Raw genomic sequence first — 57,671 nt, 5'->3', positions numbered from 1 at the left:
TCGAGGACGCGGCGCCGTCGCTGGAGAAGGGCGCGCAGGACACCGTCCCGGCCCAGGCGGGCGCCCGCCCGGAGATCCGCGCCAAGGGCCTCGACGCCCCACAGCGCCGGAACATGCACTTCTCCGCGCCGACCGTGGACGGTGAGGGCGGGGTCGTCGAGGGCGACTTCACCACCGACGAGGAGCCCGCGCGGACCTCGTCCGACGGCCTCACGCGCGCGGAGCGCCGCAAGCAGGCCAAGGGCGGACGCCGCCGCAAGAAGTGACCGTGCGGCGCCCGCGGGCGCCGTGGCGGTGGGACGGGCCGGATACCACCGGGTGGTGTCCGGCCCTTCGGCCTGGACGGGGCCGTCACGGGTCTGTTTCGGGCCTGGAGAGGCCGTACCGGGCCTGTTTCGGCCGGGAAGGGGCTCTATCCGGGCACCTTGTCCGGGACCCTGGCTCCGGGCTTCCGGTGGCTGGTCTCAGTCGTCCGTGTGCGGCCTGCGGGGACCGCCCAGTTCCACCGCGGTGCAGCGCCAGCGCAGGTCCCGGCCCTGTTCCAGGCGGAAGGCCATCGCGCGCAGCTGGTCTCCGGCGCCGATGCGGGCGAAGACCTCCAGAGCACCCGGCCGGGGCTCGAAGTAGCCGATGTCACGGACGACGGGGAGGGTGCCGCGCGTGCGCAGGGGCCCGCGTTCGGCGAGGTGGGCCAGCTCGTCGTAGGCGCGCCCGGCGGTGTGGCGGAGCATCGAGTGGACGGGGCGGCGGCCGCTGAGCACGTTGAGGAGGAGCTCGGCGAAGCAGTCGGTGGGGCGGAGCTGCGGTACGGGTCGGCGCGGAGTCTGAGCGGGCACGAGGGGCCCCGGCGCGGTCGCGGCTACCCGTCGTACGGGAGGGGCGGCGGGGCCCGGTACGGCGGCGCCGGCGGTCGTGCGCGGTCCCGTCCTGGGGGTGCGGCCCGGCCCGGTCGCGGGCGGGCGGTTGTCCGCCGGCCTCGTGCGGGCCCGCGGGGACCGGCCCGGGGAGCCCGGCGGCCGCCCGCCGGGTGCGGTGGACCGTACGGTGCCGCCGCCGGGCCTGCGGGGCGGTGCGGCGCCGGGGACCCGCGACGCGGAGTCCGTGGAGGCGGGTGTCGTCGGAGTCGGCGCGACGGCGGTCGCCGGCGTGAGGCGGGGCGGGCGGGACTGGGTCCTGGTCATGACCTTGCGCATGGGGGCTCCCCGTTTCGACGGCCCGGGGTGGATACCGGGCAGTAACTTGCGGTTGAGGATCTTGTACGGGTTGGCGGGGTGGCGCGGCAAGGAGGAACGCGGCCGGGGCGAGGGGCCGGGCAGGTTCACCTATCCGGGTGATCGGGGCCCCGGGAAGCCCGGAGCGGCGCGGGCGCACCGGGTGAGTTCCGGGCGGGGAGTGGACGCTTCCGGCGTCATGGGTGGGGACTCGAAAGGGGACACCCGCACGTATCCTGAAGGCTCTCCTGGGCTCTCCCGGGCACCCGGCGGAGTTCCCCCGACCACGAAAGCGGCAGCCCCATGCGCGTCTACGTTCCCCTGACCCTCTCCGGTCTCGCCGAGGCCCGCAGGACGGGACAGCTGGGGACCGGGCCGCTCGTCGCCCACGCCGTCACTCCGGCGCTGCGCGAGTGGTACCTCTCGGACGACATCGAGGAGCTGGAGTACGCGGCTCTGAACCGGGCCGCGCTCGCCTCGCTGCGGCTGGTGGCGGCGGACTCCGGGGCGCCCCGGCGCCGGGTCGTGGTCGCTGCCGACGTGCCCGACGGGGCGGCCACCGTCGACCCGGACCGCGGGCTCGATCCGTCCGCGCTGGGCGAGGTGCGGTTGGCGGGGCCCCTGCCGCTGGCCAAGGCGGCCTCGGTGCACGTCGACTCCGCCGACGCCGAGGCGGACGTGGCCGCGGCGGCGGGGGCCCTCGCGGCGGCGGACGGCGGGGACGACGACGCCCAGTTCGTCGTGGACGGGGCGGAGGACCACGAGCTGCTGTGGTACGCGACGCAGGAGATCGCGAGCCTGGTCGAGGCCGGCGACTGACACTGCGGCGACTGATACTGCGGCGGCGGGCACCCGGGCGGCCGGCACTCCGGCGGCCGGCACTGGGCTGCCGACACCCGGCAGCCCCACACCCCTCCCGCAGGCCGAGCACCGGGTGGCGTCGCCCTCGGCGAGCGGCCCCGCCTTGATTGTCAGTGGCGGCGGGTACGTTTTCGAGCATGGGGATGCAGACAGGGGCGCACATCGTCTGGGACTGGAACGGGACGCTTTTCCACGACAACGACGCGATCATCGGGGCGACGAACGCGGCGTTCGCCGAGCTGGGGCTGGCGCCGATCACGCTGGAGCAGTACCGGGCGCTGTACTGCGTGCCGGTGCCGAAGTTCTACGAGCGGCTGATGGGGCGGCTGCCCAGCGACGCCGAGTGGGAGGTCATGGACGCGACCTTCCATCGCCACTACGTCGAGCACCGGGTGCGGTGCGGGCTCGCCGAGGGCGCGGCGGAGCTGCTCGCGGGCTGGCGGTCGGCGGGGCGCAGCCAGTCGATCCTGAGCATGTACGGGCATGACGAGCTGGTGCCGCTGGTCAAGGGCTTCGGGATCGAGTCCCACTTCATACGCGTCGACGGGCGGACCGGGCCCTCCGGGGGCAGCAAGGCCGAGCACATGGTGCGGCACATCGCGGCGCTGGCCGGGTCGGCCGGGATCGATCCGGCGCGCACGGTGGTGATCGGGGACGCCGCGGACGACGCGGTGGCCGCGGGGCACGTGGGGGCGCGGGCGGTGCTCTACACCGGGGGGTCGCACAGTCGGGCGAGTCTGGAGGGGGTCGGGGTGCCGGTGGTGGACACGTTGGGGGAGGCCGTGGCTGAGGCGGAGCGGTTGGCGGCGTGAGGCTGCCGCCGGCTCATCGGGGCCGGGGACGCCGTCGGTCGTGCGCTGACCGGCGTGGGTGTGGGGCCCACAGCTGGGCGGGTGTGGCACGGGTGCGGTGTCTCTGTGCAGAACGTCAAAGTTTCGGTCCCGGTTTTGTACACATACGGGTCGTGACGAGAGCCCCGCGGGGAGCGATAGCCTTGTGGCGTGATCAGCGCGATAGCTCGCGGGGGCACCGGTGCCTCCGCCCTGCGCCCGGTACGCACGGACGACATCCGTGTCCGGGCGGCGGTCGCTGATCCTCGCGGGCGGGACGGGGCACGCACAGCCCCCGGTACGACGCCGCGCACTCCCCGGACGGTGACGACGAGAGCGACGTCACACCTGGTGAACGTGGCGACATTGGCTGATATGCCCCCGCTCCTCTCACCTTGCGGCATAGCGTCTGAACGGACCGGACACCCCGTGTCCCGAGGACGTGCCGGAAGGCAGGAGACCGTACTTCCTTCTACGTCACGCAACGGCGCGCGACAGGAGCCAGAGGACAATGCAGACCAAGCTGGACGAAGCCAAGGCCGAGCTGCTCGAAAGGGCTGCGCGGGTAGCTGAGAACAGCCCGGTCGGGGGGCACCTACCGACTGGGACGACGGACGAGGGCACGCCGGGCACCCCGGACCAGGCATCCGTGTTCGCGTTCCTTGGGCGCTACTACCGGCACACCGCCCCGGAGGACCTGACCGACCGCGACCCGGTCGACGTCTTCGGAGCCGCCGTCTCGCACTACCGGCTGGCCGAGAACCGCCCGCAGGGCACGGCGAACGTGCGGGTGCACACCCCGACCGTCGAGGAGAACGGCTGGACGTGCAGCCACTCCGTGGTCGAGGTGGTCACCGACGACATGCCCTTCCTCGTCGACTCCGTGACCAACGAGCTGACCCGGCAGGGCCGCGGCATCCACGTCGTGGTCCACCCGCAGATCGTGGTGCGCCGCGACGTCACCGGCAAGCTCGTCGAGGTGCTCACCGGCGGCCCCTCCGCCGACCTGCCGCACGACGCGCACGTCGAGTCCTGGATCCACGTCGAGATCGACCGCGAGACCGACCGCGGCGACCTGAAGCAGATCACCGCCGACCTGCTGCGCGTCCTCAACGACGTCCGCGAGACCGTCGAGGACTGGGGCAAGATGCGCGACGCGGCCGTCCGCATCGCCGAGGGGCTGCCGGACGAGCCGACTCCCGGCGACCTGCCCCCGCGGGAGCTGGAGGAGGCCCGCGAGCTGCTGCGCTGGCTGGCCGACGACCACTTCACCTTCCTCGGCTACCGCGAGTACGAGCTGCGCGGCGACGACTCCCTGGCCGCGGTGGCCGGCACCGGCCTCGGCATCCTGCGCTCCGACCCGCACCACGCGAGCGACGAGAGCCACCCGGTCAGCCCCTCCTTCGAGCGCCTGCCGGCCGACGCCCGGGCCAAGGCCCGCGAGCACCGGCTGCTGGTGCTGACCAAGGCCAACAGCCGGGCGACCGTGCACCGGCCGTCGTACCTGGACTACATCGGCGTCAAGAAGTTCGACGCGGACGGCAACGTCGTCGGCGAGCGCCGCTTCCTCGGGCTCTTCTCCTCCGCCGCGTACACCGAGTCCGTCCGCCGCGTGCCGGTGATCCGGCGCAAGGTGGAGGAGGTGCTGGAGCGGGCCGGGTTCTCGCCCCACAGCCACGACGGCCGGGACCTGCTCCAGATCCTGGAGACCTACCCGCGCGACGAGCTGTTCCAGACGCCACCCGACGAGCTGCAGTCCATCGTCACCTCCGTGCTCTACCTCCAGGAGCGGCGCCGCCTGCGCCTCTACCTGCGCCAGGACGAGTACGGGCGCTACTACTCGGCCCTCGTCTACCTCCCCCGCGACCGCTACACCACCGGTGTCCGGCTGCGGATCATCGACATCCTCAAGGAGGAGCTCGGCGGCACCAGCGTCGACTTCACGGCCTGGAACACCGAGTCGATCCTGTCCCGGCTGCACTTCGTTGTCCGCGTCCCGCAGGGCACCGAGCTGCCGCACCTGTCCGACGCCGACAAGGAGCGCGTCGAGGCCCGCCTGGTCGAGGCCGCCCGCTCCTGGGCCGACGGGTTCGCCGAGGCGCTGACCGCCGAGTTCGGCGAGGAGCACGCGGCGGAGCTGCTGCGCCGCTACGGCAGCGCCTTCCCGGAGGGCTACAAGGCCGACCACGGCCCGCGCTCCGCGGTCGCCGACCTCGGTCACCTGGAGCGGCTCGACGAGGAGCGCACGTTCGCGCTGAGCCTGTACGAGCCGGTCGGCGCCGCGCCCGAGGAGCGCCGGTTCAAGATCTACCAGAAGGGCGGCACCGTCTCCCTGTCCGCCGTGCTGCCGGTGCTCAGCCGGCTCGGCGTCGAGGTCACCGACGAGCGGCCGTACGACCTGCGCTGCGCGGACCGCACCACGGCCTGGATCTACGACTTCGGCCTGCGCATGCCGAAGTCGGTGGCCGGCGGCGCCGACTACCTCGGTGACGACGCCCGCGAGCGCTTCCAGGAGGCCTTCGCCGCCACCTGGAACGGGCAGGCGGAGAACGACGGCTTCAACGCCCTGGTCCTCAGCGCCGGGCTGACCTGGCGGCAGGCCATGGTGCTGCGCGCGTACGCCAAGTACCTGCGGCAGGCCGGCTCGACGTTCAGCCAGGACTACATGGAGGACACCCTCCGCAACAACGTCCACACCACGCGCCTGCTGGTCTCCCTGTTCGAGGCGCGGATGGCCCCGGAGCGCCAGCGCGCCGGACGCGAGATCGTCGACGCCCTGCTCGAAGAGGTCGACGCGGCCCTCGACCAGGTCGCCAGTCTCGACGAGGACCGCATCCTGCGTTCCTTCCTCACCGTCATCAAGGCGACGCTGCGGACGAACTTCTTCCAGAAGGCGGCGGGCGGCAAGCCGCACGACTACGTCTCCATGAAGTTCGACCCGCAGGCCATCCCCGACCTGCCCGCGCCGCGTCCGGCGTTCGAGATCTGGGTGTACTCGCCGCGCGTCGAGGGCGTCCACCTGCGCTTCGGCAAGGTCGCACGCGGTGGTCTGCGCTGGTCGGACCGCCGGGAGGACTTCCGCACCGAGATCCTCGGCCTGGTCAAGGCACAGATGGTGAAGAACACCGTCATCGTGCCGGTCGGCGCCAAGGGCGGCTTCGTCGCCAAGCAGCTGCCCGACCCGAGCGTGGACCGCGACGCCTGGATGGCCGAGGGCATCGCCAGCTACCGGACCTTCATCTCGGCGCTGCTCGACATCACCGACAACATGGTGGCCGGCGAGGTCGTGCCCCCGGCCGACGTCGTCCGGCACGACGAGGACGACACGTACCTCGTCGTCGCCGCCGACAAGGGCACGGCGAAGTTCTCGGACATCGCCAACGAGGTCGCCGAGTCCTACAACTTCTGGCTCGGCGACGCCTTCGCCTCCGGCGGCTCGGCGGGTTACGACCACAAGGGCATGGGCATCACCGCCCGCGGTGCCTGGGAGTCCGTCAAGCGGCACTTCCGGGAGCTGGGCGTGGACACCCAGACCCAGGACTTCACCGTCGTCGGCATCGGCGACATGTCCGGCGACGTGTTCGGCAACGGCATGCTGCTGTCCGAGCACATCCGCCTGGTCGCCGCCTTCGACCACCGGCACATCTTCGTCGACCCGAACCCCGACTCGGCCACCTCGTACGCCGAGCGGCGCCGCCTGTTCGAGCTGCCGCGCTCCTCGTGGGAGGACTACGACGCGGGCCTGATCTCAGCGGGCGGCGGCGTCTTCCCGCGCACGGCCAAGTCGATCCCGGTCAACGCCCACATGCGCGAGGCCCTCGGCATCGAGCCCGGCATCACCAAGATGACCCCGGCCGAGCTGATGAAGGCGATCCTCACCTCCCCGGTGGACCTGCTGTGGAACGGCGGCATCGGTACGTACGTCAAGGCGTCCACCGAGTCCAACGGCGACGTCGGCGACAAGGCCAACGACGCCATCCGCGTCGACGGCAAGGACCTGCGCGTCCAGGTCGTGGGCGAGGGCGGCAACCTGGGCCTGACCCAGCTGGGCCGCATCGAGTTCGCCCGCACCGGCGGCAAGATCAACACGGACGCCATCGACAACAGCGCGGGCGTGGACACCTCCGACCACGAGGTGAACATCAAGATCCTGCTCAACGGTCTGGTCAAGGACGGCGACATGACCGTCAAGCAGCGCAACAAGCTGCTGGCCCAGATGACCGACGAGGTCGGCGCCCTGGTCCTGCGCAACAACTACGCGCAGAACACGGCGATCGCCAACGCGCTCGCCCAGTCCAACGACATGCTCCACGCCCAGCAGCGCTTCATGCGCCACCTGGTGCGGGAGGGCAGCCTCGACCGGGCCCTGGAGTTCCTGCCCACCGACCGCCAGATCCGTGAACGCCTCGGCGCGGGCCAGGGCCTGACCGGCCCGGAGACGGCCGTGCTGCTGGCGTACACGAAGATCACGGTCGCCGAGGAGCTGCTGCACACCTCGCTGCCCGACGACCCGTACCTCAAGGGCCTGCTGCACGCCTACTTCCCGACGGCGCTGCGCGAGCAGTTCCTCGACCGGATCGACGGCCACCCGCTGCGCCGCGAGATCACGACGACCGTCCTGGTCAACGACACGGTCAACACCGGCGGTACGACGTACCTGCACCGGATGCGCGAGGAGACCGGCGCGTCGCTGGAGGAGATCGTGCGGGCGCAGACCGCGGCCCGGGCGATCTTCCGCTCCTCCCCGGTGTGGGACGCGGTGGAGGCCCTGGACACCAAGGTCGAGGCCGCCGTGCAGACCCGTATCCGCCTGCACTCGCGGCGCCTGGTCGAGCGCGGCACGCGCTGGCTGCTCAACAACCGGCCGCAGCCGCTGGAGCTCGCCGAGACGGTGGACTTCTTCGCCGAGCGCGTCGAGCAGGTCTGGTCGCAGCTGCCCAAGCTGCTGCGCGGCGCGGACGCGGAGTGGTACCAGCACATCTACGACGAGCTGACCGCGGCCGGTGTCCCCGACGAGCCGGCCACGCGGGTGGCCGGGTTCTCCTCGGCCTTCCCGACGCTGGACATCGTGTCGGTGGCCGACCGCACGGGCAAGGAGCCGCTGGACGTCGCCGAGGTGTACTACGACCTCGCCGACCGGCTCGGCGTCACCCAGCTGATGGACCGCATCAGCGCCCTGCCGCGCACCGACCGCTGGCAGTCCATGGCCCGCGCGGCGATCCGCGAGGACCTGTACGCGGCGCACGCGGCGCTCACCGCCGACGTGCTGGCGGCCGGCAACGGCACGTCGACGCCGGAGCAGCGGTTCAAGGCGTGGGAGCAGAAGAACGCGGCGATCCTCGGCCGGGCCCGCACCACGCTGGAGGAGATTCACAACTCGGAGACGTTCGACCTCTCCAACCTGTCGGTGGCCATGCGGACGATGCGGACGCTGCTGCGTACGCATTCGTGACGGAGTGACGGCGTGACGCCGTAGTCGCACGGTTGTGCGAGGCGCCCCGGGTCCTGCGACCCGGGGCGCCTTTATGCCCGATCTAGGCGGAATGCCCCGTATAGGGTGACCGCGTGACTGGGCGTCTCTGGACGACACGCGTCGCCGCGCTCGTCCTCCTCCTGCTGCTGCTCCTGGCCGTCGTCCGGCTGCCCTGGGCCGGTGACCTCGGCATCCACGCCGCCACCGTCGAACGGCTGCGGCACAGCCTGACCGACCCCGGCAACCCGCTGGTCGACGCGGACACGCCGAGTCCGTACTACTCGCCGTGGACGGTGCTGCTCGGCTGCGTGGCCGCGGCGACGGGGTGGTCCGTCTTCGTCGTGCTGCGGATCGGGGCGCTGGTGGCCGTCGGGGTGCTGGTGACGGGGGTGTGGCGGTACGTCCGCACACTGAGCGGGCACCGGGCGGCGCCGCCGCTGGCGCTGCTGTGCCTGGTGCTGTTGTGGGGCACGGACGAGTTCAGCTGGAGCGGCTTCCTCGGTTTCCACTCCCTCGCGCTGACGGTGGCCTATCCGAGCGTGCTCGCGCTCGGTCTCGCCTTCCACCTGTGGGCGTGGCCGGCCCGGTCGGCCGGCCGGTGGGTCTGGCTCGGGTGCGGGGCGCTGTGGGCGGTGATCCTGCTCGTCCACCAGTTCTCCGGGGTGGTCGCCTCGCTGGGCGCGCTGGCCGTCGTGTTCGGCTCCCGGGCGGAGCGGGTGGCGTGGCGGTGGCTGGGCGCGGGCCTGGTGCTGGGAGTGGCGGTGCTGTGGGCCTGGCCCTACTACGACTTCTTCGCGCTGCTCGGCGCGGGGGACGGGATGAACGCGGTGCACCGGTCGCTGTACCGGGACCTGGCCGGGCGGTACTGGCTGGTGCTGGTGGGCGTGGCGGCGCTGGGGGTGCGCTGGTGGCGTGACCGGCGGGACGTACTGGTGCTGTTCTTCGCGCTGGGCGCGGTGGTGTTCGTGGCGGGTGGCGTGAGCGGGCACTGGTCGTGGGGGAGGGCGCTGCCCGCCGCGCTGATCCCGGCGCAGCTCGCGGTGGCGCTGGAGGTGGTGGGGGCCGGGCGGCAGGCGGTGCGGACGGTGTGGGCGTGCGTGCTGGGCGCGGCGCTGGTGGTGGGGGCGTGGGGGCAGGCGGGGGCGCTCGGGTACGTGGTGGACCGGGGGCTGCTGCCGGGGGTGGTCGAGGCGAAGTACCGGGAGCCTTGGACGGGGTACCACTGGATCACGCCGTGGGTGGGGTACGGGGACGTGGTCATGGCGAGGGAGCTGCCCTCGCGGCAGATTCCGGCGTACGGGGCGTACACCGTGGCTCCCGGGTATCCCGACTTCTTCCTGCGGGACGAGGGGGAGCGGGTGGGTGCGGTGCGGGAGTACTTCTCGGAGGGGGTGGTGGGGAGTGTGCGGCGGGGGATCGTGCGGGAGTACGGGGTGCGGTGGGTGGTGGACCGGGGGGACGGGCTTCGGGGGGTCGAGGGGTTGGCGGTGGTGGCGCGGGGGCCCGGTGGGGAGGTGCTGTACGCGGTGGTGGGGTGAGCGGCGTGGGGGTGGGCCGAGGGGTGTCGCAGCCCGGCGTTGCGGGGTGCCGCTGCGCCCACCCGTGCCGCCCCAGCGGCACGACTGCCCGCAGCTGCGGTGGCTGCGGTGGCTGCGGTGGTCTGTGGTGGCTGTGGCAGTTGCGGGTGGCTGCGGCGTGCTGGGGTGGCTGTGGCACCTGTGGCGGGTTGGGCCCGGCGTCAGCGCAGGACGCTTGCCGCGAGGCGGGCCGCGCGCTTCACGCGGGGTGTGGCCAGGCGGCGGAGGGCAGGGCGGATGACGGACGCCGTGTGGTCCACCGGCTGCCAGCGGATCTTCAGCCGGCCCGGGTTGTGGCCCTCCGGTTCCACCGTGACCCGGTGGGGCAGGGCGCCCGAGCGGTAAGGGATCCGGGCGGTGAGAGGCGTGAAGGCGAGCGGGGCCAGGAGGAGACCCGTGTGGGTCTGGCCCTGGTGGCGGAGCCGGAGCACGGGGTGGCGGACGCCCTCGAAGCCCTGGAGGGGGAGGCGGGCCGATGCCAGGTCCAGGCGGACGCGTCCCTCGAAGACGCCGGGGCGGACGGGCGAGAGGCGGAACGGGACCGTGAGGCGTCGACGGCCCGGGGAGAGGTGGAGCACGGCGCGTCGGTGGCCGACCGGGAGGCGGAGGGCCGGGTCGTAGGTGCGGACGGCCAGGTCGACCGAGGCGCCGGGACCGCGTGTGATCTCCGTGATCTCGTGGCGCAGCTGGGCGCCGAAGAACGGGCGGGTGTCCAGGTCCAGCTCCGTCAGGTCCAGTTCGCGGCGGGCCTGTTCCGAGCGCGGGACCTCCTCGCCCCAGTAGGTGCGGCCGTCGGTCGCGTCCGGCGTGATCCGGCGCGGGGCCACGTCGTGGCCGAGGCCCCGGGCCGCGATCCGTACGTCGGACAGGCGGCCGTCGCGGACCAGCTGGAGCACCACCCGCTCGGCGCGGGGCAGGCGCGCGTAGGCGCCCGGGGCGAGCGTGTCGAGGTACGGGACCATGATGTCCGCGAAGGACGCGAGCCACGTCTCGTCCCGGTACGGGAGGTCACCGGCGTACATCCGGAAGTCGTGCTTGAGGAACTTGAAGTCCTTGTCCTCCCGCAGCGACTCGTGCCCGCTCTCGGCCAGGAACGCGTCGATGAGGCGCTGCACGTGGACGCGGTCGCGGACGTTGGTCAGCTTGTGCCGCTGGTTGGAGATGGAGGCCGTCTCGGAGGCGGCGTACGGGGCGACGTACCAGCGGTAGACCGGCTCGGGGACGACGGTGAACGTCTTGGCCAGGCAGTACGCCTGCGCCGAGAAGAGCTGGTCCTCGTAGTGGATGCCCTCGGGGAAGCGCAGGTCGTGGCGGTCGAGGAAGGCGCGGGCGTACATCTTGCTGGTCGACAGGTGCTCGAAGAACAGGCGCGGGTCGGCCTCGATCCCGTCGAGCGTGCGGCGTTCGGCGACCAGGTGCGGCATCCAGGTCGTACGGCGTCCGCCGTCCACGCGTATCCGGTGCACCGCGCCCATGGCGAAGTCCAGGTCGCGCTCGCGGTGGGCGGCGAGCAGCACCTCGACGGCGCGCTCGGGCAGTTCGTCGTCGCTGTCCAGGAACATCAGGTACGGGGCACGGGCGATCTCCAGGGCACGGTTGCGCGGGGCGCTGCACCCGCCGCTGTTCTCGGGCAGCCGCAGGTACACGACGCGGGGATCGCGGGCCGCCAGCTCGCGGGCCACCTCCTCGGTGGCGTCCGTCGAGTGGTCGTCGCTGATGACGACCTCGATGTCCGCGTGGGTCTGGCGCAGCACGGACGCCACCGCGCGGGGGAGGCGTTCGGCGTCGTTGTAGACGATGACCGTGACGGTGACGTCGGGGGTGTCCGTCGGCTGAGTGGTGCTCATGACGCCGTCGCCTCCTCGGGGCTCGGGGCCGGGGTGCGCTCCTCGATCGGCAGGACGGGAGGCAGCGTCCGCTCGTCCTCGCCGAGGAAGACCCGGCGCACGACGCGTTCGGCGGCGCGGCCGTCGTCGTACTCGCAGAACCGGCGGCGGAAGGCGGCCCGCGCCTTCGCCGCGCGGGCGTCGCGCCAGGCGTCGGTTGTGAGGATCTCCGTCAGTTCGGCCTGGTCGCGGGCGACCGGGCCCGGGGCCTCGGCCATCAGGTCGAAGTAGACGCCGCGGGTGGTGCGGTAGGTCTCCCAGTCGTCGGCGTGGATGACGATCGGGCGGTCCAGGTTGGCGTAGTCGAACATGATCGACGAGTAGTCGGTGACCAGCGCGTCGGCGGCCAGGCACAGGTCCTCGACGGGGTCGTAGGAGGAGACGTCGATGATCCGGCCGGTGCGGCGCAGGCCCGTCAGGGGCGAGGTGGCGTTCTCGTAGAAGTAGTGGGCGCGTACCAGCAGGACCGTGTCCTGCCCGAGCCGGTCGGCGAGCGCGGCCAGGTCCAGGCGGGGCGTCCAGCCGGCCTCGTAGTCGCGGTGGGTGGGCGCGTACAGGACCGCCCGCCGGCCGGGCGCGATGCCGAGGCGTTCGCGGACCGCGCGGACCTCGGGGGCGCCGGCCGTGTAGAAGACGTCGTTGCGCGGATAGCCGTGGTCGAGGGAGACGTGCCGGGACGGGTACGCCCGCTGCCACATGCGTGTGGAGTGGCTGTTGGCGCTGACGCTGAAGTCCCACCGGTCCACCCGCTCCAGCAGCGCCTGGAAGTCGAGGCCCCGGGCGGCGGCGGGGTACGGCATCTGATCCAGGCCCATGCGCTTGAGCGGGGTGCCGTGGTGGGTCTGGAGGTGGACGGTGCCGGGGCGTTTGACCACCGCGTCCGGGAAGTTGACGTTGTTGACGAGGTACTTGGCGCGGGCCAGCACCTCCCAGTAGCGGCGGGTGCCGGGGACGACGTGGTCGGTGCCGGGCGGCAGCAGGGCCGCGTTCGCCGCCGTGACCACCCACACCGGGTGCACGCTCGGGGCGAGTTCGGCGAGCTTGGCGGCTATCGCGGCCGGGCTGCAGGCCACCCCGCGCGCCCAGTACGCCGAGAAGACGGCGAGGTGCTGGTCGACCGGCTCGGCGAGCGCCCGGCGGTACTGGAGGGCGCGCAGCCGTGTCCCGGCCCGGTGCCGGGCGGTGCGCGCCGCCGACCGCGCCCGGCGGCGCGTGCGGTTGGCGACCTGGAGCGCCCGGTACCGGGTGCGGGCGTCCTCCTCCAGCAGCGACCGGCGTACGCCTTCCAGGCCGGTGCGGCGCCGGTGGCCCTCGGGGCGGTGGTGCCGGGCGGCCAGGGACGCCCGGTGGAAGAACTCCCGTGCGACGTCGTCCGGCATCCCGGCACGGGCGTGGGCGCGCAGACAGTCGCGGACCATCAGGTCGTACAGGACGGCGTGGACGGCGGGCCGGCCGGCGGCGACGTCGAGGAGCCGCTCGTAGCGCTCGATCAGGGCGTAGTGCCGGTCGGGCGTGACCGGTGGCAGGCTCTCGGCACGCAGTCGCCGGTCCTCGTACGCGGGGTGGGGCAGGCAGGCGACGCGGTCGGCGAGCAGCAGGGCGGTGTGCGCGGCGAACGGCTCGTCGTCGGTGGTGAGGAGCCGTTCGTTCGCCCGCCAGAATCCGGCGCGCACGGCGCGGTTGCCGAGCAGCCCGGTCACCGAGAGCAGCGCCGCGTGGTCGTCGAGGGCGAGGGCGTCCCGGCCCGCGCGGGCGAGGCGGGGGCCGTCGGGAGAGGGCAGGCCGGAGGTCCGCCAGGTGCTGCGGACGTGGTCGAAGAGCAGGACGTCCACCGTGTCGGGGAGGTCCGCGGTGTGCTCGGCGATCATGCGCGGGGCGCCGGCGGGCACGTGGTCCTTGGCGTGGACGAAGTGCAGCCACCGGCCCGCCGCGCGTGCCGCCCCCGCCGCGCGGGCCGCGGCGTCGCCCGCCCCGTCCGGGAGGGGGAGCACGGTGAACGCGGGGGTGTGCCGCTCGGCGGCCTCCCGCGCCCAGTCCCCGACGGCGGCGACGATCACCTCGACGCCGGTGAGGGGGTGGGCGTCGAGGGTGTCGAGGAGGGCGGGCAGGTGGTCCTGGACGTTGGCACCGTGGACGATGACGCTGAGGTCGGGGGTCTCGGACATCGCGGGGACTCCTTCGCCGTCGTCGCTCCCGGCACACTCCTGTTCGGTCGTTCGGCCATAGTGGCACTAATCGGGCAAAAGGGTTAACCGCAGGTGCGCCTCCCGGGGGAAGGACGCGGCGCCCCGCAGGTGGTCAGGCGGCCGTCTTCGCCTTCGGGGCGGGCTTGGCCGCCCGGTCCGGGCCGCCGGTGAACTTCTCGTACTCCTTCAGGACCGCGTCCGTCGGTCCGTCCATGCGCAGCTCGCCGCGCTCCAGCCACAGCACCCGGTCGCAGGTGTCGCGGATCGACTTGTTGCTGTGGCTGACCAGGAACACCGTGCCGGCGTGCTTGCGCAGCTCCCGGATGCGTTCCTCGGACCGCTTCTGGAAGGAGCGGTCGCCGGTGGCCAGGGCCTCGTCGACGAGGAGGACGTCGTGGTCCTTGGCAGCGGCGATGGAGAAGCGCAGCCGGGCCGCCATGCCGGAGGAGTACGTGCGCATCGGCAGGGTGATGAAGTCGCCCTTGTCGTTGATCCCGGAGAAGTCGACGATCTCCTGGTACCGCTCCTTGATCTGCGCCCGGGACATGCCCATCGCCAGGCCGCCGAGGTGCACGTTGCGCTCGCCGGTGAGGTCGTTCATCAGGGCCGCGTTGACGCCGAGGAGGGAGGGCTGGCCGTCGGTGTAGATGTGGCCGCTCTCGACGGGGAGCAGGCCGGCGACGGCCTTGAGCAGCGTCGACTTGCCTGAGCCGTTGGTGCCGATCAGGCCGATGGCCTCGCCCCGGTACGCCACGAAGGACACGTTCCGCACGGCGTGCACCCGGCGTACGCCCGCCGCCTTCTCGGCCTTCTTCCGGCGCACGATGCGGTTGAGGGCGGCGGTCGCGGAGCCCCGGCCGGCGCCGGTGCCGTTGACCCGGTAGACGATGTCGACGCCGTCGGCGATCACGGTGGGGACGCGCTCGGCGGGGGCGCCGGCGGGGGTGCCGGCGGGGGTGTTGTCAGCGGGGGTGTCAGCCACGACCGTACGTCTCCTCGGCCTTCCAGAAGTAGATGAAACCGCCGATGCCGGCGACCAGTGCCCAGCCCAGCGCGAGCGCCCACACGTGGGGCGGCAGGTGGCTCGCGTCGAAGGTGTCGATCAGGGCGAAGCGCATCAGGTCGATGTAGACGACGGCGGGGTTGAGCTGGAGCACGGTGCCGACCCAGGAGGGCAGGCCGCTGTCCGGGCCGGTCATGTGGTCGATGCTGAACATGACGCCGGAGGCGTACATCCAGGTGCGCAGCAGGAACGGCATCAGCTGGGCCGCGTCGGGGATCTTGGAGCCCACCCGGGCCATGAACAGCGACACGCCCGCGTTGAACAGGAACTGCAGCACCAGCGCCGGCACCGCCAGCACCCAGGACGGGGCGGGCGGCACGCCGAAGGCGAGCAGGATGACGACGAGGGCGGCCATCGAGAACAGCAGCTGCTGGAGCTGCTGGAGGCAGAAGCTGACCGGCAGCGCGGCCCGCGGGAAGTGCAGGGCGCGCACGAGGCCGAGGTTGCCGGAGATGGCCTTGGTGCCCGCCATGATCGAGCTCTGCGTGAAGGTCCACACGAACACGCCGGTGACCAGGAACGGGACGAAGTCCTCCACGCCCCGGCTGGTGTTCATCAGCACGCCGAAGATGAAGTAGTACACCGCCGCGTTGAGCAGGGGCGTCATCACCTGCCAGACCTGGCCCAGCTTGGCCTGGCTGTACTGGGCGGTGAGCTTGGCGGTGGCGAAGGCGGTGATGAAGTGCCGGCGCGCCCACAGCTGTCGAACGTACTCGGGCAGGGAGGGGCGCGCGCCGCTGACCGTCAGACCGTGGCGGGCGGCGAGGGCCGCGAGGTCGTGTTCGCCGGCGGGGGCGGCCGGGGAGGCCGGGGCCGGTTCCGGAGGCGGTGTGTGGAGGACCTGGCTCACATCCGCTGCTTTCGCTCGGGGGAGGGGGGTGGCGACGCCCGGCGTTCACCTGCGTGTCGGAGCACGTTCATTACGTCGGGACGGGACCGTATCGTCGTAACGTGAGCGTAGGGCGTCGCCGCGTCGGAACGCAACCGTTTCGTCGTGACGCCCCTATGCTTGGCTCGCATGACGACCAACGCCGACGAGCCGCAGCCGCGCCCGCGCCGCCGGGCACCCGCCGGGGCGGCGGTGCTCCGCGAGGACGTGACGGAGGCCATCCGGGCGGCGGTCTTCGAGGAACTGGCGGCGGTCGGCTACGCGCGGATGTCCATCGAGGGCATCGCGCGCCGCGCGGGGGTCGGCAAGACGGCCGTCTACCGGCGCTGGCGCTCCAAGCTGCACCTGGTCCTCGACATCGTCTCCGCGCTCGCCGTGCAGGGTCTGCCCGTGCCGGACACCGGGTCCCTGGAGGGCGACCTGCGGCTGCTGTACGAGGTGACGTCCCGGGCCCTGCGCCACCCGGTGGCCTCGCAGATCATCCCCGACCTCCAGGCCGAGGCGGCCCGCAATCCCGACATCGCCGAGGCCATGCGGAAGACCCTCAGGGAGGGGCAGGACGGTGTCGCGAGCAAGATCCTCGCGGCGGCGGCGGAACGCGGAGAGCTGGGCCCGGCCGTCGACACCGACCTCGCCCTCGATCTGATCTCGGGCCCGCTGTACTGGCGTTCGGTGGTCATCCGCAGCCCGAAGCTGCCGAAGGGGTACCTGGGAGCGCTGGCGCGGGCGACGGCGGAGGGGCTGAAGGCGCTCTGAGGGAGGCCGGGCCGCCAACGGCCCCCGCTCTCGGTGAAGCCGGTGCGGTCACCTTCGGGGGGCGCGGTACGTCATGGAGGCAATGCCGTCTGTGGAAAGGGCCGTGACCGTGAACCCACCTGAGACCCTGGCCGTGCGCTTCGAGGAGCACCGACCTCACCTCAAGGCGGTCGCGTACCGCATGCTCGGTTCCCTGACCGAGGCGGAGGACGCGATCCAGGAGACGTGGTTGCGGTTGTCCGGATCCGACGACCGCCGGATCGACAATCTCGGAGGCTGGCTGACCACCGTGGTCGGCCGCGTCTGTCTGGACATGCTCCGGACCCGCAAGCGACGGGGCGAGGAGCCGCTGGAGCACCGGTTGCCCGACCCGGTGATCGGCCGGGAGGACGGGGCCGACCCCGAGCAGCAGGCGCTGATCGCCGACTCGGTCGGGCTGGCGCTGCTGGTGGTGCTGGAGTCGCTCAGCCCGGCGGAGCGGCTGGCGTTCGTGCTGCACGACATGTTCGGGCTGTCGTTCGAGGAGATCGCGCCGATCGTCGACCGCACGCCCGGGACCGCGAAGAAGCTGGCCAGCCGGGCCCGGCTGAAGGTCCGCGGAGCGACGCCGCCCCCGGACCCGGACCGGTCCGGCCGGCGCCGGGTGGTGGACGCCTTCCTGACCGCCGCGCGCGGCGGCGACTTCGACGGGCTGCTGGCCCTCCTGGACCCGGACGTGGTGCTGCGCGCGGACGGCGGGGTGCTCACCGGGGGCCTGCGGACGATCACTGGTGCCGCCGCCGTGGCCGGGCAACTGGAGACCTTCCGGCGGATGGCCACCGCCGCCACCACGCGCCCCGTGCTGGTCAACGGCCTGGCCGGACTGGTCAACACCATCGACGGGCAGTTGTTCTCCATCATGAGCTTCACCGTCGCCGACGGCAGGATCGCCGCCATCGACATCCTGTCCGACCCCGAACGCCTGGCCGGGCTCGACCTCGCGTCCGTCGAGGACTGACCCTCCCGCTGCCGGCCCCCTTCCGACGACTCCGGGTCCTCGGGAGGGGGCCGACGTGTGCGCGGCGCCACGGCTTCCGACCAGGGCCGGAAAGGGATCCGGTCCAGCCGGTCACCTTCGGCCCGCCCGCGACGTCAGTGCTGTGAACGAGCCGATGACACCGGGTCCGAGGGCCCGCATTCCGGAAGGGACACTCCTGATGAACGCCACGAACGACGCGAACGCCACGAACGCCACCGACGCCACCACGGCCGGCCTCGACACCCTCACCTCCCGCTTCTCCGACCCCCAGCAGCTGGTTCCCGAACTCGGCGACGTCAGCACCGCCCTCTTCAAGATCGCCGGCAACGGGACGGTTCCGCGCCGCACCGTCGTCCTGGTCCACCTGCGCGCCGGGCAGCTGGTCGGAAACACGTACCTGACGGTGATGCACACCGGCAACGCCCGCCGTGCGGGAGTGCCGGAGGAGAAGATCGCCGCCGTAGCCTCCTGGCGGGACGCCCCCTACTTCACCGACGCCGAGCGGGTGGCGCTGGAGCTGGTGGAGGCCGTGCTCACGCCGGGCGGGCACACCGAACGCGTCCCCGACGCCCTGTACGCGCGGGCGGCCGAGCACTACGACGCCAAGGCGCTGGTCACCCTCGCCATGGCGATCGGGCAGGTCAACTTCTTCGTCCCCATCGCGCTGATCGGCAAGCCGCTGCCCGGCGTGTCGATGGCCGAGCAGTGGCGTACGGCCCCGGCCGGCTAGTTCCCGCAACGGCCTCGAAGAGGGGCACGGGACCGACGCCCCGCTGCCCCTCGCCAACCCCGACCACCCGGAAGCACACGGAAGGAAGAGCGCCCGACCATGAGTTCATCCGAGTACCGCCCTGCACTGCTCACGCCCGCCACGCACAGGCGCCCCGTCGAGGGCGGACGCCCGGTGACCGACACCCGTACCGTCTGGCACGGTGCGTGGACCACGCCGGTCATGCGGCCGTCCGGGGCGCCGTGGTTCGAGACCTGGGCCGAGCGGGGCTTCGCAGACCAGTCGCTCCGGCAGATCGTCCGGGTGAACACCGGCGGCACCGAGATCAGGATCCGGGTGTCCAACGCCTACGGCACCGCACCCCTGCACCTCGCCGGTGCCGGCATCGGCCGCACCGCCTCCGGTGCGGCCGTGCGGCCGGACACCATGCGCACCCTGCGGTTCGACGGCTCCCCCTCCACCACCGTCCCCGCGGGGGGCCGCGTCGTCAGCGACCCGGTCGCCCTGCCCACCGAACCGCGCGAACAACTCACGGTCACGCTGTACTTCGAGGCGGCCACCGGTCCGGCCACCTACCACCAGGTGTCGATGACCACCACCTACCGCGCCGCCGGTGACCACCACCGCGATGCGGACGCCACCGCCTACACGGACAAGGTCGAGCCCGGGTTCGGCTCCTGGTACTACCTGGAAGGCGTCGAGACCTTCGGAGGACGCCCGCTGCCGCACGCGGTCGTCGCGTTCGGCGACTCCATCACGGACGGGTTCGGCGCGACCGTCGACGGCGACGACCGCTACCCCGACGTCCTCGCCGAGCGACTGATCGCCGCCGGTCGGCCCCGCCCGGTCCTGAACGCCGGCATCGGCTCCAACAGGCTGCTCACCGACTCGCCGCTCGGCGGTGACGCGGGCGTCTCGCGGTTCGCGCGGGACGTGCTCGGGCAGCCGCGGGTCGGAACGGTGATCGTCCTGATGGGCATCAACGACATCCAGGGGACCGACGATCCGACGGGCGACGCCGGCCGCGACGATCCGCCGGTCACCGCGCGGCGGCTGATCGACGGTCACCGCGCACTGATCCGCGCCTCCCGGGCCCGTGGGGTCAGGGCCGTGGGCGCCACGCTCACCCCCTACCGCGGGGCAGCGGGCTGGTCCGCCGCCGGCGAGGCGATCCGTGCCGAGGTCAACGAGTGGATCCGCAGCGGCGGCGAGTACGACGCCGTCGTCGACTTCGCCCGCGCCCTGGACCCCGACGGCACCGGCCGCATCCGGGACGGCCTGCACATCGGTGACCACCTCCACCCCGGACCCGCCGGTTACCGGGCCATGGCGGAGGCCATCGACCTGGCCGCCCTGGAGCGCTGAACCGGTCGCTCCTCCCGCCGGGCGGGCGCGGACGCGGTGCCCGGCCCGGACGGGCCCTAGTCCCGCGCGGCCCCCGGATGCAGCCGCACCCAGCCCGCCCACGCCGACGTGATCATGTCCTCGACGTCGTACTTGGCCTTCCAGCCCAGTTCCACGGCGGCGCGGTCGGCCGAGGCGACCACGCGGGCCGGGTCGCCGGGGCGGCGCGGAGTGACCGTCGGGGGGTGGCCGTAGCCGGTGAGGGCGTTGATGCGGTCGATCATCTCGCGGACGGAGACGCCCTCGCCCCGGCCGACGTTGAGGGTGAGGGTGCGACCGGGGGAGGACCCCAGGGCGCGGGCCGCGGCGACGTGGGCCTCGGCCACGTCGACCACGTGGATGTAGTCGCGGACGCAGGTGCCGTCCGGCGTCGCGTAGTCGTCGCCGAAGATCCGGGGGGCCGCGGACTCGGTGAGCTTCTCGAAGACCATCGGGACGAGGTTGTGGACGCCGGTGTCGGCCAGCTCCGGGCTCGCCGCGCCCGCCACGTTGAAGTAGCGCAGGCATGCCGTGGACAGCCCCGTCGCCCGGCCGGTCGCACGCACCAGCCACTCGCCGGCCAGCTTGGTCTCGCCGTACGGCGACATGGGCAGGCACGGCGTCTCCTCCGTCACCAGGTCCACGTCGGGCATGCCGTACACGGCCGCGGAGGAGGAGAAGACGAAGGACGGGACCTCGGCGGCCGTGACCGCCTCCAGCAGGACGCGCAGGCCCTCGACGTTCTCCCGGTAGTAGTCCAGCGGCAGCTGCACCGACTCGCCGACCTGCTTCTTCGCGGCGAGGTGCACCACACCGGTGACGGAGTGGTCGGCGAGGGCGCGGGCTACCCGTTCGCCGTCCAGGACCGAGCCCACCACCAGGGGGACGCCGTCGGGCACGCGTTCGGCGATCCCGGTGGACAGGTCGTCGTACACGACCGTCCGCTCGCCCGCCTCGGTCATCGCGCGTACGACGTGCGCCCCGATGTATCCGGCGCCGCCGGTGATCAGCCAGGTCATGTGCGGCCGTCCCCTCGTCAGTGGTCCTCGGTAGTCATGATCCGTCATCCCGGCGCCCGACGGGCCCCGCACCGGTCAGGACGCGGTGGGGGCCGCTTCGGTGCCGTACGTGTCCAGGGCCGCCGTGAGCCGGTCGAGGCGGGCGCGCAGTTCCTGGACCTCCGCGAGGTCCAGACCGGTCGCCGTCGCGATCCGGCGCGGCACCTCGGTGGCCCGCTCGCGCAGCGCCACGCCCTCCCCGGTCGGCCGCACACGGACCGACCGCTCGTCGCGCACGCTGCGCTCCCGCCGGACCAGACCGGCCGCCTCCAGCCGCTTGAGCAGGGGCGACAGCGTGCCGGAGTCGAGCCGCAGGTGCTCGCCGAGCTTCTTCACCGGCAGCTCCCCGTGCTCCCAGAGCACCAGCATCACCAGGTACTGCGGGTAGGTGAGCCCGAGGTCCTTGAGGACCACGCGGTAGACGCCGTTGAAGGCGCGCGAGGCCGCGTTCAGGGAGAAGCAGATCTGCTGGTCCAGGCGGAGCCAGTCCGTTGCGGGCGTGGTCATGCCTCCAGGGTAGCCGACCGGTCTTGCGCGCCATTTAGTTGTGCACAACTTAATTGCGTGCTCTACTGGTGGGTGTCAGGCGTCACCGAGACGCTTCTCCGCAGATCTTCAGTGAGGGACGGTTCACCCATGGACGCGCTCTACACCGCCGCCGCCACCGCCACCCACGGCCGCGACGGCCGCACCGTCAGCTCCGACGGCACGCTCGACCTCGCGCTCGGCATCCCCGTCGAGATGGGCGGCAACGGCCAGGGCACCAACCCCGAGCAGCTGTTCGCCGCCGGGTACGCCGCCTGCTTCGGCAGCGCCCTCGGCCTCGTCGGCCGGCAGGCGAAGGTCGACGTCAGCGACGCCGCGGTGACCGCCGAGGTCGGCATCGGCAAGCAGGGCGAGGGCTTCGCGCTCGCCGTCACGCTGCGCGTCGAGCTGCCCGAGGGCGTGGACGAGGAGACCGGCCGCAAGCTGGTCGAGCAGGCCCACCAGGTCTGCCCCTACTCCAACGCCACCCGCGGCAACATCCCGGTCGACCTCGTCATCGAGTAGTCACTCCCCGGCCGGGACCCGCGCCAGCACCTCTCCCGTCCGTTCGCTCCACGCCACCACCACCGCCTCCTCGGGCACCGGCTGCCAGCGCGTCAGCAGCAGCCAGCGGACGTGGTAGCGGCGGACGACGGCGGCGCGCTCGGCGCGGGTCGAGCCGGGCTCGAGGTACGCCTCGACGTCGGCCACCCGCCGCAGGCGCTCCCGTTCGTCCAGTGACGGGTCCGGCCAGGCGGGAGCCGCCAGGTTCGGCCCGTACCCGGCGATGGCGTGCCCGGCGTAGTAGCCGTCGGTGATCACGACCTCGCCGGGGCCGATGTGCCGCGCCGCCCACTCGTACGTCGGCCAGTGCGGCGGCTGCTCGAAGCCGACCGGGTCCAGCGCCCGCGGCACCACCGCCCCCGCCTGGACGGTGAGGAAGCCCAGCAGCGCCCCCGCGGCCGCCGCCCACCCCAGCGCCCCGCGCCACCGCCCCCACGGCCGGGGCGCCGCCAGCTCCACCGCCAGGGCGAACTGCAACGGCACCAGCGTCAGCCCGAGGATGCGGCCGTAGGTGTAGTGGCCGCTGAACCAGCCGTACGCCACCACGGCGCAGTCCAGCGCGAACATCAGCACCAGCGGATCACGCGCCGACGCCCGCCCGCGCAGCCACAGCGCCGGCAGCCCGAGCAGCGCCAGCCAGAACTCCCCGGGCAGGTCCAGGTACAGGACGCGGTGCATCCCGTCCACGCTCTCGTCGCCGGCCAGCGCGAACACGTCGAAGTACGGCCACAGCGCCGCCGAGGCCGCCGCCACGCCGCCCGTCAGCGCCCACCGCCCGGCGACCGGGCCGCGCCATCCGCGCCACCGCCCGGCGAGCGGCCCCCGCCATCCCCGCTGCCACCCGGCCACCAGCGCCACCGCGCCCAGCGCCGCCGCCACCGCCGTGATCGGGTGGACGAGGAGGATCAGGCCGTACAGGAGGCCGAGCCCCGCGTACCCGGGCAGGCCGCGCAGCCCGCTCGGCCCCACGTACCGCACCCGGCGCGCGTCCCGGGCCCGCGCGCCCGTCAGCGCCCAGGCCCAGAACGTGAGCCCGATCGCGAACGCCGACGGGTAGCCGAGGTTGCCCGTCATCGACATCAGCCCGAGGTAGCCGCTCCACCAGGCCCGCTCGGTGCCCCACAGCAGCGTCATCGCGCCCAGCGCCAGCACCGGCGCCCACGGACGCGGACTCAGCACCCGCACGAAGCGGCCGAGGCCGGTCAGCAGCACCAGCAGGTTCAGCGGACCGGCGAGCCGCACCACCTCCCAGCCGCCCAGCCCGGTCAGCCGGGCGAACAGGCCCTGCGCGACGGCGTACGGCGAGTAGTAGGCGCTGCCCTCGCCCGGCAGGTCGGCCATCGGGTGGCGCGGGTGGAGCAGGTCCGCCTTCAGGCGCTCGACGACGGCCGCGTGCTGGCCGGCGTCGCAGCACAGCGGCACCGCCCAGTACGCCAGCGTCATCAGGAGGAAGAACAGGAAGCCGACGGCCTGGTACGGGGTGGGACGCCAGGACCGGCCGCCGCGCAGCGCCGTCGCACCGCGCCCGGGCCGCCGGACGAGGACACCGGCGCTCACGGGACGGACGAAGGGTGGGACATTCGGGGCATTTGCCGTATGTTCCCGGCGGTCCCTCCGAGGTCAACGGCCTGACCTCACGTCACCGCATCGAGTGACCGTCAGCCGGCCGCACGCGCCCGTTCGGTCTGCCCCTGCGCCGGCAGCTCCACCCGGCCGCCCCGCAGCACCGGCTCCAGCAGGAGCGGAATGCCCACCACCGGCAGCAGCCACGCCAGCACGATCAGCCGCTCGCCCCAGATGTCGATGTCCGGATGCCCCGCCTGCGTCAGGACGCCCGTGAACGCCGCCGCGACCAGGAAGACCCCGACCGCGCCACCGCGCCGCAGCGCGCCCCACGCTCCGGCGCCGAGGGCCGCGACGAACAGCGGCTCCCACGCCTGCCGGCGCAGCCACTCCACCCAGAAGTTGCCCTGCAACTGCCAGAACTCGGGCCACGGGTCCTTCCGGTCCGGCCGGGCGAAATGGCCGGTCAGCAGGTCCTGGAGGCTGTCGGACACGGACGGGTAGCGCAGCAGTCCCGACAGGAGCACCGTGACGGCGGCACCGGCGAGCCCGACGGCCGCGAGCGCGAGCACGTCCCGGCCCGGCGGACGGCCCCGCCGGTACCGTCGCAGCGCGATCAGCGCACCCGCCGCCGCCAGGCACACCCCGAGGAACAGCGCCTGGGAATGCTTCACCGCGAACAGGGCCAGCAGCGACCCGCCGACCAGCGCGTACCCGGCCCGCCGCCGCCCCTCCCGCAGCACCAGCGCGCACCCCCACACCGCCGCCAGCGTCAGCGCCATCAGCAGCCCCTCGGTCATCGGGCGCATGGCCGTCGTCCCGCACGGCAGCACGTAGTACAGCGCCTGCCCGGTCAGCGCGAGCGGCACCGGCACGGACAGGGTGCGCAGGATCAGGAAGACCAGGACGCCGCCCGCGCAGGCGATGACGACGCCCGCCGCCCACAGCCCCCACGTCACCCCGAGCAGCGTCACGAACGGCACCAGGAACAGCGGGTAGCCGGGCCGCGCCTCGAAGATCCGCATGAAGCGTTCCGTCATGTACGGCACGGTGTGCCCGCCGGTCTGCCCGGCCGCCAGCCTCGGCTCCACCTGCCGCCACTCCCGCTCCCGGCACTCGTCCATGACCCGGTCGGTGGGGTCGGGACGGTGGAAGCGGACCACGTGGACACTCTGGTCACGGCGGGCCGTCGACGCCTTGCTCGCGCACACGTAGTCGATGGTGGCCGCCGCCACCCCGCGCTTGCTCTCTCCGGTCAGACTCAGGGCGTACGACAGGTAGTTCTTGGTGTCGGGGGTGTCCCGGCCGGTGACGTTCGCGAGCTGGAGCAGGGCGAACACCGCGGCCAGGAGCAGCACCCAGGTGCGCGGCCTCACGGCGAGGCCAGCAGGTCGCTGCCGGTGGCGTCCGGGACGGTCCGGGCGCCCGGCACGCCGCCGGGCTCCGGCATCGGCTCGCCGAGCAGCAGCGTCCGCACCACCCGCTCGGCGGCCCGGCCGTCCTCGTACTCGCAGAACCGGGCCCGGAACGCGGACCTGAGCCGCGCCGCCTCCTCGTCCCGCCACGCCCCGGAGGCCAGCAGCCACGCCAGCTCCCGGTAGGAGCGCGAGACGTGGCCCGGTGCCTCGGCGGTGATGTCGAAGTAGGCGCCGCGACTCGCCGTGTAGGCGGGCCAGTCGTCGGCGTGGACCAGGACGGGCCGGTCCAGGAGGACGTAGTCGAACATCAGGGCCGAGTAGTCGGTGATCAGCAGGTCGGAGGCGAGCATCAGGTCCTCGACGTGCGGCTCGTCGGTCGCGTCGATCAGCACGCCCCGCCGGTGCAGCTCCGACAGGCCCAGGCCGCGCGCCGGTCCGCCGGCCAGGGACGGATGCAGCCGCACCACCAGGGTGTGGCCGTCGCCGAGGTCGGCGGCGAGCCGGGCCAGGTCGATCCGCTCCACGTACCCGCCCCGCCGGTACTCGCGGCGGGTCGGCGCGTACAGCACCACGGTGTTCCCGTCGGGGACGCCGAGCCGCTCGCGCGTGCGGCGGCCCGCCTCCGGCCCGGCGTTCATCAGCACGTCGTTGCGCGGGCTGCCGGTGCGCGCGGACGCGAAGTGGCAGGGGTACGCCCGTTCCCACATCCGTTCCGCGTACCGGCCGGCGACGAGGCTGTGGTCCCAGCGGTCGGCCCGGCGCAGCATCTGCGGCACGTCCAGGCCGTGCCGGGCGCCGGGCCGGCCCAGCAGGTCGGCGCCCATGTACTTGAGCGGGGTGCCCTGGTGGGTGTGGATGTGGACGCTGTCCGGCCGCTTGGGCACCGCGTAGGGCCAGTTGACGTTGTTGACGAGGAACGCGGCCCGCTCCACCGCCCGGTGGTAGTCGGCGCTGCCGAGGAGCACGTGCTCGGTGTCCGGCGGCAGCGACGCCGCCTCCTCCTCGCCGCGCACCACCCACACGCCGCGCAGGTGCGGGGCGATCTCGCGGGCCTTGCGGTGGATCGCCGCGGGATCGCCCAGCACGCCCCGGTGGGAGAACGCCGAGTACACGACGAGGCCGGGATCGACCGGGCGGCGCGTGCGCACCGCGGTCCGCACCCGGCCCAGGCGCCCGGCGACCGACCCGCGCGCCTGCCGTGCCCGCCGCTCCAGCTCCCGGCCCGCCCGGCCCGACTCCCGCCGCAGCCGGTAGGCCGGGTACCCGAGGGTCCCGCGCTCCAGCACGCGCAGCTCGGCCGGGACCTCCGCGCCCCGCGGCCGGTGGGCCCGGAACATCTCGGCGGTGCGGCGGAAGAACTCGGCCTTGTCCGAGGGCGGCAGCCGGTCCGGCTTGGACAGGATGTCCAGGCAGTGCTCACCCATCTTGGTGTGCAGGAACGGCCGCCAGCGGGCCGCCAGTTCGGGCCGGTCGTCGAGGAACGCGAAGACCCGCTCGTACTGCGCGTGCACGTCGAAGTGCTTGCGGCTGGTGGTGGACAGGATGTTGCCCTGGCGGCGCTGCCGGTAGTTCAGGCAGATGCGGTCCAGCGTGGCGATCCGCCCCGCGGCGAACATCACCGGGAAGGTCCACGGCGTGTCCTCGTAGTAGCCCGGCGGGAAGGTGAAGCCCTCCCGCTCGACGAAGTCCCGCCGGTAGACCTTGTTCCACACCACCATCAGCAGGTCGAGGATCTCGGGGCGCTCGGCGGCGGTGAAGGTCTCGTCGGTCCGGGCGAGCACCTGGGCGAGGACGTTGCGCCGGGTGCCGCCCCACCAGTAGGTGCGGGCGTAGTCGAAGACCAGGACGTCCGGGTCGTCCACCTCCGCGAGCCGGTCGGCCATCGCGCGCAGGGCGCCCGGGGTGAGGGTGTCGTCGCTGTCGAGGAAGAACAGGTAGTCGCCGGTGGCGTGCGGCAGTCCCGCGTTGCGGGCCCGGCCGAGGCCGACGTTCTCCTCCAGGTGCAGCACGCGCACCCGCTCGTCGAGGGCGGCGTACTCGTCGAGGATCGCGCCGCAGTCGTCCGGGGAGCAGTCGTCCACGGCGACGACCTCGATGTCCCGGTACGACTGGTCCAGGACCGAGTCCAGACACTCGCGCAGGAAGCCCTGCACCTTGAAGCAGGGGATGATGACGCTGAAGCGGGGCACGGCGGGATCAGCTCCTCACGAGGGTGGCGGCGGCGGGGGCCGGGACGCGCTCGGCGAGCGGGACCACGGGCGGCAGGGACTCGGGCGGCTCGCCGAGCAGCACCCGGCGCACCACGCGCTCGGCGGCCCGGCCGTCGTCGAACTCGCAGAACCGCTCCCGGAAGGCGGCCCGCAGCGCCGCCGACTCCGGGCCCGCGTACGAGCCGTCGCGGAAGACGTGGGCCAGCTCCTCCGGCGTCCGCGCCACCGGCCCGGGCGGTGCCGCCATCAGGTCGAAGTAGACGCCGCGGGTCTCCCGGTAGACGTCCCAGTCGTCGGCGTACACGACGATCGGGCGGTCCAGGTTGGCGTAGTCGAACATGATCGACGAGTAGTCGGTGACCAGCGCGTCGGCGGCCAGGCACACGTCCTCGGCCGAGCGGTGCGCGGTCACGTCGATGATCCGGCCGCTGCTCCTCCTGCCGCCCCGGTCGTAGAAGTAGTGGGCGCGCAGCAGCACCACCACGTCCTCGCCGGCCGCCTCGCAGAACGCCTCCAGGTCCAGCGCGCCCGCACCGAACCCGGCCTCCCAGTCGCGGTGCGTGGGCGCGTACAGGACGGCCGTCTTCCCCTCGGGAACGCCGAGTTCGCGCCGCACGCGGGCGACGTCCTCGGCGGTCGCCGTGACGTAGACGTCGTTGCGCGGATAGCCGTACTCCAGCTGCTCGTAGGAGCCCGGGTAGGCGCGCTCCCACATCCGGGTGGAGTGGCGGTTGGCGGAAAGGTTGAAGTCCCAGCGGTCCACGCGGCCCAGCAGCTTGGTGAAGCTGCCGCTCGCGGCCGCCACCACCGGGTACGTGGACTGGTCGACGCCCATGGTCTTCAGCGGGGTGCCGTGCTGGGTCTGCACGTGCACGCTGCCGGGGCGCTTGACGACGCCCTCGGCGAAGTTGGCGTTGTTGACCAGGTACTTGGCGCGGGCCAGCACCTCCCAGTAGCGCCGGCTGCCGATGACGGCGTGGTCGACGTCCTCGGGCACGGTGTGCGCCTGGTCCGGCTCGACCAGGAACACCGCGCGCAGGTGCGGGGCGAGTTCGCGGGCCTTGGAGTGGATCGCCGCCGGGTTGCAGGCGTAGCCGCGGCCCCAGTAGGCGCAGTAGACGACCAGGTTCGGGTCCAGCGGGCGGCGCAGGTGGCGGCGGTAGAGCAGGCGGGTGCGCAGCCCGTGCGGGCGCGGCAGGCGCCGCAGGACGCCGGTGGCCGCCCGGTTGGCGGCGCGCAGGGCGCGGAAGCCGGCGTAGGACCCGGACGCCAGCAGCCGGTGCTGCACGCCCAGCCGGCCGCCCGGCGCCCGGAAGCCGGCCGGGCGGTGGCGGCGGTAGAGGCGGCTCGCCCGGCGGTAGAAGTCCCGGCGCTCCGTGCGCGGCAGGCGCCGCGGATGGGTGGCGGTCTTCAGGATCGCGGCGAAGAGCTGCTCGAACAGCGGCCCCCTCCGCTCTTCCGGCAGCCCCCGCTCGGCGGCGTGCGCGAGCGCCAGTTCCGCCTGGTCCAGGAGCTCCGCGTGGTGCGCGCCGGGCAGGTTCAGCCGGTTGCCCTGCCGCCGCACCATGTGCCGTACGACGACGGAGCGCAGCACCGTCACGCGCTCGGCGCGCGCCGCGACCAGGGCACCGAAGCCGATGTCGGTGAAGTGCCCGTCGGGGAAGGCGAGCCGCCGTTCGGTCAGGAAGGTGCGGCGGTAGACCGCGCTCCACGCGGGCAGGTGCACGCCGGTCAGGTGCGGGGCGCGGTCGGGGGTGAAGGCGCCGTCGGGGGCCTTCGCCAGCAGCGGGGCGGCCGGGTTGGCCGGCTCACCCTCCCACCAGGGCACCCGCTCGTGCTCGAAGTGCAGGACGTCCACGCCGCCGGTGTCCGCCAGCCGCCCGTCCAGCGCCGCCAGCGCGCCCGGGACGAGGACGTCGTCGCCGTCGAGGAACAGCAGGTAGGCGCCGGTCGCCGCCCGCGTCCCGGCGTTGCGCGCCCCGGCCAGGCCGGCCGTCGGCGGCGAGTGCACCGGCGCCACCCGGGAGTCCCGCTCGGCGCGCTCCCCGACGACGTCCGCCGCGGCGCGGTCCGCGGAGTCACCCACCGGGATCAGCTCGAAGTCGCCGAAGGACTGGGCGAGTACCGAATCCAGCGCCTGGGAGAGCCGCCCCGCGACCCCATGGGACGGGACGATGATGCTGAAGCGGGGCATGCTGCTCTTTCTCTCGTTGTCCTGGTCCGTCGGGAGTCGCCCCGCAGGCCCTGCCGGCCCGGTCGTCCCGTGGGCCGCCGGTCGGGCGGCCGGGTCTCAGTGGGCCGCGACGAGTCGCGGGGCATGCGGACTCCCGGTGGACAAACGGCGGTCAGAGGCTGTCGGTGACGGTGCGGGGCCCCGCCGGTTGCGGCACGGTGGTCAGCGGGGCGCGGGCGAGGCCGGCCGCGGCGGAGGGCGCCGGGCGGCGCTCGGCGAGCGGCACGACCGGCGGTAGGTCCGTCTGTCCGAGCACCACACGGCGTACGACGCGTTCGGCGGCGCGGCCGTCGTCGTGCGGGCAGAACCGCTCCCGGAAAGCGGCCCTGAGCTGCGCGGACCGGGCACCGCACCAGTGCCCGCCGGCGAAGATGCCGATCAGCTCGTCCTCGTCCCGGGCGATCGCGCCCGGTGGGAAGTCGCGCAGGTCGACGTAGGTGCCGTGGGCCGCCTCGAACGCCTCCGGCTCGTCGGCGTGGAGCACGATCGGCCGGTCCAGACCCGCGTAGTCGAACATCAGTGCCGAGTAGTCGGTGACGAGGGCGTCCGAGGCCAGGCACAGCGACTGGACGCTCGGGTGGTCACTGACGTCGAGCACCCGGCCGGCGGACTCGGCGAGCGGGCCGCCGTGGCGGGGATGGGCGCGGGCCAGCACCATGAAGCGCGGGCCGAGGCGGGTGACGACGCGTTCCAGGTCCAGGGCGGCGCGCTGGGTGCGCCGGTAGTCGCGGTGGGTGGGCGCGTACAGGATCGCGACCGTGCCCTCGGGGATGCCGAGCGTCTCGCGCAGCCGGGCCACGTCGGCGGGTGTCGCCCGCTGGAGGACGTCGGTGCGGGGCTGGCCGTACTCCAGCGTGGTGTAACGGCCGGGGAGGACGCGTTCCCAGGTCAGGGTGGAGTGGCGGTTGGCGGAGACGACGTAGTCCCAGGTGCCGGCGTCGCGCAGCAGCCTCGCGACCTCGGTGCGGCCGGCGGCGGCCGGGCGTTCCCAGAGGTCCAGGCCCATGTGCTTGAGGGGCGTCCCGGCCCGCGTCTGGACGAGGACCTGGCCCTTGCGCCTGACCAGGCCGGGGTCGAAGGCGGCGTCGTGCACCAGGTAGCGGGAGCGGGCCAGCGCCGTCCAGTGGGCGGCCGTGCCGGGGGTCAGGCGGCGGGTGCCGGTCGGGACCGTGTGGTGGTGCGCGGGGTCGGCGGCCCACGCCGTGCGCACGTGCGGCGCGAACTCGCGGAACGCCTCCTCCAGCGCGCCCGGGTCGCAGCCGTGTCCCCGGCCGTCGTCGGCGGCGAAGACGGCGCGGTCGGCGCGCAGGGGCAGGCAGCGCTGGACGCGGTAGTGGGCGCGCAGGGCGACGGTCCGCGCGGCGCGCAGCAGTCCGGCGGTGACCTTCACCGCCCGGCGGCGCAGGGACGACGCCACCCGCAGGGTCTGCCAGGTGCGGCGCAGGCCCAGCCGGAGCAGGGCGTGGCGCAGCCGCACGGGCAGCGGGGCGGGCGCGCCGGGGACCCGGTAGCGGCGGCAGTGGACGCGGGCCCGGCGCAGGAACTCGGCGCGCAGCCGGCGCGGGAGGCGGTCGGGTCGGGTGAACACCGTCGCCAGGTGGTCGGCCATGCGGCGGTACAGCGCCGGCCGCCAGCGGTCCAGCTCCGGACGCGACTCCAGGAACGCGAAGACCCGGTCGTACTGCGCGAAGACGTCCAGGTGCCGCTCGCTGGGCGTGCCCAGGATGCTGCCGTGCCGGCGCTGCCGGTAGTGGACGCAGACCCGGTCCAGGGTGGCGATGGACCGGGCCGTCATCAGGACCGGGAAGGTCCACGGGGTGTCCTCGTAGTAGCCGGGCGGGAAGGTGAGGCCCTCGCGCTCGGCGAACTCGCGCCGCACCGTCTTGTTCCAGGCCACCATCAGGAGCTTCAGCAGCTCGGGCCGGTCGGCGAGCCGGAACGGCGCCGGGCCCCGTTCGGCGAGGTGCCGGGCGGCCTGGTTGCGGACCGCCTCCCCCGTCCAGTAGGTGCGCGCGTAGTCGTAGACCAGGACGTCCGGCTCGCCGGTCTCCTTGATCCGGTCGGCGAGGGCCCTGAGCGCGTCCGGGGTGAGGGTGTCGTCGCCGTCGAGGAAGACCAGGTAGTCGCCGGTGGCCCGCTCCAGACCGGCGTTGCGGGCGGGGCCGAGGCCCAGGTTCCGGGGCAGGTGCACGGCGTGCACCCGACCGTCGCGGGCCGCGAACTCGTCGGCGATCGCGCCGCAGGCGTCCGGCGAGCAGTCGTCGACCACGATCAGTTCGAGGTCCGGGTACGACTGGGACAGCACCGATTCCAGGCATGCGGGCAAGTACGCCTGCACCTGGTGCGCGGGGACGATGACACTGAACCTGGGCACGGGGACATCCAGTGGGTCGGCGGGATCGGCGCGGGCGTTCGGCCCGGGAACGGCCGGTGGAGTGACTTGGTTACGGTCCCTGCGGCATTCGGGGGACCACGCCCGGACGAGGAAGGGGCGGACCGCCGACCGGCCCGCCCCTTCAAGGGTGTTTCTCCCGCGCCTACTTGACGGCGCCCGCCATCACGCCCGAGACGAACTGCCGCTGGAACGCGAAGAACACGGCCAGCGGGACCACCATCGAGATGAACGCGCCCGGCGCCAGGATGTCGATGTTGTTGCCGAACTGCCGCACCTGCGTCTGCAGGGCGACCGTGATCGGCTGGCTCCCGGAGTCGGAGAAGATCAGCGCGACCAGCATGTCGTTCCACACCCACAGGAACTGGAAGATGCCGAGGCTCGCGATCGCCGGTCCGCCGAGCGGCATCACGACCCGTACGAACAGCCGCAGTTCACCCGCGCCGTCGAGCCGGGCCGCCTCCAGCAGCTCCCTCGGGATCTCCGCGAAGAAGTTCCGCAGGAGGAACACCGCGAAGGGCAGACCGAAGCCGACGTGGAAGAGGATCACGCCGACGACCGATCCGAACAGGCCGATCTTGCCGAAGAGTTCGGCGATCGGGATCAGCGCGACCTGGACGGGGACGACGAGCAGGCCGACCACGGCCAGGAACCACCAGTCGCGCCCCGGGAAGTCCATCCACGCGAAGGCGTACCCCGCCAGCGAGCCGATGATCACGACCAGGACCGTCGCCGGGACCGTGATCAGCGCGGTGTTGAGCAGGGAGGAGGTGATGTCGCCGTTCTTCAGCAGCTCCTCGTAGCTCCGGAAGGTGAGCTGGGACGGCTCGGTGAAGACCTCCCACCAGCCGCCCGCCGCCATGTCCCGGGGGGTGCGCAGGGAGGACAGCAGCAGGCCGATCGTCGGGACCAGCCAGAACAGGCCCACCACGATCAGGAACACCCGGACCAGTCCGCCGCTGACGCCCTCGACGAGCCGTGCGCCGAGGGACTGCTTCGCCTTGACGGCGCTCTCGGACGGCTGCCCGGCCGCCTCGGTGAGGGAACCCGCGTCCGCGGTCATCGCCGCACCTCCCGCCGCAGCCGCCGTACGTTGAACCACATCACCGGGATGACCAGGAGCAGCAGGAACACCGCGATGGCGCTGGCGACGCCCGGCTGGTCCGAGGCGAAGCCCTTGCGGTACAGCTCCAGGGCGAGGACGTTCGCGTCGTCCTGCGAGGAACCCGGGGCGATGATGAAGACCAGGTCGAAGACCTTCAGCACGTTGATCATCAGGGTCACGACGACGACCGCGAGGACCGGCGCGAGGAGCGGGACCGTGACCCGTCTGAAGACCTGCCACTCGTTGGCGCCGTCGACCCGGGCCGCTTCGAGGAGTTCCCGGGGCACCCCCGCCAGCCCGGCCGCGATCAGCACCATCGCGAAGCCCGCCCACATCCACACGTACGACCCGATGATGGCCGGGGTGACGAGGGAGGGACCGAGCCAGTTCAGGCCGTTGTACGGCTCCTTGAAGTTGTCGGCGGGGAGCCTGAGCTGCGCCCCGTCGGCCACCGCGGGGAGCGTGAAGGTGCCGTCGCCCGCCGCCGTGGTCTCCGCGACGACCTCGCCGTCCTTCACCGCCTCGATCTTCATCCCGGCGTAGCCCAACTCGGCCGCGTCGACGCCGTTGAGCTTGCCGACGCCCTTGCCGCGGGTGAAGTCCTGCCAGGTGGTACCGGTGATCCTCCCGTCCTCGGGCTCCGGGGCCACGGCCTTCTCCGCGCCGTCCGGCATCACGTCCGGGGCGACGCCCACCAGGGGGAGGACGACCGTCTCGCCCGCGCTCACCGGCTGCTTGGTGATGAACGCGCCGCCACCGGCCGGCTCCAGCGGCGACTCGCGGCCCGGGTGCGCCTTCGGGAACGCCGACGACTCGGCGAACGTGTCGTGCACCCCGACCCACACCGCGTTCGCGACGCCCTTGTCCGGGTCCTGGTCGTACACCAGCCGGAAGATGATCCCGGCGGCCAGCATCGAGATGGCCATCGGCATGAAGACGACCAGCTTGAACGCCGTGCCCCAGCGCACCCGTTCGGTCAGCACGGCGAAGATCAGGCCGAGCGCGGTGGCGACCGTCGGCGCGAACACCACCCAGATCACGTTGTTCTTCAGGGCGGTGCGGATGCCGTCGTCGGTGAACAGCGCCTGGTAGTTGTCGAATCCGGCGAAGGAGTCGCCGGACTGGTCGTAGAAGCTGCGGATCAGCGAGTACCCGATCGGGTAGACCACGAGCGCGCCGAGCAGCACCAGTGCGGGCAGCAGGAACAGGGCCGCCACGGTTCTGCGGGTGCCGGTCACGCTCTTGCGCGACTTGGGGGCGGCAGGGCCCCGGGAGGCTCCTGCCGCCGTGGCCGACGCCATCGCGTCAGCCTCCGTAGGCGGCGGCCGCGTCCGCCTCCAGCCGCTGCTGCGTCCCCGCGACGTCCTTCGGGTTCTTCAGGAAGTCCTGGAGCGCCTTCCACTCGCCCTTGCCGGGCGTGCCGCCGAAGGCCTGCGGGGCCTGGTCCGACATGTCGAAGCGGAAGTCGTCGCCGGCCGCGACCAGGGCCTCGGCGATCTTCCTCTGCACGTCGTTCGGGTACGCCGACGCGTCCAGGTTCTTGTTCGGCGAGAGGTAGCCGCCGAGCTTCGCGTGGATCGCCGCCGCGTCCGGGGAGGCCAGCCAGGTGGCCAGCGCCTGCGCCGCCTTCGAGTCCTCCAGGATCACCGCCGCGTCACCGCCGGAGACCACCGGCGCGGTGTCGCCGACCGCCGGGAACGGGAACACCTTCGCGTCGGTGCCGACCTCCGCCTCCGTCTCGCCGATGTTGACCTGCGCGAAGTCACCCTCGTAGACCATGCCGGCCTTGGGCTGGTCGCCGCCGGTGAAGGTCTGCGTCACCGAGGCCGGGAAGTCGGTCTGGAGCGCGCCGGTCGCGCCGCCCGCCACGTAGTCCTTCTTGCCCCAGATCTCGGCGAGGGTGGTCAGGGCCTCCTTCACGGAGGGGTCCGTCCACTTGATCTCGTGCTTGGCGAGCTGGTCGTACTTCTCGGGGCCGGCCTGGGAGAGGTAGACGTTCTCGAACCAGTCGGTGAGGGTCCAGCCCTCCGCGCCGCCGACGGAGAACGGTGTGACGCCCGAGTCGTAGACCGTCTGCGCGGTGGTGAGCAGTTCGTCCCAGGTCTTGGGTTCGGCCGCGCCCGCGTTCTCGAAGACCTGCGCGTTGTACCAGATCAGGGACTTGTTGGCGGCCTTGTAGTAGACGCCGTACTGCTTGCCGCCGACCTTGCCGATGTCCTGCCAGCCCTGCGTGTAGTTCTCCGACAGCTCCTTCGTGGCCTCGGCGCCCAGCGGCTTGGCCCAGCCCTTGTCCACGGCCTGCTTGATGGCACCGGGCTGCGGGAGCATCGCCACGTCCGGCGGGGCGCCGCCCGCGACCTTCGAGCCGAGGAAGTTGATGATCGGGTCCTGGGCGGGCACGAAGGTCACCTTCGCGCCGGTGCGCTTCTCGAACTCGGCGAGGACCTTCTTGAAGTTCTCCTGCTCGGCGCCGGTCCAGACGGCGGCGACCTCCAGGCTCTCGCCGTCCAGCTTCGGAAGGGTGACGGTGGCGGCCGGGTCCTTGTCGCCGCCTCCCTGACCGTCCTTGTCGCCACCGTTGTCGTCGTCACCGCCGCACGCGGTGAGCGAGAGGGCGAGGGCCCCGGCGGCGAGGAACGCGGCGGCCCTGGTGGTCCTCTTCGTGGCGCCGTTCCCGGCCCTCTTGACGGTCCTGCGTGTCCGGATGGTGCTGCTCGTGCGCATCACTGCCCCGTTCTTCGTTCCTGGTCGAACGTTCGGCGCTGTCCCGTGCGCTCTGGTGTACGCCAGGGGGGTGAGGGCGGCAAGAGCGCGTCCGCTGTCAAGTGGGGTTTCGTGACCGCGTCGTGACCGGGCGACCGGCGCCGGTGCGGGCCCGGCCGGGGGCCGTCGCTCCCGAGCCCCCGCCGCGGCCCGGACGGCATCGTCCTCGCACTCCCTCTGAGGGGGGTGACAGGGCGGCCCGTGAGCGACCGGAGTTACAGGAGCGACGGCACCTCCGCCGCCGACACCTCCCGGGCCGCCCGCTCCAACGCGCTGGCCAGCAACGCCAGATCGGTCGGCCCGTTGCCCAGCTCCCGCACCGGCCGCCGGGTGGGCGGGTCGCCCATGCGGTGCCACTCCAGCGGCACCACCGTGGGCCGCAGCGTCGCCGTCCGCGGGATGCGGCCCGTGACCCGGCCGCCCTGGAACTCCACGGTCTGCCCGTCGGGGCGGGTCAACCGGCCGCGTCCCGGCGCCGGTTCGTCCGGGCCCGGCACCGGCGCGTCGAGGGTGACCCGCACGGTGGCGCGCAGGGACGGTTCCGTCTGGGCCGTACGGCCGCCGGGCGCGGTGGCGGCCACCAGGTGCACGCCGAGGCGCTCGCCGTCCCGGGCGACGGCCTCCAGCGCCCGCATCACCGACCCCGCCGCGGGCCGGCCGGGCGAGCCGAGCGGGGGAGTGACCAGTGCGTCCAGGTCGTCCACGACGACGACGAGGCGGGGGAGCGGCGGCACGGCGGCGGTGCGGCGCCGGGCCGCGCCCGGCCGCAGGCGCAGCGTGGAGCTGGGCGGGGAGTCGACGTCGCCGGTCTCCGTCGCCGCGCCGGCCGTGGTCCCGCCCGTCGGGGTGCGCTGGGCGATCAGCCGGCCCGACAGCTCCCGCCCGGTGTGCCACTCGGTGAAGTGCGAACGGCCCAGCAGCTCGGCGCGCCGCTTCAGCTCCGCGCTCAGGGACTGCGCGAACTCCCGCATGCGGACCGGGTCGTTGGCCGTGAGGTGGGTGGTGACGTGCGGTACGTCCGTGCAGACGCGCAGGCCCTCGCCGTGCCCGCCGCCCGCGCTCACGCTGTCCCGGCCGTCCACCAGGACGATCCCGAGCCGGTCGGGGCGCTCGGCGGAGGCGAGGGAGGCGACCAGCGCCCGCAGCAGCTCGGTGCGGCCGCTGCCGGGCGGGCCCTCGACCAGCAGGTGCGGCCCCTCGGCGGCGAGGTCGGCGGCGACCGGTCCGCGCGGCCCGGCGCCCAGGACGGCGTGCGCGCGCCCGCCCAGGGCCTGGGCGTCGTCGGCCGCGTCCGCCCACCGCGCCATCAGGGACGCCGGGGTGGCCCGGGCGAGGCCCAGCTCGTCGAGGAGCCGGGCCGCCTGGGGCAGCGGTGCGGACACCCGCGTGTGCCGCTCGCCGTCGGGCTGGTCGGTGCGCAGCGGGGCCAACGCCCGCGCGAACCGCTCGGCCCAGGCGAGGGAGACCGCGTCCACCGTGCCCAGGGTGCCGTGGCCGACGGGGCCGCCCCGGCCGTTCGGGGCCGCCTCGCCGCGGGCCACGCGCAGCAGCCGCAGGGCCGTCGCCACGTCACCGCTGAGCAGGGCCACGGCCCCGCACTCCCGGAACACGGGGGACACCGCGCAGGCCGCCTCGTACGTCTCCGTCACCGGGGACGTCGGGGAGGCGGCGGCCGTCTCGGCGAGGCACACGACGTGGACGCCGGCCCGCGGTCCCTCCACGGCCAGCCTCGCCACGGCCTCCCGCACGTCGGCACCGCCGGGGTCGCCGTCCACGACGACCACCGTGTACGGACCCGCGAAGCGCGCGGCCGGGTCGGACCCGTCGTCCGGCCGTGCCCAGGAGGGCCGCCGGGTGGTGTCCGGGTCCGTGCCCGGCGCGGGAGCGGGGTGCCGCGCGTCGTGCTCGGAGGCCGTGGGCTGGGCGGGGATCGTGGCCGCCGTCTCCGGGGCGGGCCGGGCGGGCGTGCGTGCCTCGCCGTTCCGGGTGTCCGCCAGGTGGTCCTCCAGGCGGCGCAGCAGCTCGTGGGAGCGGGCCATGGCCTGCTCGCGGTCGTAGGCGAGCAGCAGGCGGCAGTCCTGGCCGTGTCCCGGCCGCAGCTGCGGCAGCCAGCCCAGCCACGACCACTCGGCCGACCGCTCCGCGAGCGGACGGGAACGGTCGGCGCTGATCAGCACGATCTCCAGCACGTCGGCGGAGTGCAGCGCGGCGAGCTGGGCCAGCACCGCGCGGGCCAGCCCGGCGAGCCGCGCGCGGGGGCCGGCCAGCCCGAGCGCCCCGACCTCGCGCAGACCGGCGGTCACCGGCACCGCGGGCAGCGGCGCGTCGCCGCCGGGCGCCACCCGGTCGGCCGTACCGAGCCGCACGGTGAGCGCCTCCGGGTGGCCCGGGCCGCGCTCCCACAGCCGGGGGCCCGGTCCGAGGGCCGTCAGCAGCAGTGAGGCGGGGTCCGGCCAGGTCTCGGGGGCGCTCGAGGCGCCGGTGGCCGGGGCCGCCGGGGCGGGGGAGGCCGCCTCGGCGTCGTACGCCCGTCGGCCGGGTCCGGTGGCGTCCTGCGCCCCGCCGCGTCCTCCGGCCAGCCGCCGCGCCCACGCGCCGAGCCCGCCCCGCCTGCGCACGCCCTGGGGTACGTCGGTGCCGCGCAGCGGCGTGCCCTTGCGGCCGGTGCCGGTGCCGGTGTCCCGTCCGGGGGCGTCGGTGGTCCCGGGGGCCCGGGTGAAGGGTGCGGCGGGTGCGGTGCCGGGCGCCGTCGCACCGGCGGCACCCGGGGCTGGGATGCGTGCGTCGGCGGCATCCGGGCCGGTGGCGTCCGTCGCTCCGGGGCGGCCGGCGCCGGACGCGCTCGTGCCGGGGGCGGTGGCGGACGCGTCCGTGCCGTGCGGCTGGGCGCCGAACGCGCCGGTGCCGTGCGACTCCGCACCGAACGTGCCGGTGCCGTGTGTCGGCGCGCCGAACGGGCCCGCGCCGTGCGCGCCCGGCCCGAACCCGCCGCCGTGTGTCTCACCGGCCGGCGGGGCCGGCCGGGATCCGCCGGTCACCGGGCCGGTGCCGTGGCTCTCGATGCGCGGTGCGCCGCCCTGCCCGGGCACCTGGGGCGACCCGGCCGGGGTCGCACCGGTCCGGTGTCCCGCCGAGCCGTGGACGTGGTGGGTCGGGCCGGCGGGGCCGCTCCGGCCGTCGGCGCCGGTCCCGGGGCCGGCGCCGTCCGTCGCGCCGGTCGTGTGCGCGGTGCCGTCCGCCCCGCCGGCGGTGCGCCCGGGACCGCCTGCCGGCCTGCCCTGGCGCCCGGGCCCGCCGTGCGCCGTCCCGGCCTGGTGCTGCCCGACGCCGACGTGCGCCGTCCCGGTCGTGTGCGCCGTGCCGTCCGCCGCCCCGGCGGGGTGTCCGGAACCGCTCGCCGTCCCGCCCCGGTGCCCGGCGCCGCCGCTCGCGGCCTCGCCCCGGTGCCCCGGACCGTCGCCCGCCGTGCCCGTCCGTCGCCCGGGACTCCCCGCCGGGCCGGCCCGGTGTCCGGGACCGCCGTCCGCCGCCCCGGCCGCCCGCGCGGACCCGTCCGCCCCGCCGTCGCCCCCCGCGCCGTCGGCCACGCGCGCGTGAGCCACCCCCTCCCCGGCGCCGTACGAGGACGAGGGCACGCCGGACAGCCGTACGTGCCCCTCCCCGTCCGCCGTCGTGGCCAGCCGCGCCTCCGCCCCGGGGCGGGCCGGAACCAGGCGCAGCGCCGACTCGCCGATCCGCAGCAGCGCCCCCGGCGTGAGGCGGACCGGGCGGTCGCCCACGCGGGTGCCGTCCAGGGTCGTGCCGTTGGTCGAGCCGAGGTCGGCGACCGAGACGCCGCCGTCGGGGGAGACGGTCACGGCGCAGTGCATCCGGGAGACGTCCGGGTCGTCGAGCGCCACGTCGGCGTCGGCGGAGCGGCCGAGCCGGATCTGCCCGCCGTGCAGCAGGTGGACGCCGCCCGCGTCGGGACCGGCGACCACGTGGAGCTGGGCCGGGGCGCCGGCCGGGTCGGTGTGCGGGTCGGGCAGGCCGGGGGCGCCCAGGCAGAGCACGGCGCCGTCGATCAGCGGGGGCTCGCCCAGGGTGCGGCGCTGGGCATCGAGCCGCTGCGCACCGGCGTAGAGCACCACCTGGCCGGTCCCCGGGGCCTCGCCGCCGGGCAGCGCCGCGGCCAGCGCGGAGGCGACCGCGGCCAGGGCGGTGCCGACCGGCGCGGTGACCAGCACGTCGCAGCTCGCGGCGGGGTCCCCCTCCGGAGCATGCGGGCCCAGCGGGTCTACGACGGTCAGCCGGATCTGCATCGCCGTCAGCGGTCCCTTCGCGCGGGCGCCCGCGCGCCGGGGACAGAAGCCGTTCACCACGGTCCCCCACCGCGGACTTCCCCCACCGCCACACGAGCACGTCGGCCAGTACTGCACGCATCCTCGCACCTGCCACTGACAACGCGCCCGTCGCCCACCGCCAAATGATCTTGAATGGTCGGCTCTGCCCGCAAAAGTGCCTGACAGGTGACCTCCCGCTGATCGAACGGAGACCGCTTGAGATCGGTCACGTCCGGGCCCGGCAACCAAGGGACCGGGTCGCGCGTCTTCCCTTCGAACGCGCGCCTGAAAGGCGCCGCAAGCGGAACGTAAGACGTACCCGCGGACCAATGGGAACCCACACGACGACGACAGCCCGGTGCCGGGAGCACGGCACTACAGTGGGTCGGAACAGCCAGCAAGCAACAGGGAGCGCATGACGTGCGGCCGGTAGGCAGCAAGTACCTCCTCGAGGAACCCCTCGGCCGCGGCGCCACGGGCACCGTCTGGCGTGCCCGCCAGCGCGAGACCGCGGGCGCCGAGGCCGCCGTGGCCGGTCAGCCCGGCGAGACCGTCGCGATCAAGGTCCTCAAGGAGGAGCTCGCGAGCGATCCCGACATCGTGATGCGCTTCCTGCGGGAGCGCTCCGTCCTGCTGCGGCTGACCCACCCCAACATCGTCCGGGTCCGCGACCTGGTCGTCGAGGGCGAGCTGCTGGCGCTGGTCATGGACCTCGTCGAGGGCCCCGACCTGCACCGGTACCTGCGCGAGAACGGGCCGTTCACCCCGGTCGCCGCCGCCCTGCTCACCGCCCAGATCGCCGACGCCCTCGCGGCCAGCCACGCCGACGGCGTCGTCCACCGCGACCTGAAGCCGGCCAACGTCCTGCTCAAGCAGGACGGCGGCGAGATGCACCCGATGCTCACCGACTTCGGCATCGCGCGCCTCGCCGACTCACCCGGCCTGACCCGCACCCACGAGTTCGTCGGCACGCCCGCCTACGTGGCGCCGGAGTCCGCCGAGGGCCGCCCGCAGACCTCCGCCGTCGACGTCTACGGCGCCGGCATCCTGCTGTACGAGCTGGTCACCGGCCGGCCCCCGTTCGGCGGCGGCTCCGCCCTGGAGGTGCTGCACCAGCACCTGAGCGCCGAGCCGCGCCGCCCCTCCACCGTCCCCGACCCGCTGTGGACGGTCATAGAGCGCTGCCTGCGCAAGAACCCCGACGAACGCCCCAGCGCCGAGAACCTCGCCCGCGGCCTGCGCGTCGTCGCCGAGGGCATCGGGGTGCACGCGAACAGCGCGCAGATCGGCGCCGCCGAGAACGTCGGCGCCCTCCTCGCCCCCGACCCGGCGCCCGCGCAGGTCCCGGGCGCCCCGGACGCCGCCGACCCGACGCAGGTGCTCCCGCACAACGCGCAGAACCCGAACGGCGCCTACGACCCGAACGGCGCGACCAGCGTCCTGCCGCAGACCGGCAACCAGGCGGGCGCCGCCGACCCCACCGCCGTACTCCCGAACCGCGGCGCGGCCGACCCGACCGCCGTCATGCCGCCCGTCCCGCCGGGACAGCCGGGCGGACCCGGCCAGGGCGAGGGCGGCGGGCCCGAGGACCCGCACCCCTGGCAGAACCAGCTCCGCGCCGCCCGCGACCGCAACGAGCAGACGCAGGTCCAGTACCTCGACCCGAACCAGGACCCGCTGCGCCGCCGCCCCCAGCGGCAGGTCTCCCGCCCGCAGCAGCCGCCCCGCCAGGCCCCGCAGGCACCGCCGCCCGGCTACGGCTACCCGCAGCAGCAACAGCCGCAGCGGTACGCCACGCCCCAGCCGCAGCAGCCCCAGCAGGCGCCCCGGCCCCAGCCGCAGCGCTACGCCCCGCCGCCCGCGCCCGAGCCGCAGCCGCCCCGGCGCGAGCCCCGGCCGCCCCGGCAGCGCAGCGCCAACCCGATGCGCATCCCCGGGCTCGGCTGCCTCAAGGGATGCCTGTTCACGCTCGTCATCCTGTTCGTGGCCGGCTGGCTGATCTGGGAGCTGAGCCCGCTCCAGGACTGGATCGGCACGGGCAAGGGCTACTGGGAGCAGCTCAGCGACTGGTTCACCACCGTGACCGACTGGTTCGGCGAGATCGGCGGCGGCAGCGGCGGGACGTCGACCGGCGGCTGATCCGACGGCCGCCCCAGCCGCCGCTCCGGAGGCGAGTCTGGGGATTTGTCGACATCCGACGGGTGATTTCGGCCTCCCCGGTGAAGACCGCCTCCACGGACGCGTACTTTTAAGCGCAACACGCGTCGGTAGGAGCAGTCTTGGCACGGAAGATCGGCAGCCGGTACACCGCCCACCAGATCCTCGGGCGGGGCAGCGCCGGCACGGTGTGGCTCGGCGAGGGGCCCGAGGGACCCGTCGCGATCAAGCTGCTGCGCGAGGACCTGGCGTCCGACCAGGAGCTGGTCTCCCGCTTCGTGCAGGAGCGCACCGCCCTGCTCGGCCTGGAGCACCCGCACGTGGTCTCCGTGCGCGACCTGGTCGTCGACGGCAACGACCTCGCGCTGGTCATGGACCTGGTCCGCGGCACCGACCTGCGCACCCGACTGGACCGTGAGCGGCGCCTGGCGCCCGAGGCCGCGGTGGCCGTCGTCGCGGACGTCGCCGACGGTCTGGCCGCCGCGCACGCCGCCGGGGTCGTGCACCGCGACGTCAAGCCCGAGAACGTGCTGCTCGACATGCAGGGCCCGCTCGGTCCCGGCGGCTCGCACCCGGCCCTGCTGACCGACTTCGGCGTGGCCAAGCTGATCGACACCCCGCGCCGCACCCGCGCCACGAAGATCATCGGCACGCCCGACTACCTGGCCCCGGAGATCGTCGAGGGCCTGCCCCCGCGCGCGTCGGTCGACATCTACGCCCTGGCCACCGTGCTGTACGAGCTGCTCGCGGGCTTCACCCCGTTCGGCGGCGGCCACCCCGGCGCCGTACTGCGCCGCCACGTCACCGAGACGGTCGTCCCCCTGCCCGGCATCCCGGACGAGCTGTGGCAGCTGCTCGTGCAGTGCCTCGCCAAGGCACCGGCCTCCCGGCTGCGCGCCTCGGAGCTGGGCGCCCGGCTGCGCGAGCTGCTGCCGATGCTGGCCGGGATGGGTCCGCTGGACGTCGACGAGCCCGACGCCGAGCAGGAGGCGGACGAGCCGGAGGAGGCCGCCGGCTCCCCGGGGAGCGCCACGCCCACCGGGGAGCCGGTACGGCGCCGGGGAGCGGTGCCGCTGGTGCCGGGCGCGAAACCGGCCGACTCCAACCGCGACACGCACACCTCCATGCGCGTACCGGCCCCCGACGAGCTGGCCGGCGGCGCCCGCGGAACCGCCCGCGCCCCGCGCGCGTCCGGCGCCCCGCGCCCCGGCTCGGCCCGCAACCGTGCCACCGCGCGGCGACGCAGGCTGGCCCTGGGCGTCGGCGCGGTCGCCCTGGTGGCGGCGGTCGGCGTCGGCACCTGGCTGACCACGGGCGATGACGAGGGCGACACGGGCCCCCAGGACACGCGGAACTCGGCGCCGGCCTCGCCCTGAGGCCGGGCGCGCCACGGCGGTCACGGGACGACCCGGCGAAGACCGGTGGACGGAGCCGTTACGCTGGATGCGTGGCAGTCGTCGATGTATCCGAAGAGCTGAAGTCCCTCTCCTCGACCATGGAGTCGATCGAGGCCGTCCTGGACCTCGACAGGATGAGGGCAGACATCGCCGTGCTCGAGGAGCAGGCGGCCGCGCCGTCCCTCTGGGACGACCCGGAAGCGGCACAGAAGATCACCAGCAAGCTCTCGCACCTCCAGGCCGAGGTGCGCAAGGCCGAGGCCCTGCGCGGCCGGATCGACGATCTCGGCGTGCTCTTCGAGATGGCCGAGGAGGAGGACGACCCGGACACCCGCGCCGAGGCCGAGTCCGAGCTCACGGCCGTCAGGAAGGCGCTGGACGAGATGGAGGTCCGCACCCTCCTCTCGGGCGAGTACGACGCCCGTGAGGCGCTCGTCAACATCCGCGCCGAGGCCGGTGGCGTGGACGCCGCCGACTTCGCCGAGAAGCTCCAGCGGATGTACCTGCGCTGGGCCGAGCAGCGCGGCTACAAGACCGAGGTCTACGAGACGTCGTACGCGGAGGAGGCCGGCATCAAGTCGACCACCTTCGCCGTGCAGGCGCCGTACGCCTACGGCACCCTCTCCGTCGAGCAGGGCACGCACCGCCTGGTGCGCATCTCGCCGTTCGACAACCAGGGGCGCCGCCAGACCTCCTTCGCGGGCGTCGAGATCCTTCCCGTGGTCGAGCAGACCGACCACATCGAGATCGACGAGTCCGAGCTGCGGGTGGACGTGTACCGGTCCTCCGGCCCCGGCGGCCAGGGCGTGAACACCACCGACTCGGCGGTGCGACTCACTCACCTCCCCACCGGCATCGTCGTCTCCTGCCAGAACGAGCGCTCGCAGATCCAGAACAAGGCCACCGCCATGAACGTCCTCCAGGCCAAGCTGCTGGAGCGGCGCCGCCAGGAGGAGCAGGCCAAGATGGACGCCCTCAAGGGCGACGGCGGCAACTCCTGGGGCAACCAGATGCGTTCGTACGTCCTGCACCCGTACCAGATGGTCAAGGACCTGCGCACCGAGCACGAAGTGGGCAACCCCGAGGCCGTGTTCAACGGCGAGATCGACGGGTTCCTGGAGGCCGGTATTCGCTGGCGCAAGCAGCAGGAGAAGTAGCGCGGAGCGCGTACGGCGCTTTGTCGACAAGGCAACTGCCCCCGTCCAGGGGGCGGTTGCCTTTTTTCTGACGGTGTTGACCAGCTTTTACGTCACACTCACACCCATTGTGTCCGGCATACGTCCCTTACCTGGACATCGCGTACGCAACGGCCTTGACGTTGCTTTGAACATTCGTAAGGGTGAGGCGCGGCATGCGTATTTCTGGGGCGCATGTGAACCGGGGGACTTCAGCAGGCAGCTACCTCCCGTCGATCACGGCCCCCGAGTGCGGCCTCACTGACTAATCGGCTACTGGGGGTAGCAACTACATGACGAAGAAGACGCGGATTCGTGTCGCGCGGATAGCGGCCGGTGCGGTGATCGCCGCCGGCGCGTCGCTGACCGCCGCGGGTGCGGCTTCGGCGCTCGAGATCGGCATCGGCGCGGGCGTCGGCAGCGAGGGTGTCAACCTCGGTGTGAGCGTGCAGGGCGGCGAGGACGAGCCCGACCCGTGCGACATCGGTACCGGTCCGGAGTGCGACGGCGACACCACCACCGGTGGCACCACGGGTGACACGACGACCGGCGGTGCGTCCGGCGACACCACCACGGGTGGCACGTCCGGTGACACCACCACCGGTGGCACCACGGGTGACACGACGACCGGCGGTGCGTCCGGCGACACCACCACGGGTGGCACGTCCGGTGACACCACCACCGGTGGCACCACGGGTGACACGACGACCGGCGGTGCGTCCGGCGACACCACCACGGGTGGCACGTCCGGCGACACCACCACCGGCGGAAACACCGGCGGCAATGGCGGCAACACCGGCGGCAATGGTGGCAACTCCGGCGGCAATGGTGGTTCGACCGGAGGTGACGGCGGCACCACCGGTGGTAACGGCGGCGGTTCCACCGGCGGCAACGGCGGCGGTTCCACCGGCGGCAACGGCGGCTCCACCGGTGACACCACCGGCGGCACCACCCCCGACGGCGGCAGCAACGACAACGTCACCCAGGACGAGGGTTCCTCGGCCCTGACCGACACCGGCGAGGAGGCCCCGGCCTCCTCCGACACCGCCGCCCAGGGCAGCGGTGACGAGCTCGCCGAGACCGGCGCCGCCGAGACCACGTTCCTGCTGGTCGGCGCCGCGACGATGATCGCCGGCGGCATCGGCTTCCGCATGCTGCCGCGCCTGATGAACGGCCGCGGCGCGGCTGCCTGACGGTAGTCACCCGCGTACGCACCGCGCACGCACGCGAAGGGGCCCGGAGCGAACACCGCTCCGGGCCCCTTCTCTGTCCTGGTCGACCCTCGCCCCAGGGCCCCGGCGGGCCCTCCGCGGGCGTCAGACGGTCTGGTGGGCCAGCAAGGCCACCGCCGCGATCAGCACCGCCAGCAGCGCGATCAGCGTCGTCGGATTCAGGCCCGCGAAAAGATTCCCCTGCTGCAGCCGCTCGCGGTTCGCCCGGCACACCGGGCACCGGCCCTCGCTCACGGGCGCCGCGCAGTTCGCGCACACCAACCGGTCGTACGTCATGCGCTCGCCCTCCTTGCCACCGGCTCTGTCGGGACAACGCCCACACCGCCGTGAACGTTCCCCTATCCACTGTGCCAGGTTCCGTGGGGCCCCGCGCGCCCTCCCCTCAGAGGCGGGCAGGGACAAAACGCGCAACTGATGCGCAACCCCGACCGGTGACTGCGGTCCGCTCCCCGCTTCGCGTATGGTCACGCACATCTACCCCCGGCTACCCGTGGTGCATCCGTGATCCGATTCGACAACGTCTCCAAGGTCTACCCCAAACAGAGCCACCCAGCCCTCAGGGACGTCTCCCTGGAGGTCGAGAAGGGCGAGTTCGTCTTCCTCGTGGGGTCCTCCGGCTCCGGAAAGTCCACCTTCCTGCGGCTGATCCTCCGCGAGGAGCGGTGCAGCCACGGCCAGGTGCACGTCCTGGGCAAGGACCTCGCCCGCCTGTCCAACTGGAAGGTGCCGCAGATGCGGCGCCAGCTGGGGACGGTGTTCCAGGACTTCCGCCTGCTGCCGAACAAGACGGTCGGCGAGAACGTCGCCTTCGCGCAGGAGGTCATCGGCAAGTCCCGCGGCGAGATCCGCAAGTCCGTGCCGCAGGTGCTCGACCTCGTCGGTCTGGGCGGCAAGGAGGACCGCAGGCCCGGCGAGCTGTCCGGCGGTGAGCAGCAGCGCGTCGCCATCGCGCGTGCCTTCGTCAACCGGCCCAAGCTGCTGATCGCCGACGAGCCCACCGGCAACCTCGACCCGCAGACCTCCGTCGGCATCATGAAGCTGCTCGACCGCATCAACCGGACGGGCACCACCGTGATCATGGCGACCCACGACCAGAACATCGTGGACCAGATGCGCAAGCGCGTCATCGAGCTGGAGAAGGGCCGCCTCGTCCGCGACCAGGCACGCGGCGTCTACGGCTACCAGCACTGACGACGAGGAACGGAAAGGCTTAACGAGACGCCATGCGCGCCCAGTTCGTGCTCTCGGAGATCGGTGTCGGTCTTCGCCGCAATCTGACGATGACCTTCGCCGTCATCGTCTCCGTCGCCCTGTCCCTGGCCCTGTTCGGCGGTTCGCTGCTGATGAGCGACCAGGTCAACACCATGAAGGGCTACTGGTACGACAAGGTCAACGTCTCGGTCTTCCTCTGCAACAAGAGCGACGCCGAGTCCGACCCCAACTGCGCCAAGGGCGCGGTGACCGAGGACCAGAAGAAGCAGATCAAGTCCGACCTCGACGAGATGGCCGTCGTCGACACGGTGACGTACGAGTCGCAGGACGAGGCGTACAAGCACTACAAGGAGCAGTTCGGCGACTCGCCGCTGGCCAGCTCCCTCACGCCGGACCAGATGCAGGAGTCGTACCGGATCAAGCTCAAGGACCCGGAGAAGTACCAGGTCATCGCCACCGCCTTCGACGGCCGGGACGGCGTGCAGTCCGTGCAGGACCAGAAGGGCCTCCTGGACAACCTCTTCGAGCTCCTGAACGGCATGAACTGGGCCGCGCGCGCGGTGATGGCGCTGATGCTCGTCGTCGCGCTGATGCTGATCGTCAACACGGTGCGCGTCTCGGCGTTCAGCCGGCGCCGCGAGACCGGCATCATGCGGCTGGTCGGCGCCTCCGGCTTCTACATCCAGGCGCCGTTCATCATGGAGGCGGCCGTCGCCGGGCTCATCGGCGGCGGTGTCGCCTGCGCCTTCCTGGTGACCGCCCGGTACTTCATCATCGACCACGGACTCGCCCTGTCCGAGAAGTTGAACCTGATCAACTTCATCGGCTGGGACGCCGTACTGACGAAGCTGCCGCTCATCCTGGCCACCAGCCTGCTGATGCCCGCGTTGGCCGCGTTCTTCGCGCTGCGCAAGTATCTGAAGGTGTGACACACGCCAAGAGGGCCGCACGGGCAAGCGACCGTGCGGCCCTCTCGCCTTGTCCTAGACTCACCGGCATGTCAGGTCGTGACCTGTTCTGTCAGCCCCGCCGCCCACGCCACGGGGCCGCCCTGGCCTTGGTGTTCACGGGCGTGCTCGTCGCCGGCGCGGCGACCGGCTCGCTCCCCGGGGCCGACCGGAAAACCGCCTCGGGCACGCCCCGCCCGGCCGCTCCCGCCGAACGGCACGAGGAGGTCGCCCGCGCGGCGGCCGAGGCGATGGCCGACGGCAAGTCCCCCGTGGAGGCCGCCGAACGCGCCGTCAGCCGCAGCGGGGACCGCTGGGGCGCCGTCTACTCCAGCGGCGAGTACGCGGAGTTGGAGGACGCCCTCGACGGCCGCTACACCGGCGTCGGGCTCTCCGCCCGCCGCGAGCGCGACGGCCGCATCGAGGTCACCGAGGTGAGGTCCGACTCGCCGGCCGCCGAGGCCGGCATCCGCGAGGGCGACCGGCTGCGCACCGTCGACGGCGAACGGGTCGACGGGCGTCCCGTCACCGAGGTCGTCTCCATACTGCGCGGCGACGCCGAGGACGACCCCGCCGGCACCGCCGTCCGGCTGGGCCTGGAACGCGGCACGCGCGCGTGGACCGAGACCCTGCGGCGGGCCCGGCTGTCGACCGAACCCGTGACGGTGCGCACGCTCGCCGACGGCCTCACCGTCGTCCGGGTCACCTCCTTCACCAAGGGCGTCGGCGAGCAGGTGCGCTCCGAAGTGGAGCGGCTGCCGTCCGGGGCCGGTGTCGTCCTCGACCTGCGCGGCAACTCCGGCGGCCTGGTCGGCGAGGCCGTGACCGCCGCCTCCGCCTTCCTGGACGGCGGCCTGGTCACCACGTACGACGTCGACGGCGACCAGCGGGCGCTGCACGCCGAAGCGGGCGGCGACACCACCAGACCCCTGGTCGCGCTCGTCGACGGCGGCACGATGAGCGCGGCCGAACTCCTCACCGGGGCCCTCCAGGACCGCGGACGGGCGGTCGTCCTGGGCTCGCGCACCTTCGGCAAGGGCTCCGTGCAGATGCCGAGCCGGCTGCCCGGCGGCTCGGTGGCCGAGCTGACCGTCGGGCACTACCGCACCCCCCTGGGCCGCGACGTCGACGGTACGGGCATCACGCCCGACCTGGAGGTCGACCCGGCGGACCCGGCCGCCCTGGAGCGGGCGCGGACCGTTCTGAGCGGTCTGGGACCGACCGCGTAAATCGGCTTTCCGCGGCCCCCCTCCGTAGTGCCAAAATGGACCGCACTATGGCTAAGGAAAAAGGGCGCAAGCTGATCGCGCAGAACAAGAAGGCGCGGCACGACTACCAGATCCTCGACACCTACGAGGCCGGTCTGGTCCTGTCGGGGACCGAGGTGAAGTCACTGCGCCAGGGGCGGGCATCGCTGGTCGACGGCTTCGTGCAGCTGGACGGACACGAAGCCTGGCTGCACAACGTGCACGTGCCGGAGTACAGCCAGGGCACCTGGACCAACCACAGCGCCCGCCGCAAGCGGAAGCTGCTGCTGCACCGAGTGGAGATCGACAAGCTGGAGGCCAAGTCCCAGGAGACGGGCCACACGATCGTGCCGCTCGCGCTGTACTTCAAGGACGGCCGGGCCAAGGTCGAGATCGCGCTGGCACGCGGCAAGAAGGAGTACGACAAGCGGCAGACCCTGCGGGAGAAGCAGGACCGGCGCGAGGCGGAGCGGACGATCTCGGCGATCCGGCGCAAGCAGCGGGCCTGAGCCCCTGGGAATAGGCTGGCACCCGCGTGCGTTGGTCACGTACGATGGCATCTGCACCCCACAGAGGGTGCGCGCCCCCTCCTCGGAGGGTTTGAAAAATCAACATGGGGATGATCGGTTTCGACAGCGGCTGTCGAAGCAGGGGAAGCGTGTCGAGGAAGCGGCCATGATCTCGTAAACCACAGGCCGAAAAAAATAATCGCCAACACCAAGCGCGATTCCTCCCAGCAGGCCTTCGCCCTCGCTGCCTGATCTCAGGTAGCAGAGCGAGCCTCCTACTAAAGGGAGTGTCAGCCCGGGGCTGTTCCCGACCCGGATCCTGGCATCAGCTAGGGGACTAAACCTTGATCCCGGTCACGGGGTGAAGAGGGAAACCAAACAGTGACTGAGCCCGTCGGAGACTTGTCCGCGTGATCTCCGGGGCCGAGAAAATCGAAGCGGACTGCACACGGAGAAGCCCTGGTTCCGCACCGTTGGACGCGGGTTCGATTCCCGCCATCTCCACGAGGTCGAGGGCGACACGTGCCCGCGTGAAAGCGCGAGCCGTGTCGCCCTCGTCGTCTCTTTGCGCGGCGAAGCCGCGCGAGGCGGGGGCTTCGCCACCCGCACCCCCTCCTCGGGCCCCCTGGGTCACCGGCGACGAGCCGGTGACCCAGGGGGTTTCTACGTGTCCGTGGTCCGCCGGGGCACCGGCAGCAGCGCCAGCAGCAGGGCCGTCGCCGCCGCCGTGACCGGTATGACGTACGCGGCCGTGGGGGAGGCGTGCTCGACCAGCCAGCCGCCCGTCGCGCTGCCGCAGGCGATGCCGCCGAGCAGGCCCGTCACCGCCAGGGTCATGCCCTCGTTCAGGCGGCCCGGAGGGGTGCGGTGCTGGACCAGCGTCATGGTGGTGACCATCGTCGGCGCCGTGGCCATCCCGGCGAGCAGCAGCGTGAGGGCCAGCAGCGGCAGGGAGCCGGTGAGGGACGCCGCGAGCAGGGGCAGCGTGAGCAGGGCCGTCATCGCGGCCACGCACCACGGCAGGCGGCGCTCGGCGGGCCCGGCCGGCTTCAGCGCGCCGTACAGCAGGCCCGCCGCGCAGGAACCGGCCGCCTGCAGTGCGAGGACCACACCGGCCGCCGCGCGGTGGCCCTGTGCGTCCGCGAACGCGATCGTCACCACCTCCATCGCCCCGAAGACCCCGCCCGTCGCCAGGCACACGGCCAGCAGCGGTGGAATGCCCGGCACCCGGAAGGGGGCCTTCGCCGTCGGGCGCGGCCGGGCCGGCGGCTCGGTGGAGCGCTGGGCGGCGAACAGCAGCATGCCGCTCACCAGCAGCACCACGCCCACGAGCGTGCCCGCCTCCGGGAACAGCGCCGTGCACAGGAACGCCGCAAGCACCGGCCCGAGCATGAAGCACAGCTCGTCGGTTGCCTGCTCGAAGGAGTTCGCGGTGTGCAGGGCGTCCGGGTCGCCCTTCAGCAGGTGGGCCCAGCGGGCGCGGGCCATGCCGCCGGTGTTGGGCGTCGTCGCGGTGGCGGCGTACGCGGCGAACAGGGTCCAGGAGGGGGCGCCGTACCGGACGCACAGCACCAGGGCCAGCGAGCCCAGGGCCGCGAGCAGCGTGGCGGGCACCGCCACCCGCGCCTGGCCGTGCCGGTCCACGAGCCGCGCGATCCACGGGGCGACGAGCGCGGTCGCCGCCAGCCCCGTCGCGGTGACCGCGCCGGCGAGGGCGTAGGAACCGCGCGTACCGGCGATCATCACGACCGCGCTCACGCTGAACATGCCCATGGGCATCCGTGCCATGAGATTTCCGGTCGTGAATCCTCGGGCGCCGGGTGTGGTCAGGAGCCGCCGGTACGGGCCGGGCGGCCGGTCCCGGGTGCGGGGGCGGAAGTCGGCGGCGACCAGGGCGTCACCGGTGACGATGAGGAGGGGGGACTGCGGGGACGGGCGTGCGGGAGTCGATTGCGGCATGGACTCACCGTCGCCCCGCGACGATCACCGGGTCCAACACCTTCTCCGTACCCATTGACGCACTCCCGTTGTAAATTCGCCGGATGCCCGCACCCGACCACCTCGACCCCCGCCTCCTGCGCGCGTTCACCACCGTCGCCGAGGAGCTGCACTTCACCCGCGCCGCCGCCCGGCTGTACGTCGCCCAGCAGGCGCTCAGCAGGGACGTACGGCGCCTGGAGCGGGAGTTGGGCGCCGAGCTGTTCGTCCGCACCACCCGGCAGGTGACCCTGACGGCCGACGGCGAGCGGCTGCTGCCGTACGCCCGCCGCGTCCTCCAGGCGCAGGACGACCTCCTGGCCGCCTTCGGGCAGGCCCGGCCCCTGCTGGTCGACCTCAACTCCCCGGGCCTGGTCACCGGCCGCCTGGTCCTGGAACGGGCCCGTGAACTGGCGCCCGGTCAGGAGCTGATGGCCCGATACGAGAGCGGACTGACGTACGCCGCGGGAGAACTGCTCGCCGGCCGCATCGACGCCTCCTTCGGCCGTTTCGCGGGCCTGGACCCGGCGCTGCGGACCGGACTCGCCCACCAGCCCGTCCGCTACGAGCCGATGGCGGTCGTCCTGCCGGAGAGCCACCCGCTGGCCCCGCTGCCCGAGGTGCCGCTGGCCGCTCTCGCCGGTGAGACCGTGTACGCCGGTGCCGGGAACTCGCGGACGCCGGAGTGGACCGACCTCGCGCACCGCCTGTTCGAGTCGCGCGGCATCGACGTGGCGCCACCCGTGCCCCTGGCCGTCGGGGAGGAGGAGTTCCAGCGGATCATGGGCAAGGCGGGCAATCCGGTCCTCGCCGTGGTGAGCTTTCCGGCCATGGCGTCGACGGTGGTGCGCCCGCTCGTCGAACCGGTGCCACTGTCGCCGGTCTCACTTGTCTGGCGAAAGGGGCTGGTGCACCCCGCGTTCGACGCGCTGCGCCGGGCGGTGTCCCAGGTCGCGGCCGAGAACGGCTGGCTCCGCAGGCCCGCGGGAGGATGGATTCCGGCCGCCGACGCCGCTGTGATGTCCGTTCGTAACTGACACGCGGCAACCACACGTCCTCCGCGTGCGCTACATTCTTGGCCTGAGCACGGTGTGGTACAGGGGGCGCTCGAATCTGGTGGGGGCCGGTTCGATCGACGGGTGCTCGGAGTCGAATGCGCACCCGGAACCGTCCCGTGGGGGAAGTGCGTGCGCGTGGAGAAATGGCAGAAAGACGCCCAACCGGAGGGGACCGAGACTGTGTCCGGGATGCGTGATGTCCCGGAGGCGGGACAGGAAGCCGACGCCACCGCGGTGCTTCCGGCGGCCCACCCCTTCCAGGTGACCGATGAGGCTCCGACGACCGGAACGGCATCCGCCGGGTCCGGCGCGGGATGGTTCGGGAACGCCGATGGCGCCGCGCGTCGGGACGCGGGTGCCCCGGGAGCGGAATCCCGCCGCCTGGGCGAGGGCCCCACGCGGGCGAACACGCCGGGGACCGCCGAACGGCCGTCGCCGGACGCCATCGAGACGCGCCTCCTCGCCTCCCGCGGGAGCGCCGACGCGGACCGGACCGAGGTCCTCGGCGGCCGAATAGGCCAGGACCGCATGGGCCGGGAGGGCATACCCCGGGACCGCACAGATCCGGACGGCATAGCCCACGACGGCATAGCCCAGGACCGCACAGGCCAGGGCCGTATGGACCGAGACGGTACGCAGGGGTGGCGTGACCCGGCGGTCCGGGGACGGATCACCTGGGGTGCGAACCAGTCCGGACCCTTCCAGGGCGGGGCGAAGCCGAACCGTGCGAACCCGTCCCCGACGACTCCGTCCAGGACGAACCACAACGGGACGCCCCCGTCCCCGACCGACCCGATCGAGACCGACCCGGCCGGCGCGAACCCGGGCGGGGTGGGTCCCGCTCGGAGGACGCCGGGCGCCGCGACACCGGTCGCGAACCAGCCGAACGGCATGAACCCCGGTGGTGCCGACCCCGACGGCGCACACCCGACCGGCCCCGCCCGGCGTACCACCGCCCCGGACGCCGGCAGGACCGAGGTCCTGCCCCCGGTCGCCCCGGCGACGCCCCCGGTGTCCCCGGCCCGCGCGTTCCCGGCCACCGCGTCCGGCCCGGCGACCACCGCCCCGGACGCCGGCAGGACCGAGGTCCTGCCCCCGGTCACCCCGGCGACGCCCCCGGTGTCCCCGACCCGCGCGTTCCCGACCACCGCGTCCGGCCCGGCGACCGCCGCCCTCCGCGACCCGTGGCAGGACGCCCCGGACGCCGATGCCGACGCCGCAGCCACCGCCGACCACACGCACGACCCGCACGAGGTGACGGTCCAGCTCGACGCCGTCCAGCTCGGCGACGGAGTGCTCCGCCGGGCCGACGGCCCGCAGCCCGGCAAGAAGGGCCCCGAGGGCTCCGACGGGCCGGTCTTCGTCGACGCGTCCGGCCGCCGCAGCCGTCTCTACCGCCGCCTCGGCATAGCCGTCGGCGTCGCCTGCGCGATCTACGCCGTCGTCATCGTCTCCACGCTGCTGTCCGGCAACTCCAACGCGCCCTGGCTCCCCGTGGACGGCCAGCAGGAGGGCAAGCCGGCCGGCCAGGTCGACACCACCCCGCTGCCCTCCCGGTCGGCCCAGCCCTCCGGCACCGGCAGTGCCGCCCCGCGGACCAGCCCCTCGGCCGTCGCCGGCGTGAGCACCGCACCGGGCGCCGACGCCCCCGCGCCCGGCGCCTCCGGCAGCGCGCGGCAGCCCGGCACCAGCACCGACCCCGAGCCTTCCGGGACCTCGGGCGGCACCGAGCCGGGCGGCGGCGGTGGCACGACCGCCCCGGACCCGACGCAGTCGACCCAGGAACCGCCCCCCGCCTCCACCGACCCGTCGCCCCCGGCGGGTGGCGGCGAACCCACGGTCGAGCCGACCGGCCCCACGGTCGACCCCACCACCGGCACCGACCCCGGCGGCGACACGATCGCCAACGGCGCGAGCGGCCCCCGCTCCGCACCCCTCTCCGCCGCCGGAGCCGCCGGTTCCGCGGGCGGGTCCACAGTCGTCGCCGGACCGGCCGCTTCGGACACCACCCGCACGTCCCCTCACCTGTCCCCGGAGAACACCCTCTGATGGCACTCCGCACCCGCCGTCACGGAACCGCGCGCAACGCCCGTGACGGCTCCCGGCGCCGCCGCCTGCCCCTGCGCCTGCTGCTCCCGCTGCTGGTCCTGGTGGCCCTGGCCGCGATGCTCATGCTGCGCGGATACGTGCACAGCGAGATCCTCGCCGACCACCGCGTCCAGCCGCCCGCCGCCACCGACCAGGTGCCGGAGAAGATCCTCGAGGGCGGCCCGGTCATCGACGCCCGCGGCGGCCGCACCGAGAGCCTGAGCGTGCCGGACCACCGTCTGGTCCTCACCTTCGACGACGGCCCGGACCCGACCTGGACACCCAGGGTGCTGGACGTGCTGAAGAAGCACGACGCGCACGCGGTCTTCTTCGTCACCGGCACCATGGCCTCCCGCTACCCGGACCTGGTCGAGCGCATGGTCGACGAGGGCCACGAGGTCGGCCTGCACACCTTCAACCACCCCGACCTCTCCTTCCAGTCCAAGAAGCGCATCGACTGGGAGCTGTCGCAGAACCAGCTGGCGATCACCGGCGCGGCCGGCATCCGCACCTCGCTCTTCCGCCCGCCGTACTCCTCCTTCGCCGACGCCATGGACAACAAGTCCTGGCCGGTCACCGAGTACATAGGCAGCCGCGGCTACATCACCGTCGTCAACAACACCGACAGCGAGGACTGGCAGCGGCCCGGCGTCGAAGAGATCATCCGCCGCGCCACGCCCAAGGGCGGCGAGGGCGCCATCGTCCTCATGCACGACTCGGGCGGCGACCGCAGCCAGACGGTCGCGGCGCTGGACAAGTTCCTGCCCGACCTGCAGGAGAAGGGCTACGAGTTCGACAACCTCACCGAGGCCCTGGACGCGCCCAGCGCGATGACCCCGGTGACCGGCGCCGAACTCTGGAAGGGCAAGGCCTGGATCTTCCTCGTCCAGGCATCCGAGAAGATCACCGACGGCCTGGTGGTCGGCCTCGCGGTCATCGGCACGCTGGTCATCGGGCGTTTCGTGCTGATGCTGCTGCTCTCCGGCGTCCACGCCCGCCGGGTCCGCCGCAAGGGCTTCCGCTGGGGCCCGCCGGTCACCGAACCGGTGACGGTGCTGGTCCCGGCGTACAACGAGGCCAAGTGCATCGAGAACACCGTCCGTTCGCTGATGGCCAGTGACCACCCGATCGAGGTCATCGTCATCGACGACGGCTCCAGCGACGGCACCGCCCGCATCGTCGAGGCGATGGGCCTGCCGGGCGTCCGGGTGATCCGCCAGCTCAACGCGGGCAAGCCGGCCGCCCTCAACCGGGGCCTGGCGAACGCCCGTCACGACATCGTCGTCATGATGGACGGCGACACGGTCTTCGAACCGTCCACCGTCCGCGAACTCGTCCAGCCCTTCGGCGACCCGAAGGTCGGCGCGGTGGCCGGCAACGCCAAGGTCGGCAACAAGGACAGCCTCATCGGCGCCTGGCAGCACATCGAGTACGTGATGGGCTTCAACCTGGACCGCCGGATGTACGACGTGCTGCGCTGCATGCCGACCATCCCCGGCGCCGTGGGCGCCTTCCGCCGCTCCGCCCTCGAACCCATCGGCGGCATGAGCGACGACACCCTCGCCGAGGACACCGACGTCACGATGGCGCTGCACCGCGCCGGCTGGCGCGTGGTCTACGCCGAGAACGCCCGCGCCTGGACCGAGGCCCCGGAGACCGTCCAGCAGCTGTGGTCCCAGCGCTACCGCTGGTCGTACGGCACCATGCAGGCCATCTGGAAGCACCGCCGCGCGGTGATCGAGAAGGGCCCCTCGGGCCGCTTCGGCCGCGTGGGCCTGCCCTTCGTCTCCCTGTTCATGGTCCTGGCCCCGCTGCTCGCGCCGCTGATCGACGTCTTCCTGCTCTACGGCATCGTCTTCGGCCCGACCGAGAAGACGATCGTGGCGTGGCTGGGCGTCCTGGCCATCCAGGCCGTCTGCGCGGCGTACGCCTTCCGCCTCGACCGCGAACGCATGACCCACCTGATCTCGCTGCCGCTGCAGCAGATCCTGTACCGCCAGCTCATGTACGTCGTGCTGCTCCAGTCCTGGATCACCGCGCTCACCGGCGGCCGCCTGCGCTGGCAGAAGCTCCGGCGCACCGGTGCCGTCGGCGCGCCCGGCGGCTCCGTGCCGCGGCAGCGCTCGCAGAGCAGCGATGATCGGAGGCCCGTGGCATGACCCACGGATACACGACCGGATCGACCGGATCGACCGGATCGACCGGATCGACCGGTTCTACCGGTCCGGCTGGTTCGACCGGTACGGGCCCTGGCTCGGACCCGTACGGGGTGCCGTACGGCGCGACCCGTGCCCAGGGCCCCGACGCGGCCGCGGGGACGCCGTACGCCGTCCCGCAGCAGCGCACGACGGAGCCCGCACCCGACACGGCGCCCCCGCCCGCCCCCGCCCCCGCCGCCGGGAAGCCGGGCCGCGACCGGTACCTGGACCTGCTGCGTTCCATCGCCCTGGTCCGCGTCGTCGTGTACCACCTGTTCGGCTGGGCCTGGCTTTCGGTGGTCTTCCCGTCGATGGGCGTGATGTTCGCGCTGGCGGGCTCACTGATGGCCCGGTCGCTGAAGCGTCCGGCGCTGAGCGTGATCCGCGGACGCGTGCGCCGGCTGCTGCCGCCCATGTGGGCGTTCGCCGCGGTCGTGCTGGCGATGATGTTCGTCAAC

At 73.4% G+C, this 57,671-nt stretch carries 40 protein-coding genes and 1 other RNA gene (2 of these 41 only partly in view); 23 read left to right on the top strand and 18 right to left on the bottom strand.

The features are described from left to right. Positions 1-266, top strand: partial view of a preprotein translocase subunit SecA gene (secA, locus tag ACLIN4_RS13785; protein ID WP_107478896.1) — the 3' portion only. The gene continues 2,581 nt to the left of window position 1, outside the view; 266 of the gene's 2,847 nt are visible here — the last part of the coding sequence; its start codon lies beyond the left edge, outside the window; it ends in the stop codon at positions 264-266. A gap of 198 nt (positions 267-464) precedes the next feature. Here the strand turns inward: secA and ACLIN4_RS13780 are convergent, their stop codons facing one another. After that, entirely contained in the window at positions 465-1,193 is a 729-nt protein-coding gene (locus tag ACLIN4_RS13780) for an Rv3235 family protein (protein ID WP_411575828.1), read from the bottom strand. Between the two features lie 321 nt (positions 1,194-1,514). On the opposite strand from ACLIN4_RS13780, the gene ACLIN4_RS13775 reads away from it, so the two are divergent. The 4 genes from ACLIN4_RS13775 (at position 1,515) to ACLIN4_RS13760 (ending at position 9,913) form a co-directional block, all read left to right on the top strand. Continuing rightward, the gene (locus tag ACLIN4_RS13775) at positions 1,515-2,030 is read left to right on the top strand and encodes a DUF6912 family protein (protein ID WP_100046928.1); all 516 of its coding nucleotides are present in this window, start codon (positions 1,515-1,517) and stop codon (positions 2,028-2,030) included. 179 nt (positions 2,031-2,209) lie between these two features. Continuing rightward, on the top strand, positions 2,210-2,884 hold the full coding sequence (locus tag ACLIN4_RS13770; protein WP_100046929.1) for an HAD family hydrolase: 675 nt from the start codon (positions 2,210-2,212) through the stop codon (positions 2,882-2,884). 529 nt (positions 2,885-3,413) lie between these two features. Then, positions 3,414-8,354: an NAD-glutamate dehydrogenase gene (locus ACLIN4_RS13765; RefSeq protein ID WP_107480102.1), complete on the top strand. Its 4,941-nt coding sequence runs from the start codon at positions 3,414-3,416 to the stop codon at positions 8,352-8,354. A 113-nt stretch (positions 8,355-8,467) separates the two neighbouring features. Continuing rightward, on the top strand, positions 8,468-9,913 hold the full coding sequence (locus ACLIN4_RS13760; protein WP_307652725.1) for a hypothetical protein: 1,446 nt from the start codon (positions 8,468-8,470) through the stop codon (positions 9,911-9,913). 200 nt (positions 9,914-10,113) lie between these two features. Here the strand turns inward: ACLIN4_RS13760 and ACLIN4_RS13755 are convergent, their stop codons facing one another. From ACLIN4_RS13755 to ACLIN4_RS13740, 4 genes are all read right to left on the bottom strand, one after another. Continuing rightward, positions 10,114-11,799, bottom strand: a complete 1,686-nt coding sequence (locus ACLIN4_RS13755; RefSeq protein WP_411575827.1) for a glycosyltransferase family 2 protein — start codon at positions 11,797-11,799, stop codon at positions 10,114-10,116. Further along, positions 11,796-14,003: a CDP-glycerol glycerophosphotransferase family protein gene (locus ACLIN4_RS13750; protein WP_411575826.1), complete on the bottom strand. Its 2,208-nt coding sequence runs from the start codon at positions 14,001-14,003 to the stop codon at positions 11,796-11,798. Before ACLIN4_RS13750 ends, ACLIN4_RS13755 begins: the two co-directional genes overlap by 4 nt. Before the next feature lie 133 nt (positions 14,004-14,136). Then, a complete protein-coding gene (locus ACLIN4_RS13745) occupies positions 14,137-15,006 on the bottom strand; it encodes an ABC transporter ATP-binding protein (RefSeq protein WP_290014483.1) in 870 nt (289 codons plus the stop codon). Continuing rightward, positions 14,999-15,937 carry an ABC transporter permease gene (locus ACLIN4_RS13740; RefSeq protein WP_289903021.1) on the bottom strand — a complete coding sequence of 313 codons (939 nt, stop codon included), beginning with the start codon at positions 15,935-15,937 and terminating at the stop codon, positions 14,999-15,001. The genes ACLIN4_RS13745 and ACLIN4_RS13740 overlap by 8 nt, the downstream gene beginning before the upstream one ends. Before the next feature lie 168 nt (positions 15,938-16,105). On the opposite strand from ACLIN4_RS13740, the gene ACLIN4_RS13735 reads away from it, so the two are divergent. The 4 genes from ACLIN4_RS13735 to ACLIN4_RS13720 all read left to right on the top strand — a co-directional run bounded on the left by ACLIN4_RS13735 (position 16,106) and on the right by ACLIN4_RS13720 (position 19,845). Next, a complete protein-coding gene (locus ACLIN4_RS13735) occupies positions 16,106-16,732 on the top strand; it encodes a TetR/AcrR family transcriptional regulator (RefSeq protein ID WP_107478253.1) in 627 nt (208 codons plus the stop codon). 103 nt (positions 16,733-16,835) lie between these two features. Then, positions 16,836-17,729 (top strand): sigma-70 family RNA polymerase sigma factor, encoded by an 894-nt coding sequence (locus tag ACLIN4_RS13730; RefSeq protein ID WP_289903022.1) that lies wholly within the window; start codon positions 16,836-16,838, stop codon positions 17,727-17,729. A 199-nt stretch (positions 17,730-17,928) separates the two neighbouring features. Continuing rightward, positions 17,929-18,480, top strand: a complete 552-nt coding sequence (locus ACLIN4_RS13725) for a carboxymuconolactone decarboxylase family protein (protein ID WP_290014486.1) — start codon at positions 17,929-17,931, stop codon at positions 18,478-18,480. A 99-nt stretch (positions 18,481-18,579) separates the two neighbouring features. Beyond that, the gene (locus ACLIN4_RS13720; protein WP_411575825.1) at positions 18,580-19,845 is read left to right on the top strand and encodes an SGNH/GDSL hydrolase family protein; all 1,266 of its coding nucleotides are present in this window, start codon (positions 18,580-18,582) and stop codon (positions 19,843-19,845) included. Between the two features lie 56 nt (positions 19,846-19,901). Here ACLIN4_RS13720 and galE read toward each other — a convergent pair whose 3' ends face one another. Then, positions 19,902-20,882 (bottom strand): UDP-glucose 4-epimerase GalE, encoded by a 981-nt coding sequence (galE, locus tag ACLIN4_RS13715; protein ID WP_307652730.1) that lies wholly within the window; start codon positions 20,880-20,882, stop codon positions 19,902-19,904. A 75-nt stretch (positions 20,883-20,957) separates the two neighbouring features. After that, the gene (locus ACLIN4_RS13710) at positions 20,958-21,428 is read right to left on the bottom strand and encodes a MarR family winged helix-turn-helix transcriptional regulator (RefSeq protein ID WP_100046940.1); all 471 of its coding nucleotides are present in this window, start codon (positions 21,426-21,428) and stop codon (positions 20,958-20,960) included. Between the two features lie 129 nt (positions 21,429-21,557). On the opposite strand from ACLIN4_RS13710, the gene ACLIN4_RS13705 reads away from it, so the two are divergent. Continuing rightward, complete coding sequence (locus tag ACLIN4_RS13705) at positions 21,558-21,971, top strand: organic hydroperoxide resistance protein (protein WP_107478249.1); 414 nt, start codon at positions 21,558-21,560, stop codon at positions 21,969-21,971. Here the strand turns inward: ACLIN4_RS13705 and ACLIN4_RS13700 are convergent, their stop codons facing one another. From ACLIN4_RS13700 to ACLIN4_RS13660, 9 genes are all read right to left on the bottom strand, one after another. Further along, on the bottom strand, positions 21,972-23,567 hold the full coding sequence (locus ACLIN4_RS13700) for a hypothetical protein (protein ID WP_411575824.1): 1,596 nt from the start codon (positions 23,565-23,567) through the stop codon (positions 21,972-21,974). It lies immediately after the preceding gene. A gap of 101 nt (positions 23,568-23,668) precedes the next feature. Further along, positions 23,669-24,949, bottom strand: a complete 1,281-nt coding sequence (locus tag ACLIN4_RS13695) for a hypothetical protein (RefSeq protein ID WP_382054179.1) — start codon at positions 24,947-24,949, stop codon at positions 23,669-23,671. Further along, positions 24,946-27,180 carry a bifunctional glycosyltransferase/CDP-glycerol:glycerophosphate glycerophosphotransferase gene (locus ACLIN4_RS13690; RefSeq protein WP_411575823.1) on the bottom strand — a complete coding sequence of 745 codons (2,235 nt, stop codon included), beginning with the start codon at positions 27,178-27,180 and terminating at the stop codon, positions 24,946-24,948. The genes ACLIN4_RS13695 and ACLIN4_RS13690 overlap by 4 nt, the downstream gene beginning before the upstream one ends. 7 nt (positions 27,181-27,187) lie before the next feature. Then, complete coding sequence (locus ACLIN4_RS13685; protein WP_382087632.1) at positions 27,188-29,395, bottom strand: CDP-glycerol glycerophosphotransferase family protein; 2,208 nt, start codon at positions 29,393-29,395, stop codon at positions 27,188-27,190. A 151-nt stretch (positions 29,396-29,546) separates the two neighbouring features. Beyond that, the gene (locus ACLIN4_RS13680) at positions 29,547-31,808 is read right to left on the bottom strand and encodes a bifunctional glycosyltransferase/CDP-glycerol:glycerophosphate glycerophosphotransferase (RefSeq protein WP_411575822.1); all 2,262 of its coding nucleotides are present in this window, start codon (positions 31,806-31,808) and stop codon (positions 29,547-29,549) included. A gap of 163 nt (positions 31,809-31,971) precedes the next feature. Continuing rightward, on the bottom strand, positions 31,972-32,889 hold the full coding sequence (locus ACLIN4_RS13675) for a carbohydrate ABC transporter permease (protein WP_100046946.1): 918 nt from the start codon (positions 32,887-32,889) through the stop codon (positions 31,972-31,974). Beyond that, a complete protein-coding gene (locus tag ACLIN4_RS13670) occupies positions 32,886-34,232 on the bottom strand; it encodes a carbohydrate ABC transporter permease (RefSeq protein ID WP_411575821.1) in 1,347 nt (448 codons plus the stop codon). The genes ACLIN4_RS13675 and ACLIN4_RS13670 overlap by 4 nt, the downstream gene beginning before the upstream one ends. Before the next feature lie 4 nt (positions 34,233-34,236). Beyond that, on the bottom strand, positions 34,237-35,655 hold the full coding sequence (locus ACLIN4_RS13665) for an ABC transporter substrate-binding protein (protein ID WP_100046949.1): 1,419 nt from the start codon (positions 35,653-35,655) through the stop codon (positions 34,237-34,239). 254 nt (positions 35,656-35,909) lie between these two features. Continuing rightward, positions 35,910-39,995: an FHA domain-containing protein gene (locus ACLIN4_RS13660; RefSeq protein ID WP_411576753.1), complete on the bottom strand. Its 4,086-nt coding sequence runs from the start codon at positions 39,993-39,995 to the stop codon at positions 35,910-35,912. A gap of 441 nt (positions 39,996-40,436) precedes the next feature. Here ACLIN4_RS13660 and ACLIN4_RS13655 point away from each other — a divergent pair, with 441 nt between their 5' ends. The 4 genes from ACLIN4_RS13655 (at position 40,437) to ACLIN4_RS13640 (ending at position 45,938) form a co-directional block, all read left to right on the top strand. Further along, positions 40,437-42,155: a serine/threonine-protein kinase gene (locus ACLIN4_RS13655; protein ID WP_100049682.1), complete on the top strand. Its 1,719-nt coding sequence runs from the start codon at positions 40,437-40,439 to the stop codon at positions 42,153-42,155. A gap of 140 nt (positions 42,156-42,295) precedes the next feature. Continuing rightward, positions 42,296-43,549, top strand: coding sequence for a serine/threonine-protein kinase (locus tag ACLIN4_RS13650; RefSeq protein WP_411575820.1), 1,254 nt, complete (start codon positions 42,296-42,298; stop codon positions 43,547-43,549). A gap of 71 nt (positions 43,550-43,620) precedes the next feature. Then, entirely contained in the window at positions 43,621-44,727 is a 1,107-nt protein-coding gene (prfB, locus tag ACLIN4_RS13645) for a peptide chain release factor 2 (protein ID WP_100049684.1), read from the top strand. Positions 44,728-45,038: 311 nt separating this feature from the next. Then, positions 45,039-45,938, top strand: a complete 900-nt coding sequence (locus ACLIN4_RS13640) for a hypothetical protein (protein WP_307652735.1) — start codon at positions 45,039-45,041, stop codon at positions 45,936-45,938. Between the two features lie 123 nt (positions 45,939-46,061). On the opposite strand, the gene ACLIN4_RS13635 is transcribed toward ACLIN4_RS13640, so the two are convergent. Further along, positions 46,062-46,253: a hypothetical protein gene (locus ACLIN4_RS13635; RefSeq protein ID WP_100049777.1), complete on the bottom strand. Its 192-nt coding sequence runs from the start codon at positions 46,251-46,253 to the stop codon at positions 46,062-46,064. Between the two features lie 225 nt (positions 46,254-46,478). Between ACLIN4_RS13635 and ftsE the strand changes: the two genes are divergently transcribed. The 5 genes from ftsE (at position 46,479) to ssrA (ending at position 50,399) form a co-directional block, all read left to right on the top strand. After that, positions 46,479-47,168: a cell division ATP-binding protein FtsE gene (gene ftsE, locus ACLIN4_RS13630; RefSeq protein ID WP_043372426.1), complete on the top strand. Its 690-nt coding sequence runs from the start codon at positions 46,479-46,481 to the stop codon at positions 47,166-47,168. 32 nt (positions 47,169-47,200) lie between these two features. Next, complete coding sequence (ftsX, locus tag ACLIN4_RS13625) at positions 47,201-48,118, top strand: permease-like cell division protein FtsX (RefSeq protein WP_043372428.1); 918 nt, start codon at positions 47,201-47,203, stop codon at positions 48,116-48,118. Positions 48,119-48,186: 68 nt separating this feature from the next. Further along, positions 48,187-49,365, top strand: a complete 1,179-nt coding sequence (locus ACLIN4_RS13620; RefSeq protein ID WP_289903034.1) for a S41 family peptidase — start codon at positions 48,187-48,189, stop codon at positions 49,363-49,365. 47 nt (positions 49,366-49,412) lie between these two features. Beyond that, positions 49,413-49,892, top strand: a complete 480-nt coding sequence (smpB, locus tag ACLIN4_RS13615; RefSeq protein WP_043372430.1) for an SsrA-binding protein SmpB — start codon at positions 49,413-49,415, stop codon at positions 49,890-49,892. A 106-nt stretch (positions 49,893-49,998) separates the two neighbouring features. Continuing rightward, positions 49,999-50,399: a transfer-messenger RNA gene (ssrA, locus tag ACLIN4_RS13610) on the top strand. Positions 50,400-50,555: 156 nt separating this feature from the next. On the opposite strand, the gene ACLIN4_RS13605 is transcribed toward ssrA, so the two are convergent. Continuing rightward, positions 50,556-51,851: an MFS transporter gene (locus ACLIN4_RS13605; RefSeq protein ID WP_411575819.1), complete on the bottom strand. Its 1,296-nt coding sequence runs from the start codon at positions 51,849-51,851 to the stop codon at positions 50,556-50,558. 83 nt (positions 51,852-51,934) lie between these two features. Here ACLIN4_RS13605 and ACLIN4_RS13600 point away from each other — a divergent pair, with 83 nt between their 5' ends. From ACLIN4_RS13600 to ACLIN4_RS13585, 4 genes are all read left to right on the top strand, one after another. Further along, on the top strand, positions 51,935-52,906 hold the full coding sequence (locus ACLIN4_RS13600; RefSeq protein WP_107479938.1) for a LysR family transcriptional regulator: 972 nt from the start codon (positions 51,935-51,937) through the stop codon (positions 52,904-52,906). A gap of 210 nt (positions 52,907-53,116) precedes the next feature. Then, positions 53,117-54,976: a hypothetical protein gene (locus ACLIN4_RS13595; RefSeq protein ID WP_411575818.1), complete on the top strand. Its 1,860-nt coding sequence runs from the start codon at positions 53,117-53,119 to the stop codon at positions 54,974-54,976. Further along, positions 54,976-57,174: a glycosyltransferase gene (locus tag ACLIN4_RS13590; RefSeq protein ID WP_411575817.1), complete on the top strand. Its 2,199-nt coding sequence runs from the start codon at positions 54,976-54,978 to the stop codon at positions 57,172-57,174. Before ACLIN4_RS13595 ends, ACLIN4_RS13590 begins: the two co-directional genes overlap by 1 nt. Further along, positions 57,171-57,671, top strand: the beginning of a protein-coding gene (locus tag ACLIN4_RS13585) for an acyltransferase family protein (protein WP_411575816.1). It continues 909 nt past the right edge of the window; the window shows 501 of its 1,410 coding nt (coding positions 1-501); the start codon lies at positions 57,171-57,173; its stop codon lies off the right edge, out of view. The genes ACLIN4_RS13590 and ACLIN4_RS13585 overlap by 4 nt, the downstream gene beginning before the upstream one ends.

Origin of the sequence: Streptomyces mutabilis, assembly GCF_046628145.1 — a bacterium.
In the GTDB taxonomy this organism is placed as follows: Bacteria; Actinomycetota; Actinomycetes; order Streptomycetales; family Streptomycetaceae; genus Streptomyces; species Streptomyces mutabilis.
This window is presented reverse-complemented; position numbering and strand designations above follow the sequence as displayed.

Bases quoted from the DNA above. Each gene is read 5' to 3' on its own strand.
- ACLIN4_RS13620 (WP_289903034.1), top strand. From the start codon at position 48,187: ATGTCAGGTCGTGACCTGTTCTGTCAGCCCCGCCGCCCACGCCACGGG.
- ACLIN4_RS13720 (WP_411575825.1), top strand. From the start codon at position 18,580: ATGAGTTCATCCGAGTACCGCCCTGCACTGCTCACGCCCGCCACGCAC.
- ACLIN4_RS13755 (WP_411575827.1), bottom strand. From the start codon at position 11,799: ATGAGCACCACTCAGCCGACGGACACCCCCGACGTCACCGTCACGGTC.
- ACLIN4_RS13735 (WP_107478253.1), top strand. From the start codon at position 16,106: ATGACGACCAACGCCGACGAGCCGCAGCCGCGCCCGCGCCGCCGGGCA.
- ACLIN4_RS13765 (WP_107480102.1), top strand. From the start codon at position 3,414: ATGCAGACCAAGCTGGACGAAGCCAAGGCCGAGCTGCTCGAAAGGGCT.
- ACLIN4_RS13685 (WP_382087632.1), bottom strand. From the start codon at position 29,395: ATGCCCCGCTTCAGCATCATCGTCCCGTCCCATGGGGTCGCGGGGCGG.
- ACLIN4_RS13600 (WP_107479938.1), top strand. From the start codon at position 51,935: ATGCCCGCACCCGACCACCTCGACCCCCGCCTCCTGCGCGCGTTCACC.
- ACLIN4_RS13775 (WP_100046928.1), top strand. From the start codon at position 1,515: ATGCGCGTCTACGTTCCCCTGACCCTCTCCGGTCTCGCCGAGGCCCGC.
- ACLIN4_RS13725 (WP_290014486.1), top strand. From the start codon at position 17,929: ATGAACGCCACGAACGACGCGAACGCCACGAACGCCACCGACGCCACC.
- ACLIN4_RS13675 (WP_100046946.1), bottom strand. From the start codon at position 32,889: ATGACCGCGGACGCGGGTTCCCTCACCGAGGCGGCCGGGCAGCCGTCC.
- ACLIN4_RS13590 (WP_411575817.1), top strand. From the start codon at position 54,976: ATGGCACTCCGCACCCGCCGTCACGGAACCGCGCGCAACGCCCGTGAC.
- ACLIN4_RS13605 (WP_411575819.1), bottom strand. From the start codon at position 51,851: ATGCCGCAATCGACTCCCGCACGCCCGTCCCCGCAGTCCCCCCTCCTC.
- ACLIN4_RS13660 (WP_411576753.1), bottom strand. From the start codon at position 39,995: ATGCAGATCCGGCTGACCGTCGTAGACCCGCTGGGCCCGCATGCTCCG.
- galE (WP_307652730.1), bottom strand. From the start codon at position 20,882: ATGACCTGGCTGATCACCGGCGGCGCCGGATACATCGGGGCGCACGTC.
- ACLIN4_RS13640 (WP_307652735.1), top strand. From the start codon at position 45,039: ATGACGAAGAAGACGCGGATTCGTGTCGCGCGGATAGCGGCCGGTGCG.
- ACLIN4_RS13705 (WP_107478249.1), top strand. From the start codon at position 21,558: ATGGACGCGCTCTACACCGCCGCCGCCACCGCCACCCACGGCCGCGAC.
- ftsX (WP_043372428.1), top strand. From the start codon at position 47,201: ATGCGCGCCCAGTTCGTGCTCTCGGAGATCGGTGTCGGTCTTCGCCGC.
- ACLIN4_RS13635 (WP_100049777.1), bottom strand. From the start codon at position 46,253: ATGACGTACGACCGGTTGGTGTGCGCGAACTGCGCGGCGCCCGTGAGC.
- ACLIN4_RS13750 (WP_411575826.1), bottom strand. From the start codon at position 14,003: ATGTCCGAGACCCCCGACCTCAGCGTCATCGTCCACGGTGCCAACGTC.
- ACLIN4_RS13665 (WP_100046949.1), bottom strand. From the start codon at position 35,655: ATGCGCACGAGCAGCACCATCCGGACACGCAGGACCGTCAAGAGGGCC.
- ACLIN4_RS13780 (WP_411575828.1), bottom strand. From the start codon at position 1,193: ATGCGCAAGGTCATGACCAGGACCCAGTCCCGCCCGCCCCGCCTCACG.
- ACLIN4_RS13770 (WP_100046929.1), top strand. From the start codon at position 2,210: ATGGGGATGCAGACAGGGGCGCACATCGTCTGGGACTGGAACGGGACG.
- smpB (WP_043372430.1), top strand. From the start codon at position 49,413: ATGGCTAAGGAAAAAGGGCGCAAGCTGATCGCGCAGAACAAGAAGGCG.
- ACLIN4_RS13595 (WP_411575818.1), top strand. From the start codon at position 53,117: ATGCGTGATGTCCCGGAGGCGGGACAGGAAGCCGACGCCACCGCGGTG.
- ACLIN4_RS13670 (WP_411575821.1), bottom strand. From the start codon at position 34,232: ATGGCGTCGGCCACGGCGGCAGGAGCCTCCCGGGGCCCTGCCGCCCCC.
- ACLIN4_RS13710 (WP_100046940.1), bottom strand. From the start codon at position 21,428: ATGACCACGCCCGCAACGGACTGGCTCCGCCTGGACCAGCAGATCTGC.